General features: G+C 70.7%; 52 protein-coding genes (1 of these 52 cut by a window edge). 24 read left to right on the top strand and 28 right to left on the bottom strand.

The window, feature by feature from the left end; all coding sequences use genetic code 11:
* A protein-coding gene (locus tag ACIBX3_RS49320; protein WP_397127655.1) for an Mrp/NBP35 family ATP-binding protein crosses the window boundary here: on the bottom strand, positions 1-798 show its 5' portion. It extends 342 nt beyond the left edge of the window; only the first 798 of its 1,140 coding nucleotides appear in the window; the start codon lies at positions 796-798; the stop codon falls past the left edge of the window.
* A gap of 161 nt (positions 799-959) precedes the next feature.
* Here ACIBX3_RS49320 and ACIBX3_RS49315 point away from each other — a divergent pair, with 161 nt between their 5' ends.
* Positions 960-1,421: a MarR family winged helix-turn-helix transcriptional regulator gene (locus tag ACIBX3_RS49315; protein ID WP_397127654.1), complete on the top strand. Its 462-nt coding sequence runs from the start codon at positions 960-962 to the stop codon at positions 1,419-1,421.
* Here ACIBX3_RS49315 and ACIBX3_RS49310 read toward each other — a convergent pair.
* Positions 1,405-1,872 carry a DUF1003 domain-containing protein gene (locus ACIBX3_RS49310; protein WP_397127652.1) on the bottom strand — a complete coding sequence of 156 codons (468 nt, stop codon included), beginning with the start codon at positions 1,870-1,872 and terminating at the stop codon, positions 1,405-1,407. The genes ACIBX3_RS49315 and ACIBX3_RS49310 overlap by 17 nt on opposite strands.
* Positions 1,862-3,070 (bottom strand): magnesium transporter MgtE N-terminal domain-containing protein, encoded by a 1,209-nt coding sequence (locus ACIBX3_RS49305; protein ID WP_397127651.1) that lies wholly within the window; start codon positions 3,068-3,070, stop codon positions 1,862-1,864. Before ACIBX3_RS49305 ends, ACIBX3_RS49310 begins: the two co-directional genes overlap by 11 nt.
* 99 nt (positions 3,071-3,169) lie before the next feature.
* Between ACIBX3_RS49305 and ACIBX3_RS49300 the strand changes: the two genes are divergently transcribed.
* Positions 3,170-4,114: an EamA family transporter gene (locus ACIBX3_RS49300; protein WP_397127650.1), complete on the top strand. Its 945-nt coding sequence runs from the start codon at positions 3,170-3,172 to the stop codon at positions 4,112-4,114.
* Here the strand turns inward: ACIBX3_RS49300 and ACIBX3_RS49295 are convergent.
* The 5 genes from ACIBX3_RS49295 to sigE all read right to left on the bottom strand — a co-directional run bounded on the left by ACIBX3_RS49295 (position 4,111) and on the right by sigE (position 8,643).
* Positions 4,111-4,479, bottom strand: coding sequence for a hypothetical protein (locus ACIBX3_RS49295; RefSeq protein ID WP_397127649.1), 369 nt, complete (start codon positions 4,477-4,479; stop codon positions 4,111-4,113). The genes ACIBX3_RS49300 and ACIBX3_RS49295 overlap by 4 nt on opposite strands.
* 21 nt (positions 4,480-4,500) lie before the next feature.
* Positions 4,501-4,863: a sec-independent translocase gene (locus ACIBX3_RS49290; RefSeq protein WP_397127648.1), complete on the bottom strand. Its 363-nt coding sequence runs from the start codon at positions 4,861-4,863 to the stop codon at positions 4,501-4,503.
* Between the two features lie 671 nt (positions 4,864-5,534).
* Positions 5,535-7,319, bottom strand: a complete 1,785-nt coding sequence (locus ACIBX3_RS49285) for a trypsin-like peptidase domain-containing protein (RefSeq protein ID WP_397127647.1) — start codon at positions 7,317-7,319, stop codon at positions 5,535-5,537.
* 168 nt (positions 7,320-7,487) lie between these two features.
* Positions 7,488-8,009, bottom strand: a complete 522-nt coding sequence (locus ACIBX3_RS49280) for an anti-sigma factor family protein (RefSeq protein WP_397127645.1) — start codon at positions 8,007-8,009, stop codon at positions 7,488-7,490.
* 1 nt (position 8,010) lies between these two features.
* Positions 8,011-8,643, bottom strand: coding sequence for an RNA polymerase sigma factor SigE (sigE, locus tag ACIBX3_RS49275; protein WP_225269321.1), 633 nt, complete (start codon positions 8,641-8,643; stop codon positions 8,011-8,013).
* Positions 8,644-8,816: 173 nt separating this feature from the next.
* Here sigE and ACIBX3_RS49270 point away from each other — a divergent pair, with 173 nt between their 5' ends.
* Positions 8,817-9,458, top strand: coding sequence for an O-methyltransferase (locus ACIBX3_RS49270; protein ID WP_397127644.1), 642 nt, complete (start codon positions 8,817-8,819; stop codon positions 9,456-9,458).
* Here ACIBX3_RS49270 and ACIBX3_RS49265 read toward each other — a convergent pair.
* Both ACIBX3_RS49265 and ACIBX3_RS49260 read right to left on the bottom strand, forming a co-directional pair.
* Positions 9,445-10,866, bottom strand: coding sequence for a leucyl aminopeptidase (locus tag ACIBX3_RS49265; protein WP_397127643.1), 1,422 nt, complete (start codon positions 10,864-10,866; stop codon positions 9,445-9,447). The genes ACIBX3_RS49270 and ACIBX3_RS49265 overlap by 14 nt on opposite strands.
* Positions 10,867-10,946: 80 nt before the next feature.
* A complete protein-coding gene (locus ACIBX3_RS49260) occupies positions 10,947-11,114 on the bottom strand; it encodes a DUF3117 domain-containing protein (protein WP_020545024.1) in 168 nt (55 codons plus the stop codon).
* A gap of 160 nt (positions 11,115-11,274) precedes the next feature.
* On the opposite strand from ACIBX3_RS49260, the gene ACIBX3_RS49255 reads away from it, so the two are divergent.
* From ACIBX3_RS49255 to ACIBX3_RS49245, 3 genes are read left to right on the top strand one after another with little or no spacing between them, the layout of a single operon-like run.
* Positions 11,275-12,072 (top strand): PaaX family transcriptional regulator C-terminal domain-containing protein, encoded by a 798-nt coding sequence (locus tag ACIBX3_RS49255; protein WP_397127642.1) that lies wholly within the window; start codon positions 11,275-11,277, stop codon positions 12,070-12,072.
* On the top strand, positions 12,069-12,845 hold the full coding sequence (locus ACIBX3_RS49250) for an enoyl-CoA hydratase-related protein (RefSeq protein ID WP_397127641.1): 777 nt from the start codon (positions 12,069-12,071) through the stop codon (positions 12,843-12,845). The genes ACIBX3_RS49255 and ACIBX3_RS49250 overlap by 4 nt, the downstream gene beginning before the upstream one ends.
* The gene (locus tag ACIBX3_RS49245) at positions 12,842-15,061 is read left to right on the top strand and encodes a polysaccharide lyase 8 family protein (protein WP_397127640.1); all 2,220 of its coding nucleotides are present in this window, start codon (positions 12,842-12,844) and stop codon (positions 15,059-15,061) included. Before ACIBX3_RS49250 ends, ACIBX3_RS49245 begins: the two co-directional genes overlap by 4 nt.
* On the opposite strand, the gene ACIBX3_RS49240 is transcribed toward ACIBX3_RS49245, so the two are convergent.
* The 6 genes from ACIBX3_RS49240 to ACIBX3_RS49215 all read right to left on the bottom strand — a co-directional run bounded on the left by ACIBX3_RS49240 (position 15,021) and on the right by ACIBX3_RS49215 (position 20,055).
* A complete protein-coding gene (locus tag ACIBX3_RS49240; protein ID WP_397127746.1) occupies positions 15,021-15,539 on the bottom strand; it encodes a DNA-3-methyladenine glycosylase I in 519 nt (172 codons plus the stop codon). The two genes, ACIBX3_RS49245 and ACIBX3_RS49240, sit on opposite strands and share 41 nt — an antisense overlap.
* Positions 15,540-15,568: 29 nt before the next feature.
* Positions 15,569-16,453 (bottom strand): hypothetical protein, encoded by an 885-nt coding sequence (locus tag ACIBX3_RS49235; RefSeq protein WP_397127639.1) that lies wholly within the window; start codon positions 16,451-16,453, stop codon positions 15,569-15,571.
* Between the two features lie 80 nt (positions 16,454-16,533).
* On the bottom strand, positions 16,534-17,118 hold the full coding sequence (locus tag ACIBX3_RS49230; protein WP_397127638.1) for a TIGR00730 family Rossman fold protein: 585 nt from the start codon (positions 17,116-17,118) through the stop codon (positions 16,534-16,536).
* Between the two features lie 11 nt (positions 17,119-17,129).
* A complete protein-coding gene (locus ACIBX3_RS49225; RefSeq protein ID WP_397127637.1) occupies positions 17,130-17,927 on the bottom strand; it encodes a TIGR00730 family Rossman fold protein in 798 nt (265 codons plus the stop codon).
* Positions 17,928-18,166: 239 nt separating this feature from the next.
* Positions 18,167-19,222 carry a succinyl-diaminopimelate desuccinylase gene (gene dapE, locus ACIBX3_RS49220; RefSeq protein ID WP_397127636.1) on the bottom strand — a complete coding sequence of 352 codons (1,056 nt, stop codon included), beginning with the start codon at positions 19,220-19,222 and terminating at the stop codon, positions 18,167-18,169.
* Positions 19,222-20,055, bottom strand: a complete 834-nt coding sequence (locus ACIBX3_RS49215; RefSeq protein WP_397127635.1) for a 2,3,4,5-tetrahydropyridine-2,6-dicarboxylate N-succinyltransferase — start codon at positions 20,053-20,055, stop codon at positions 19,222-19,224. The genes dapE and ACIBX3_RS49215 overlap by 1 nt, the downstream gene beginning before the upstream one ends.
* Positions 20,056-20,098: 43 nt before the next feature.
* Between ACIBX3_RS49215 and ACIBX3_RS49210 the strand changes: the two genes are divergently transcribed.
* Complete coding sequence (locus tag ACIBX3_RS49210; RefSeq protein WP_397127634.1) at positions 20,099-20,908, top strand: hypothetical protein; 810 nt, start codon at positions 20,099-20,101, stop codon at positions 20,906-20,908.
* A gap of 109 nt (positions 20,909-21,017) precedes the next feature.
* Here the strand turns inward: ACIBX3_RS49210 and ACIBX3_RS49205 are convergent, their stop codons facing one another.
* The 3 genes from ACIBX3_RS49205 to fdxA form a co-directional block, all read right to left on the bottom strand.
* Entirely contained in the window at positions 21,018-21,680 is a 663-nt protein-coding gene (locus ACIBX3_RS49205; RefSeq protein WP_397127633.1) for a DUF4178 domain-containing protein, read from the bottom strand.
* A 104-nt stretch (positions 21,681-21,784) separates the two neighbouring features.
* Positions 21,785-22,855, bottom strand: coding sequence for a succinyldiaminopimelate transaminase (dapC, locus tag ACIBX3_RS49200; RefSeq protein ID WP_397127632.1), 1,071 nt, complete (start codon positions 22,853-22,855; stop codon positions 21,785-21,787).
* A 90-nt stretch (positions 22,856-22,945) separates the two neighbouring features.
* The gene (gene fdxA / locus ACIBX3_RS49195; protein WP_080047500.1) at positions 22,946-23,272 is read right to left on the bottom strand and encodes a ferredoxin; all 327 of its coding nucleotides are present in this window, start codon (positions 23,270-23,272) and stop codon (positions 22,946-22,948) included.
* A 105-nt stretch (positions 23,273-23,377) separates the two neighbouring features.
* Here fdxA and ACIBX3_RS49190 point away from each other — a divergent pair, with 105 nt between their 5' ends.
* From ACIBX3_RS49190 to ACIBX3_RS49150, 9 genes are all read left to right on the top strand, one after another.
* Complete coding sequence (locus ACIBX3_RS49190) at positions 23,378-23,608, top strand: hypothetical protein (RefSeq protein ID WP_397127631.1); 231 nt, start codon at positions 23,378-23,380, stop codon at positions 23,606-23,608.
* A gap of 17 nt (positions 23,609-23,625) precedes the next feature.
* Positions 23,626-24,690: an ABC transporter substrate-binding protein gene (locus tag ACIBX3_RS49185; RefSeq protein WP_397127630.1), complete on the top strand. Its 1,065-nt coding sequence runs from the start codon at positions 23,626-23,628 to the stop codon at positions 24,688-24,690.
* A 74-nt stretch (positions 24,691-24,764) separates the two neighbouring features.
* On the top strand, positions 24,765-25,568 hold the full coding sequence (locus ACIBX3_RS49180; protein WP_397127629.1) for a class I SAM-dependent methyltransferase: 804 nt from the start codon (positions 24,765-24,767) through the stop codon (positions 25,566-25,568).
* 178 nt (positions 25,569-25,746) lie between these two features.
* Positions 25,747-28,335 (top strand): hypothetical protein, encoded by a 2,589-nt coding sequence (locus ACIBX3_RS49175; RefSeq protein ID WP_397127628.1) that lies wholly within the window; start codon positions 25,747-25,749, stop codon positions 28,333-28,335.
* A 4-nt stretch (positions 28,336-28,339) separates the two neighbouring features.
* Complete coding sequence (locus ACIBX3_RS49170; RefSeq protein ID WP_397127627.1) at positions 28,340-30,160, top strand: UvrD-helicase domain-containing protein; 1,821 nt, start codon at positions 28,340-28,342, stop codon at positions 30,158-30,160.
* A 50-nt stretch (positions 30,161-30,210) separates the two neighbouring features.
* The gene (locus ACIBX3_RS49165) at positions 30,211-32,055 is read left to right on the top strand and encodes a sigma factor-like helix-turn-helix DNA-binding protein (protein ID WP_397127626.1); all 1,845 of its coding nucleotides are present in this window, start codon (positions 30,211-30,213) and stop codon (positions 32,053-32,055) included.
* A 53-nt stretch (positions 32,056-32,108) separates the two neighbouring features.
* Positions 32,109-33,467, top strand: a complete 1,359-nt coding sequence (cysS, locus tag ACIBX3_RS49160; RefSeq protein WP_397127625.1) for a cysteine--tRNA ligase — start codon at positions 32,109-32,111, stop codon at positions 33,465-33,467.
* A 285-nt stretch (positions 33,468-33,752) separates the two neighbouring features.
* The gene (locus ACIBX3_RS49155) at positions 33,753-36,248 is read left to right on the top strand and encodes a penicillin acylase family protein (protein WP_397127745.1); all 2,496 of its coding nucleotides are present in this window, start codon (positions 33,753-33,755) and stop codon (positions 36,246-36,248) included.
* Positions 36,249-36,365: 117 nt separating this feature from the next.
* The gene (locus tag ACIBX3_RS49150) at positions 36,366-37,292 is read left to right on the top strand and encodes a hypothetical protein (RefSeq protein ID WP_397127624.1); all 927 of its coding nucleotides are present in this window, start codon (positions 36,366-36,368) and stop codon (positions 37,290-37,292) included.
* 113 nt (positions 37,293-37,405) lie between these two features.
* Here ACIBX3_RS49150 and ACIBX3_RS49145 read toward each other — a convergent pair whose 3' ends face one another.
* Together ACIBX3_RS49145 and ACIBX3_RS49140 are read right to left on the bottom strand one after the other, a co-directional pair.
* Positions 37,406-37,831: a hypothetical protein gene (locus tag ACIBX3_RS49145; RefSeq protein ID WP_397127623.1), complete on the bottom strand. Its 426-nt coding sequence runs from the start codon at positions 37,829-37,831 to the stop codon at positions 37,406-37,408.
* A 59-nt stretch (positions 37,832-37,890) separates the two neighbouring features.
* A complete protein-coding gene (locus ACIBX3_RS49140) occupies positions 37,891-38,625 on the bottom strand; it encodes a hypothetical protein (protein ID WP_397127622.1) in 735 nt (244 codons plus the stop codon).
* Between ACIBX3_RS49140 and ACIBX3_RS49135 the strand changes: the two genes are divergently transcribed.
* A complete protein-coding gene (locus ACIBX3_RS49135) occupies positions 38,615-38,782 on the top strand; it encodes a hypothetical protein (RefSeq protein WP_397127621.1) in 168 nt (55 codons plus the stop codon). The two genes, ACIBX3_RS49140 and ACIBX3_RS49135, sit on opposite strands and share 11 nt — an antisense overlap.
* A 62-nt stretch (positions 38,783-38,844) precedes the next feature.
* Here ACIBX3_RS49135 and ACIBX3_RS49130 read toward each other — a convergent pair whose 3' ends face one another.
* The 4 genes from ACIBX3_RS49130 to mshB form a co-directional block, all read right to left on the bottom strand.
* On the bottom strand, positions 38,845-39,015 hold the full coding sequence (locus ACIBX3_RS49130; protein WP_397127620.1) for a hypothetical protein: 171 nt from the start codon (positions 39,013-39,015) through the stop codon (positions 38,845-38,847).
* Between the two features lie 69 nt (positions 39,016-39,084).
* Positions 39,085-39,579 (bottom strand): flavin reductase family protein, encoded by a 495-nt coding sequence (locus ACIBX3_RS49125; protein WP_397127619.1) that lies wholly within the window; start codon positions 39,577-39,579, stop codon positions 39,085-39,087.
* A 17-nt stretch (positions 39,580-39,596) separates the two neighbouring features.
* Complete coding sequence (locus ACIBX3_RS49120) at positions 39,597-40,019, bottom strand: DUF6113 family protein (protein WP_397127618.1); 423 nt, start codon at positions 40,017-40,019, stop codon at positions 39,597-39,599.
* Between the two features lie 11 nt (positions 40,020-40,030).
* Complete coding sequence (mshB, locus tag ACIBX3_RS49115; protein WP_397127617.1) at positions 40,031-40,936, bottom strand: N-acetyl-1-D-myo-inositol-2-amino-2-deoxy-alpha-D-glucopyranoside deacetylase; 906 nt, start codon at positions 40,934-40,936, stop codon at positions 40,031-40,033.
* A 44-nt stretch (positions 40,937-40,980) separates the two neighbouring features.
* On the opposite strand from mshB, the gene ACIBX3_RS49110 reads away from it, so the two are divergent.
* The gene (locus ACIBX3_RS49110; RefSeq protein ID WP_397127616.1) at positions 40,981-43,053 is read left to right on the top strand and encodes a prolyl oligopeptidase family serine peptidase; all 2,073 of its coding nucleotides are present in this window, start codon (positions 40,981-40,983) and stop codon (positions 43,051-43,053) included.
* A gap of 7 nt (positions 43,054-43,060) precedes the next feature.
* On the opposite strand, the gene ACIBX3_RS49105 is transcribed toward ACIBX3_RS49110, so the two are convergent.
* Positions 43,061-43,921, bottom strand: coding sequence for an ABC transporter permease (locus ACIBX3_RS49105; RefSeq protein WP_397127615.1), 861 nt, complete (start codon positions 43,919-43,921; stop codon positions 43,061-43,063).
* A 138-nt stretch (positions 43,922-44,059) separates the two neighbouring features.
* On the opposite strand from ACIBX3_RS49105, the gene ACIBX3_RS49100 reads away from it, so the two are divergent.
* Positions 44,060-45,457, top strand: a complete 1,398-nt coding sequence (locus ACIBX3_RS49100; RefSeq protein WP_397127614.1) for an alpha/beta fold hydrolase — start codon at positions 44,060-44,062, stop codon at positions 45,455-45,457.
* Between the two features lie 78 nt (positions 45,458-45,535).
* Here the strand turns inward: ACIBX3_RS49100 and ACIBX3_RS49095 are convergent, their stop codons facing one another.
* A complete protein-coding gene (locus ACIBX3_RS49095) occupies positions 45,536-47,296 on the bottom strand; it encodes an ABC transporter ATP-binding protein (protein ID WP_397127613.1) in 1,761 nt (586 codons plus the stop codon).
* Positions 47,297-47,299: 3 nt separating this feature from the next.
* Entirely contained in the window at positions 47,300-49,213 is a 1,914-nt protein-coding gene (locus tag ACIBX3_RS49090) for an ABC transporter ATP-binding protein (protein WP_397127612.1), read from the bottom strand.
* A gap of 423 nt (positions 49,214-49,636) precedes the next feature.
* On the opposite strand from ACIBX3_RS49090, the gene ACIBX3_RS49085 reads away from it, so the two are divergent.
* The 5 genes from ACIBX3_RS49085 to ACIBX3_RS49065 are packed head-to-tail and all read left to right on the top strand — an operon-like array spanning position 49,637 to position 56,635.
* On the top strand, positions 49,637-53,137 hold the full coding sequence (locus ACIBX3_RS49085; RefSeq protein WP_397127611.1) for a nitrate reductase subunit alpha: 3,501 nt from the start codon (positions 49,637-49,639) through the stop codon (positions 53,135-53,137).
* A gap of 11 nt (positions 53,138-53,148) precedes the next feature.
* Complete coding sequence (gene narH / locus ACIBX3_RS49080) at positions 53,149-54,741, top strand: nitrate reductase subunit beta (RefSeq protein ID WP_397127744.1); 1,593 nt, start codon at positions 53,149-53,151, stop codon at positions 54,739-54,741.
* Positions 54,738-55,292, top strand: coding sequence for a nitrate reductase molybdenum cofactor assembly chaperone (gene narJ / locus ACIBX3_RS49075; RefSeq protein ID WP_397127610.1), 555 nt, complete (start codon positions 54,738-54,740; stop codon positions 55,290-55,292). Before narH ends, narJ begins: the two co-directional genes overlap by 4 nt.
* Positions 55,289-55,966, top strand: coding sequence for a respiratory nitrate reductase subunit gamma (gene narI / locus ACIBX3_RS49070; protein WP_397127609.1), 678 nt, complete (start codon positions 55,289-55,291; stop codon positions 55,964-55,966). Before narJ ends, narI begins: the two co-directional genes overlap by 4 nt.
* Positions 55,967-56,014: 48 nt before the next feature.
* Positions 56,015-56,635, top strand: coding sequence for a phosphotransferase (locus tag ACIBX3_RS49065; protein ID WP_397127608.1), 621 nt, complete (start codon positions 56,015-56,017; stop codon positions 56,633-56,635).
* Positions 56,636-57,259: the final 624 nt, after the last annotated feature.

The following is a 57,259-nucleotide window of genomic DNA, read 5'->3' as shown; positions in this document are numbered from 1 at the left end:
GGCCCGCTCGGCCACCTCGGCGGCGGCCATCTGCGGCGTCGTCACGACCAGGATCTCCGCTCCCGGCAACCGCTGGGCCACCGAGATCGCGATGTCGCCGGTGCCCGGCGGCAGGTCGAGCAGGAGGACGTCGAGGTCACCCCAGTAGACGTCGGCGAGGAACTGGTGGAGCGCCCGGTCGAGCATCGGACCGCGCCACACCACCGGCGTGTTGCCCTCGGGGGGCTTGAACATGCCGACCGAGATGACCTTGATGTCGTGCGCCACCGGCGGCATGATCATGTCCTCGACCTTGGTGGGCCGCTCGGCGGCGCCCAGCATGCGAGGAATGCTGTGGCCGTAGATGTCGGCGTCCACGATGCCGACCTTGAGGCCGTTCGCGGCCATGGAGACGGCCAGGTTGACCGTCACGGAGGACTTGCCGACCCCGCCCTTGCCGCTGGCCACCGCGAACACGCGGGTGAGCGAGCCGGGCTGGTTGAACGGGATCTCCTTCTCCGGCCCGCGGTCGCCCCTCAGCTTGGTCTGCAACTCCTTGCGCTGCTCGGTGCTCATGACGTCGAGCTCGATCTGGACGCCCGTCACGCCTTCGAGCTTGGTGACGGCCGCGGTGACGTCGCGGCGGATGGTGTCCTTCAGCGGGCACCCGGCCACGGTGAGGAAGATGCCCACCCGCACCGCTCCCTCGGGAGCGATCTCGATGCTCTTGACCATGCCGAGATCCGTGATCGGGCGACGGATCTCGGGGTCGATGACGGTGGCGAGTGCCGCAGTCACCAGTTCCTGGGTTGGTGCCATCGAAGTCGTCGGCACGAGGGAGTGCCGTCCCTCCTTTGTCGGTATATGTGAGACAGGCGCTGGACGCCAGTGAGGATGCCCCTCCATGGTATGAACCGGAGGCCCCGCTGAGTTAATCCGTGCTGTTAGATGTATATGCAACAACGTCCTAAGGTTACTCCGTGACTCTTCTGCGCGACGAGGGCCTGACCGTCGAGGAGCTGGCGGTCTGGCGGATGTTGCAGCGTGCTCAGGTGCGCATCACCCGTCAGCTGGAGGCCGAGCTGCTCGTCGCCCATGACCTGCCGCTGGCCTGGTACGAAGTGCTCATGCAGCTCGCCGAGGCGCCCGAGCGGCGGCTGCGCATGAACGACCTCGCCGACCGCGTGCTGCTCTCCCGCAGCGGCCTGACCAGGCTCATCGACCGGCTGCAGCGCGACGGGCTGGTGTCACGCGAGGCGTGCGCGGACGACGCGCGCGGGCTGTTCGCCGTGCTGACCGACCGCGGCTCGGCCCGGCTCGCCGAGGCGACGCCGACCTACCTGCGCGGCATCAGGACCCAGTTCCTCGACATGCTCGCCACGGGCGAGATCGCCCAGATCAGGGGCATGCTCGGGAAGCTGGACCTCAGCGGCGCTCCTTGAGCTCCTCCGCCAGCCGCACGAGCTCCGCGCGCAGGTAGTCGCGGGTGGCGACCTCGTTGATGGCCATGCGCAACCCGGCGATCTCCCGCGTCAGATACTCGATCTCGGCCTGGTTGCGCTCGGCGACCTCGCGGTCGTGCTCGTACTGGATCCGGTCCCGGTCGTCCTGCCGGTTCTGGGCCAGCAGGATCAGCGGCGCGGCGTAGCTGGCCTGCAGGGACAGCATGAGCGTGAGGAAGATGAACGGGTAAGGGTCGAACGTGAGGTTCGCGGGCGCGGCCGCGTTCCAGATCACCCAGACCCCGACGAACACGGTCATGTAGACGAGGAACCGCGCCGTGCCGAGGAAGCGGGCGATCTGCTCGGACAGCCGGCCGAACGCCTCAGGATCGTAGTGCGGCCGCAGCGTACGGCGCAGCTCGCGGGGCTGGTCCAGTCGTTCAGCGGTCATGGTCGGCCCCCTCGCGCCAGTCCTCGGGTAGCAGATGGTCCAGTACGTCGTCCACGGTCACCGCGCCGACGAGCCTGCCCAGCTCGTCCACGACCGGCGCCGCCACGAGGTTGTAGTTCGCCAGGTAGGCGGTGATCTCGATCAGCGTGAAGTCCGGCCTGATCGGGTCGATCGACGGGTCCATCACCGCGCCGAGCAGCGTGGACGGCGGCTCGCGCAGCAGCCGCTGGAAGTGCGAGACCCCCAGGTACTTGCCCGTCGGCGTCTCCGTGGGCGGCCGGGTCACATAGACCTGGGCCGCCACCGCGGGCGTCAGGTCCTGCATCCTGATGTGCGCCAGCGCCTCGGCCACCGTGGAGGTCGGCGGCAGGATCACCGGCTCGCTGGTCATCACGCCGCCCGCGCTGTCCTCCGGATACCTCAGCAACCGGCGCACCGGCGCCGCCTCCCCCGGCTCCATCAGAGCCAGCAGCTTGGCCGCCTGCTCGTCGGGCAGATCGTGCAGCAGGTCGGCGGCGTCGTCCGGGGCCATCTCCTCCAGGACGTCGGCCGCCCGCTCCGGCTCCAGCGTGCCGAGGATGCCGATCTGGTCGTCGGGCGGCAACTCCTCCAGCACGTCGGCCAGCCGGTCGTCGTTGAGCGCGCGGGCGATCTCGACGCGCCGCTTGCTCGGCAGGTGGTGCAGGGCGCTGGCCATGTCGGCGGCGCGCATCGACTCGAACGCCGCGATCAGCCCGGCCGCGCCCTGGTCCTTCTGCAGCGTGTCGAACCCGGACACCTCTCCCCAGTCCACCACCCTCGGGTCGCGCCGCCTGCCCCGGTAGAGGGCGACCTTGGTGATCTCCCAGGTGGACGGCTTGACCTCCTCCATGGCCACGTCGTAGACCGTCATGGGCTCGTCGTCGTGGCGCACGGCCAGGTCCAGCATCTGGCCGACGACCAGCGTCTCAGCGGCGCGCTGCTCGAACCTGCGCATGTTGATGCGGCCGGTGAAGACCACGGCGCCGGCCTCGATGCGGCGTACCCGGGTGATGGGCATGAACACGCGGCGGCGCGGCTGCACCTCCACCACCAGGCCGTGGACGTTGGGCCGGCGGCCGATACGCAGGCCGACCACGACGTCCCTGACCCGGCCGATCTGATCCCCAGCCGGGTCGAAGACCGGGGTCCCCGGCAACCGGGCCACGAAGATCTGCACGTGGCCAGGCTAACAGCGCATCGCCGTTGCGCCCGGCACGCCCGACATGTCAGTATCAAACCTGCTTGACGGTCATTACGTAACTGATGGTGGTGTGCAATGAGGTATTCGGGACTCGCGCTCGCGTTCGTGTCCTCATGGTGTTTCGCGTTCTCGGGGCCCATGGCCAAATACCTCATCACCGCCGGGCTGGCGCCGATGGAGGCCGTGTGGACGCGGATGGCGGGCGCGGGGCTGCTGCTGCTCGCCGTGCTGACCGTGGTGCGGCCGCGGGCGCTGCGGATCCCCCGGTCCAGGCTGCCGTTCTTCGGGCTGTACGCGGTCATGGCGGTGGCCGGGGTGCAGTCGCTGTACTTCGTCGCGATCACGCGGCTGCCGGTGGGGATCGCGCTGCTGCTGGAGTTCATGGCGCCGGTGATGGTGGTGGCCTGGGTGCGGTTCGTCCGCAAGGTCCGGCTCGCGCGGGCCGCGTACGTGGGGGCGGTCGTCGCCGTCGTGGGACTCGGGATCGTGGTCGAGGCGTGGCAGGGGCTGCGGCTGGACGCGCTGGGGTTGTTGCTGGGGCTGCTGGCCGGGGCGTGCTGCGCCGGATATTTCATCATGAGCGATAGCTTCGGCGAGGACGTGGACCCGCTCGGGCTCATCGCCTGGGGCATGACGGGGGCGGCCGTGGTGCTGGTGCCGTTCGCGCGGCCGTGGGACATCCCGTGGGAGGCGTTCACCGTCTCGGTCGCGCCGGAGGGCGGGCGGACGCTGCCGGTGCTCGCCGCGTACCTGTGGATGGTGCTGATCGCGACGGTGGTGGCGTACATCCTGGGCGTGAACGCCGTGCGGCGGCTGTCGGCCGCGGTGGGCGCCACGGTGGCGTCGCTGGAGGTCATCGGCGGGGCCATGGTGGCCTGGGCGCTGGTCGGCGAGACGCTCGGCGTCTTCCAGATCCTGGGCGGGCTGATCGTCCTGTCCGGGGCGCTCCTCGCCCAGACGGCCACCGCGTCCGCCGGGCCGTCACCCGTCACGGAGGTCGAGGAACCCGTGGCCGCCTAACGCTCGGGAGTCAGCCGCAGAACGGTGGACTCGCGGGCCCAGCGCTCGGTCAGGTGCTCGCTGTCGCGGGCGTTGAGCCGCTCCTTGGCCAGCACCGCCACGGCGTCGGCCGCCGCGGCCTGGTCCACGACCGACACCGCCGCGTCGAACTCCACCAGCCTGGCCCCGTTGTCCTTGCTGCGCAGCGTCACGTGGACCCGGTCGAGGGCGTCGAGGCCCGGCAGGCGCTGCTCCTCGCCGCCGGTCACCAGGTAGATCGCGCCGTCGTGCCAGGCGTGCCACGCCAGGCGGGGACGGTCGAGAGTGAGCCAGAGGATGCCGGACTTCTTGGCGCCCTCCTCGATGGCCGCGGTGTTGTCGCTCACACCCGCAACTCTACTGGCGCGTCAGGTGGCTTCCGAGTCGTAGGGCGGGATCTCGCCGAAGCCCAGCTCGTCCACGACCGGCTCCGGTGTGTACGGGGCCGCCGCGACCGGCTCCAGCTCCTTCTTGCCGTTCCAGTCCTCCTCGATGTCGTCGAGGAGGTGCTTGCGGACGAAATTCCTGGGGTTGAGGTCGGCCGGGTCGAAGTTCTGGAACTCCGGGCCCAGTCCGGCGCGGAGGTCATCACGCGCGTTGTTCGCCATCCGGCGCAGGTTGCGCAGCGTCCTGCCGGCCTGTGCGGCGGCCTGAGGCAGCTTGTCGGGACCGAAGACGAGCAGCGCAATGACGATAAGCGCCGCGATCTCCCCCCACCCGAGTCCGAACACCGTGAGCTCCTACCGCAGTCTCAGCCTCCGAGGACAACCCCGGCCTATCCACAGACTAAGGGCTCCAGGGCCTAGCTCGGTCGCCTCCCTCCCGGATCCCCCGCGCCTGCCTTCCCTGCCCACCCCACGTGCGGGCCCTTCCGCCGGACCCGGCCACCTCATCGCCTTGACCGACGCCCGGAACAGACCGCACCCGGAGGCGGCTTCGGCACCTCCAGCACCACCACGCATCGTGCCCCGCCGTCGGGCGGAAGGTGTTTGCGGGATAAGAGTGCCGCCGTCGGGTCCGCGACACCCGGCCGACCACGCATCGGCCATCGGTTCGTCGACCATGGGTCCGGCCGGGCATCGGTCCGCCGGCCATGGGTCCTCCAGCCATCGGCCCGACTCAGGCGTCACCCCGGCAGGCGTCGGTGCCGTTGGGTGGCCCGAGTGCCGGAGGGCTGGGGCAGCATCCGAGCCCCGCGGTTGTTTTCGTGGCGCCGGGCCGGCGGGACTCGGTGGGGTGGGGGCTCGGCGCGTTGGGAACGGCGTCCGGGTGGGACCGAAGACGCCGGTGCCCGGGCGCCGTAACGGTGGTGCGCCACTGAAGCTGGTAACCGTCCCCCTGGAGGGCCGGTCACCGGCGTCGGCGGGTGGGGCCTACTTGGCCCCGCCGTAAAAGAAGAAGATCAGGATGGCGTAGGGGCGGGCCCCGACTCGGCCACCACGGTCAAGGTGGCGGTGCGTTCCTGGCCGGCGCGCTGGAACTTGATGGTGATCTTGGCTCCCGGCGCCTTGCTCCGGACCAGCGCGATCAGCTCGTTCCCGTCCTGCAGCGTCAGCCCGTCCATCTCCAGGATCACGTCACCGGCCTTGAGCCCCGCCTTGTCGGCGGGCCCCCCGGCGTCCACCGGCTGCCGCCCCCCGGCGGGCGAGGAGGCGATCTTCACGCCCTGCCCCCGGTAGTCCTTGTCGAGCGTGATGCCGATCTTCGGCCGCTTGGCCCGCCCGGTGCTGATCAGGTCCTCGGCCACCCGCCGCGTCTGGTTCACCGGGATCGCGAAGCCCAGGCCGATGCTGCCGCTCTGGCTGGTCGCGGACCGGCCGAGGGTGGCGATGGCCGAGTTCACGCCGACGACCTCGCCTCGGTTGTTCACCAGCGGCCCGCCCGAGTTGCCGGGGTTGATGGCGGCGTCGGTCTGGATGGCGCTGATGTAGGCGGGTTCCTCGTTGCTGGTGCCGGTGTCGTCGCCGGCGATGACGGGCCGGTTGAGCGAGCTGACGATGCCGGTCGTCACCGTGCCCGTCAGGCCGAGCGGCGACCCGATGGCGATGACCGGGTCTCCGACCACGACCTGGTCGGAGTTGCCCAGGGTGATCTCCGGGGTGCCGAACGTCTCCTCCGGCTTGACCACGGCCAGGTCGGTGCCCGGGTCGCGGCCGACGATGCGGCCGGAGGTGGTCTTGCGGTTGTTGAACATGATCCGGATCTCGCCGTCGCCCTGCGCGGCCAGGGACACCACGTGGTTGTTGGTGACGATGTAGCCGTTCTTGATCAGGAACCCGGACCCGGACGCCCCCTCGGTGGTGCCGTTGCCGACCTCGAGCGAGACCACGCTGGGCAGCACCCGCGCCGCCACGCCCGCCACGGAGTCAGGTGCGCGGTTGGTGGCGCCGGACGGCAGCGGGCCGAGGCTGTAGGAGGGGTCGTTGCCGCCGCTGGGCTTGGTGAGCAGGTAGGTGCCGAGGCTGCCCATCGTCGAGGCCATCAGGGCGATGACGACGGCGATCACGACCAGCGCGCCGGTGCCCGGCCCGCGCCGCGGCGCCGCGCCCTTACCGCCCGGGGGCGGCGGCGCCCAGCTCGATCCCATGCCGAGCGCCTGGTGCGGGGGCGGCGGCGGGGTCCCGCCACCGTAGGAGGACGAGCCGCCGAACGGCGGGCTCTCGTACGACCGCGTCCCGTTGTCGGGCCCGCCGAACGCGGGACCGCCGTCCGGCCTCCCGAACGAGGGTCCGCTGCCCGGCCCGGCGAACGAGGGACCGGTGCCCGGCGAAGGATCGCCGTCCGGCCTGCCGAACGAAGGGCTGTCGTACACGCGCGTGCCGCTGTCGCCGAAGGACGGGCTCACGTACGGACGCGCGCCGCCGTCGCCGTAGGGGTCGCTCTCCTCCTCGCCGTACGACGGAGGGCCGTACGACGGGCGGCTCGGGTCGCTGGAGAAGGATGGGGCACCGTACGCGGGGCCACTCCGCGGAGGGTCGTCGTACGAACGGCTCTCGTACGGCGGCGCGCCGGCCACCTCGCGGCGGCCCGACGGGTCGCCCCACGAGGCGCCGAACGAAGCGGGCGGCTCCGGTCGCCGGCCCGGCTGCTCGGCCGGGCGGTCGGCGGGCAGGAAGTTCGGCCGCCCCTGTGGCTCGGGGTAGTCCGACGGCGTGCGTCCTTCGGTGGGGCGCGTCTCGTCGGTCATCTAAGTCTCACCACTCCTTGGCTCGGCCACCGCAATCCTCGCTGTTGCGGCATACGAGGGTCATAAAGCACTTGCCAGGAATCGCCTGTGGCAAATCCCGAACCCAGATCGTATGCCCCTAGCGTGGTCGACTACGCCAACCTCGGCCATTCCGGTCATATCCGGCCGTCAAGGGGTGGCGACCGAAGGCGCGTTCGTCGGCGACTCCTGCACCTTCCAGAGCTCGACCGCCGGCCCGGTCGCCTCCTGCCCCGCGCCGGAGACGGCGAAGAACGTCCCGAGCGCCACGGCGGCGGAGACGACACTGACCGCGACGTACGCCGTGCGCCGCCTACCACCGCGTCCAGGGCCCGAGGCCCCACCGGTGGCGTCCCTGCGCGGGCGGTTGTCGAGAGGAGCGATGCTGTGCGGCCCAGGGATGGGCACCCCCCCGAACGTTCGCGAAGGGAAAGGGCGCTCCCTCGGCGGCAGGGGCCCTCCCGGCTCCGCCATCCGGAGCAGGGACATCGTCAGGTCGGCGGGCATCACCGGCGTGTCGAGCGAGCGCAGGCGCGACTTCAGCGCCCGCATCGACTCGACCTCGTGCCGGCAGTCAGCACAGAACGTCAGATGCGCCAGCGCGCGCTCGCGTTCGTGGTGGTTGAGCTCCCCGTCGACGAGTGCGGAAACGCGTTCTCCAAGATGAGCCATATCAGACTTCCTCCCCACGGATTACGGTCGGGGGGAGTTGAGTATTACGGGGGGCCCGATGGTCGAGCGCCTCCCGCAACTGCGCCCGGCCACGGTGAATACGGCTTCGGACCGTCCCCAGCTTGACGCCGAGCGTGGCCGCGATCTCCTCGTAAGACAGACCCTCGATGTCACACAGCACGATCGCGGCCCGGAACTCGGGGGCGAGCGCGTCGAGGGCGGCCTGGATGTCGGGCTCCAGGTGGGCATCGTCGAACGCCTGCGCCGGAGACGGCTCGCGACCGCGCAGCCGCTCGGCGGCGTCGTCGGCCAGTCCCTCGAACCTGATGCGCTGCTTGCGGCGCGCCATGTCGAGGAACAGGTTCGTCGTGATCCGGTGCAGCCACCCCTCGAACGTGCCAGGGGTGTAGCTCGACAGCGACCTGAAGACCCGGACGAAGACCTCCTGAGTGAGGTCCTCGGCATCGTGGACGTTGCCGGTCAGCCGGTACGCGAGCCTATACACGCGCGCGGAATGTGTCCGCACGACTTCCTCCCACGTGGGAGGCGTCCAGTCAGACGACACGGGAGTATCGGTCTGGTGGTCGCTTTCGTCCACCAGAACTCCTCTCTCTGGGACCACCGCTACCGTCATAGTGCCTGGTTTCGTCCCTTCGTGCGCACTGCCTGCCCTCCGGACCGGCAAAGCCCGTTTAAACCTGCAACGCCTTGAGACCCTCCTGAGTTCCCGTCCCGGCGTGTCTCCCCTAGGCTGCGATCGGTGCCAATCACGCGGACCAATCGCACGAAAGTGGGGGGAGGCGGCCGATGACCAATCAGGTGGAGGCCACTCTGGCCTATGCGGAGCAGTTCCATCACGAAGATGAGATCCTGCACGCGGCGCGGCAGCGCGGGCTGGAGATGGGGGCCATACCCATCCTTCCCGGCGGCGGGGCGGCGCTGTGTTTCCTCGCCACCGCCGTCAACGCCAAGTCGGTCGTGGAGATCGGCACGGGGTGCGGCGTCTCCGGTCTGTGGCTGCTGCGCGGCATGCGCGCCGACGGCACGCTGACCAGCGTCGACGTCGAGCCCGAGCATCAGCGGCTGGCCAGACAGGCGTTCGCGGAGGCGGGCTTCTCCGGCGGGCGGGTGCGGCTCATCACGGGACGGGCGCTCGACGTGCTGCCGCGGCTGTCGGACGGCGGTTACGACATGGTGTTCGCCGACGGCGCGAAGCAGGAATACGCCGACTATCTGGCCGAGGCGGTCCGCCTGCTGCGCGTGGGCGGCATCGTGGCCTTCGACAACATGCTCTGGCACAACCGGGTGGCCGACCCCGCGCAGCGCGACCCGGACACGGTGGCGGTGCGCGAGGTGGGCAAACTGGTGCAGTCGGACGACCGCCTGCGCTCGGTGCTCATGCCGCTGGGCGACGGCCTGCTAGCCGCCGTCAAGATCAAGAACGGGTGAGCCACTCCAGCAGCACCCGCACGCCGAACCCCGTGGCGCCCTTGCTGAGGGTCCCCTCGTCCACCGTGCTGCGTCCGACCCCGGCGACGTCCAGGTGCGCCCAGGGCCGCTTGCCCGCGAACTCCCGCAGGAACAGCGCCGCCGTGATCGACCCCGCCCCGAACCTGGACCCGGCCTCGACGTTGGCCAGGTCGGCGATCGACGACTCCAGCGCGGGCATGTAGTCCTCGATCAGCGGCATCCGCCACAGCCGGTCGTCGGCGGCCTGCCCCGCGTCCAGGAGCTCCTTGGCCAGCACGTCGTCGGAGGCGTAGACGGCGCCCACGTTGCGGCCGAGCGCCACGCTGATCGCCCCGGTGAGGGTGGCGATGTCCACGACCGTGTCCGGATCGAGGACGGCGTCGGCGTAGGCGAGGGCGTCGGCCAGCACCAGCCGCCCCTCGGCGTCGGTGTTGAGCACCTCGACCGTGCGGCCGCCGTAGTGCTTGATGACGTCGCTGGGCCGCTGGGCGGTGCCCGACGGCATGTTCTCGGCCGCGGCGATCAGCCCGGTGACGCGTACCGGCGCCTTCAGCCGGGCCAGCGCGCCGAGCACGGCGATCACGACGGCCCCGCCCGCCATGTCCGTCTTCTGGAACTTCATGTTGTCGGTCGGCTTGAGCGACAGCCCGCCCGAATCGAACGTGATCCCCTTGCCCACCAGCACCACGTGCCGGTCGGCCGGCTCTTCGGGCGTGTAGGAGAGCTGGATGAGCCTGGGCGGCCTGGCCGAGCCCCGCCCGACGGCCAGGATGCCGCCGAACCCGTCGGCCTGCAGCTGCTCCTCGTCCCACACCCGTACCGGCACGCCGGTCTCGGCGGCCCGCTCGGCGAGCCAGGCGGGGTCCTTGACCGAGGACGGCGTGTTGGCCAGGTCCCTGGCCAGCGCCACCGCCTGCGCCACCGTCTGCGCGCGACCCACCGCCGCCGCGAGCTCATCGACCGGGGCCCCGGCGAACGCCAGCGCCCGCACGGGCTTGGTGCCCACGTTCCCGATCTTGAACGAGTACGCCGCCAGCAGCGCCGCCTCGGCGAACACCGCCGCGTCGCCCTCCGGCGTCACCACGGTCAGCGTGTCCCTGCCCTTGGCCCGGCGGGAAAGCGCGGCCCCGGCCCTGCGCAGCGCCCGCGGCGACCCGTCGCCCACGCCGTAGAACAGCACCCGGCCCACACCCCCGGCCCGGGCCACCGGCACCTCGACGACCTCGCCCGCCTCCCCCTTGGCCTCGTAGTGGGCCAGCAGGTCTCTCACCGGCAGGTGCAGCTCGACCGCGTACGCGGGGTCGAGGTCGGAGGTGTAGGGGACGGCCAGCAGCTCGGCGTCGTCGGGAACCTCGGCGACCACCGAGGCAGTGGTCTCTATGGGCACGGAAAATCTCTCCTCGAACGTCAGCGACCCTGGCGCCGGATTACGCCAGGGTCGTGGATCAGGTGGTCTCTCGGGAGCGCTCAGCCGACGACGTTCTTCAACGCCTCACCGAGCGCCTTGGCCTCGTCGGCGGAGATCTCCACGACGAGCCGGCCGCCACCCTCCAGGGGGACCCGCATGACAATGCCGCGCCCTTCCTTGGTGACCTCGAGCGGACCATCGCCGGTCCGCGGCTTCATCGCCGCCATGCGTGCATCCCTTCCTGCCTTGGGCTCCCGCGGCCCGCGATTTCCGACCGCCCGTCGGGGGTGGTCGGCGCATTCACGCCTTCTGTGATGTCCCATTCTCCCGCATCGAGAGCGCTCATGGGTAACGATCTCCTCCCAGAATGCGTTGTCGAGCGGTGCGATGGCGTCCAAACTGGACTGCGTGCACGCTCGCGCCGCTCTCTTCGATCTCTATGGAGACCACCTGCGTTCGCGCGGTGGGCAGGCGTCCGTCGCCGCGCTCGTCCGGCTTATGAAACCCCTGGAAATAGCCGCTCCGGCCGTTCGCACGGCGGTCTCCCGCATGGTGCGGCAGGGATGGCTGCGGCCGATCAGGCTCCCGCAAGGAGCGGGGTACGCGCTCACGCCCAAGTGCGTGCGGCGGCTCGATGAGGCGGCTTTGAGAATTTACCGAGCCGGGACTTTAACCTGGCACGGCCGGTGGCACATGATCGTCCTGGAGCCGGTCAAGGAGCGTCCGCGCAGGGAGCGGCTCAGGGCCGACCTGACATTCCTCGGCTACGCCGCCCTGTCGGAGACGACCTGGATCGGTCCACGCTCGTCGATCGAGCTGGACAACCTGCTGGAGAGCGAGGGCGTGCGGGCCGACAGGTTCGACGCGGCGCTCGAGGGCGACCCGCACGAACTGGTCGCGCGGGCGTGGGATCTGGACGCCATCGGCGAGGCGTACGAGCAGTGGCACGCCGAGGCTGTCACGCTGATCAGCACGCTGCCCGAGTCGGCGCCCGACGATCAGGTGTTCGCCGCCAGGAGCCGGCTCGTGCACGGATGGCGCAACTTCCTGTTCCGCGACCCCGGCCTGCCTCCCGAGCTGCTGCCCGCGGGCTGGCCGGGCGAGAAGGCCAGGGCCTACTTCGAGCAGGAGGCCGCCAGGCTGCTCCCCGCAGCCGCCGCGTTCGTCGACAGGGAGTTGATTTGATCCGCTATGACGTGGCCGACGCCGTCGCCACCATCACGCTCGACCGTCCAGACGCGATGAACTCGCTGACCGCCGAGCTCAAGGACGCCCTCCTCGACGCGCTGCGCCGCGCCGCGGGCGACCCCGCGATCAGGGCCGTCCTGCTCACCGGCTCCGGGCGGGCCTTCTGCGCGGGCCAGGACCTGCGCGAGCACGCCGACAACCTGGAGGCCGGCCGCGGCCTGGCCAATACCGTACGCGAGCACTACAACCCGATCGTGGAGCTGATCACCACCATGGCCAAGCCGGTGGTGGCCGCGGTCAACGGCGTCGCCGCCGGCGCGGGCGCGTCGCTGGCGTTCGCCTGCGACCTGCGGGTCGCCGCGGAGACCGCGAAGTTCGCGCTGGCGTTCGCCGGCATCGGCCTGGCGCCGGACTCGGGCGCGTCGTGGACGCTGCAGCGCCTGATAGGGCGCGGCCGCGCCGTCGAGCTGATGCTGCTCGGCGAGCCGCTCGACGCGGCCCGCGCGCTGGAGCTGGGGCTGGTCACGCGCGTGGTGCCGGCCGGCGACGTGCTGAAGACCGCCGGCGAGCTCGCCGTACGCCTCGCGCAGGGCCCCACCCTGGCCTACGCGGCCACCAAGCGGGCGCTGGCCTACGCCGCGACGCACTCGCTGCCCGACGCGCTGGCCATGGAGGCCCAGATCCAGGACGAGTGCGCCGCCACCACGGACCACCGGAACGCGACAAGAGCCTTCCTGGCCAAGGAACGCCCGACCTTCACCGCCCAGTGACGTCCCGGTCCTTCGACGCCCTCCGGGCGACCGCGCTCGACCTGCTCACCGGCGGCGACATCGACGTCTCCGACCCCGTCTACGCCCGGCCGCTGGCCCGGCTGAGCGAGACGGCCGGCCACTGGCTGGCCGCGATGTCGCCCGGACCGCTCTGGCCGGACCTGCCGATGGACGGCCGCCCGGGCAACGTGACCGCCGGCCACGCCCGCCTGCGGCGGATCGCCACGGCCTGGGCCACGCCGGGCACCGCGCAGCACGGCGACGACGCCGTCGCGGCGAAGGTGGTGGACGCGCTCGACCTGCTCTACGAGCGCCACTACAACGAGCGGCTCCCGGAGACGGGCAACTGGTGGTTCTGGGAGATCGGCACGCCGAGCCAGCTGAGCCGCACGTGCGTGCTGCTCGGGGACCGGCTGGACGCCGCCCGGCTGGAGGCGTACCTGGGGGCGATCGACCGGTTCTGCCCGGACGCCGACCGCCGGGCCGGCAATCTCGAGGCGTCGGAGAGCGGCGCGAACCGGGCGGACAAGGCGTTCATCGTCGCCTGCCGCGGCCTGGCCGGGCGCAGCGCGGAGAGGATGGCGCTGGCCCGCGACGGGCTGTCCGACGTGCGCGGCGGCGTGTTCCGCTACGTCGAGTCCGGCGACGGGTTCTACCGGGACGGGTCGTTCATCCAGCACGGCGACGTGGCCTACACGGGCTCGTACGGGCTGTCCCTGCTCATCGCGGTCGCGCACACGCTCGCGCTGCTCGACGGGTCGCCCTGGGAGGTGACCGATCCCGGACGGCGCGTGGTGCTGGACGCGGTGGAAGGGTCGTTCGCGCCGTTCATGCACGACGGGCTGCTGATGGACACCGTCAGGGGGCGGGCGGCCACGCGCCAGGCGTTCTCCGACGGCGTGGCCGGCCATGGCGCGATCGGGGCCGTGCTGCTGCTGGCCCGGTGCGCGCCCGAGCCGTACCGGAGCCGGTTCAAGGAGCTGGCCAAGGGGTGGATCGAGCGCGGCAGGCACCGTCCTTATCTGGACCACGCGGACGTACCGGAGACGCGGCGGGCGGTCGCGGTGCTGGACGACAAGACGGTCGAGGCCGCGCCGGGGCCGGTCGGGCACTTCGTGTTCCCGTCGATGGACCGGGTGGTGCACCGGCGGCCCGGCTGGTCGTTCGCGATCAGCATGTCGTCGCGGCGCGTCGCCGCCTACGAGGCGATCAACGGGGAGAACCTGCACGGCTGGTACACCGGCGACGGCATGACCTACCTCTACAACGGCGACCTGGGACAGTTCGGCGAGGACTTCTGGCCGACCGTGGACCCGTACCGGCTGCCGGGGACCACGGTGGACACCCGCGAACGCGAGGACCTGTCCTTCCGCGCCCACTGCCCGGACAACGCGTGGGCCGGCGGTGCGGTGCTCGACGGCCGGTACGGCGTCGCCGCCATGGAGCTGGCCGGCGACGGGGTGGACCTGCGGGCGCGCAAGTCGTGGTTCTGCCTGGACACGGCCGTGGTGGCGCTGGGCAGCGGCATCACCGGCACCGGCGGGCGGACCGTCGAGACCGTGGTGGAGAACCGCGCCACGGACGCGGAGCCGTACCTCGGGGACGGCTGGGCACACCTGGCGGGCGTGGGCGGCTACGTGTTCGAGGGGGCGCTGAGCCTCGTGGAGACGCGTACCGGCAGGTGGCGCGACATCAACGCGGGCGACGACACGAGCGGCGCGTTCGACCCGGTCACGCGCCGGTACGTGACCTTCTGGTTCGACCACGGCGTGAACCCGGTGGACGCCTCCTACGCCTACGTCCTGCTGCCCAACGCCTCGCGCGAGCGCACGCGGGCCTTCCGCGGCGCCCGTCCCGTCCGGGTGACGGCCAACACGCCGCTGCTGCAGGCGGTGCGGGCGCGCGGGCTGCTGGCGGCAACGTTCTGGGCGGCGGGCGAGGTGGACGGCGTCAGCGTGGACGCGCCGTGCCTGGTGCTCGTACGGCGGGCCGGGGGGCGGATCCACCTGGCCGTGGCCGACCCCAGCAGGACCGTCGACACGGTGACGCTGACGCTCGACCGCCCGGCACGCGGCGTCGTCCGGACCGACGACACCGTCTCGGTGCGGCCGGGCGCCCGTCCCGCCGTCACCGTCGAGCTCGGCGGGTCGCTCGGGCGGACCCACACGGCCGAGCTCAGCGTGTACGCGCCACGCAGTCCTCGAGATGGTCGTTGACCAGGCCGATGGCCTGCATCAACGCGTAGGCGGTGGTCGGGCCGACGAACCTGAAGCCGTGCTTCTTCAGGTCCTTGGCCAGCGCCGTGGAGCCCGGGGTGATCGCGGGCACATCGGCCATCGACCTCGGCACGGGCGCGCCGGGCTCCGCGTAGCGCCATACCAGCTCCGACAGGCCGTCAGGGAGGTCGAGCGCGGCCCTGGCGTTCTGGATCGCCGCCTCGATCTTGGCGCGGTTGCGTACGATCCCGGCGTCGCCCAGCAGCCGCTCCACGTCCTGCTCGGTGTACGCGGCCACCTTGGGGATGGAGAAACCGTCGAAGGCGGCGCGGAAGTTCTCCCGCTTGCGCAGGATGGTCAGCCACGACAGACCCGACTGGAACGCCTCCAGCGCCACCCGCTCGAAGACCGCGTCGTCGCCCTTGAGCGGGCGGCCCCACTCCTCGTCGTGGTAGGTCAGGTAGAGCGGGTCCGTCATGCCGGCCCAGGAGCAGCGGATCGGCTCGGTCACGAACGCCCGTCCCCGTCCTTGCCCGACGAGGCCCGTACGGGCTCCTCCGGCGCTTCCGCCTCCTCGACCGCCTTGTCGTCCTCGTTCGTCTTGTCCTCGACCGTCCGGTCGCCCTCGACCGTCTGGTCGCCCTCAGCCGTCTTCTCGTCTTCAGCCGTCTTCTCGTCCTTGACGGACACCCCGGCCTCGTCACGCGGCTCATCGGCCGGCTCGCGCTCGTCGCCGAGGTCATCCGCCGTGCCGGCCTCGTCGCCGGGCTTGAACTCGCCCTCGGCGCCGGCCGCCTCAGCGGGCCTGTCATCGTGCTCGGCCGACGCCTCCTCGGCCGACGGCTGCTCGGCGCCCGCATCCGGCCGGCCGGCCGGAGCCGCCCCGTTGGCCGTGGCCGCGCCGCCGGTCTCGGGCAGGCGCCACTCCGGCGGGTGGGTCAGCTCCACGTCCCTGTCCCACGACACGGCGGCCCCGCTCGCCGACACGGGGTCGCCTGACTCCGGCAGCTCCCTGGCGACGGCCGGCGCGTCGGGCGAGTGGTCGGTACGCAGCCCCGCCCCCGGCGCCGCGTAGACCTCCTGCCGCGCGTACAGCCGGCTCGACAACAGCTCGGAGACCCGCTGCTCCAGCACCGCGATCCGGGTGTCGCGCACGCTGATGGCGCTGGCGGCCCGGCGCAGCGTCTCATCGACGCTCGCCGTGTGGTATCCGACCAGGTTGACCGGCAGTTGGAGGGCCATGAAGTCGACCGCCGTGAGCTGCCCCGGCTCCGGCAGGTCCAGCGGCGGCACATCCGGCGGGAACTCGGTCAGCTCACCGCCCCTGCCGAGGGAGACCAGGACCACGCAGGCCAGGATGGCGATAGCGGCAATGGCGAGTATGACCAGCACATTGGCATCGTACTCATAGCATCGGGGCATGAGCCCCGCACTTGCCTCAGCCGGTGCGTCTTCGGGCGGCGAGCGCCAGGTCAGCCGCTGGACTCGCCGAGCTCGGCGACGCTCGGCCGGACCGGATGCGGACGGGCCTCGAGGCGGGCGAACGCCTCCTCGACCGTCGTCGTCCAGGAAACCGCGTCGAACGTCTCCGGCCGGGTGAAGCCCTCATCGTACAGGTGGTTCATCAGCTCCCTGAGCGGGTCGTACAGGCCCCAGGGGTCGAGCACCACGAGGGGGCGGTCGTGGATGCCGAGCAAGCGTGCCGTCCAGATCTCGAACAGCTCCTCCAGCGTGCCGATGCCGCCGGGCAGCACGAGGAACGCGTCGGAGCGCGCGTCCATGAGGCCCTTGCGCTCGCGCATGTCCGAGGTGACGAGCAGCTCGTCCGACTGCTCGTCCGCCACCTCGATGTCCACCAGGACCTGCGGGATCACGCCGATCGTGTGCGCGCCCCCCGCGCGGGCGGCCGAGCCGACGGCTCCCATGCAGGACACCGTGGCGCCGCCGCTCACCAGGGTGTGACCCCGTTTGGCGAGCTCGGTGCCCACGTGTCCGGCCAGCTCGATGTACTTCTTGTCGATGCGCAGGCTCGAGGCGCAGAAAACGCAGATGTTCACGTGGAGGAAGCCTATTGGGGCTCCGCGGTCTGGGCCTCGGCGGCCTCCCACTCCTCGTCCCGCTGCTTGGAGCGGGCCATGTCGGCGTCCACGATGATGCGTACGGCCTCGTTCACGTCATCGGTCACCCTGATCAGGTCGAGGTCCTGGGCGGCGATCTTGCCGGAGCTCAGCAGCGTGCCCTTGATCCAGTCCGTGAGCCCGCCCCAGAACTCGGTGCCCATCAGCACCACGGGGAAGGAGGTGACCTTGTGGGTCTGCACCAGCGTCAGTGCCTCGAACAGCTCGTCCAGCGTGCCGAAGCCGCCGGGCAGGGCGATGAAGCCGCACGAGTACTTCACGAACATCGTCTTGCGCACGAAGAAATAGCGGAACTCGATGCCGAGGTCGACGTAGTCGTTCATGTGCTGCTCGAACGGCAGCTCGATGCCGAGCCCGACCGACACCGCGCCGTCGACCTCGCTCGCTCCCCGGTTGGCGGCCTCCATGACGCCCGGCCCGCCACCCGTGATCACGGCGTAGCCGGCCTCGGCGAGCGACTGGCCGAGGGACTGGCCCATCTCGTAGTCGGGCGAGCCGGCGACGGTGCGCGCCGAGCCGAAGACCGTGACCGCCGGCGGCAGCTCGGCCAGCTGGCCGAAGCCCTCCACGAACTCGGCCTGGATGCGCAGCACGCGCCACGGATCCATGTGGACCCAGTCGGAGGGTCCCTGACGGGCCAGCAGGCGCTGGTCGTGGGTGGAGTTGGGGACGAGGTTGCCGCGGACGAAGGCCTGACCCTGGCGGCGTTCCCGACGAATTTGTTTCATGTGGATCACGCTAGTCCCTCTCGCACACGGCCGACTCCACGCCCGCGCCCCTACCCGTACGGGGTCCTAGGCTGCCTCCTGTGGGCGAAACCGCAGGTAAGCGGGGTAGAACAACAGCCTAAAAAATCTTGAAGAAACCGGGGAACCGGATTTCGACTCCCCCGCGTCTAACTGCCGAGGGTGCTGCTCGGGACTGAAAGTGGTCTTCCCCGCCAAATGGCCGGCGAGGAAGGCCACTTTCATTTTGTCAGCCAATCGAGCATGGCGCGCTCGCTCTCGACGATCTTCGTCAGCGACACGTACTCCCCTTGCTGGTGCGCCAGGTTCGGATCGCCGGGCCCGTAGTTCACGGCCGGCACGCCCAGCGCGGAGAAGCGGGCGACGTCCGTCCACCCCAGCTTGGCCCGCGGCTCGCCGCCCACGGCCGCCGTGAACGCCGCCGCCACCGGATGCGTCAGCCCCGGCCTCGCCCCGGGCGCCGCGTCGACGAAGCTCACGGCGAAGCCGTCGAACACTTCCCGCACGTGCTCCTGCGCCTGCTCGATCGACAGGTCGGGCGCGAACCGGTAGTTCACGGTCACCACGCACAGGTCCGGGATGACGTTGCCGGCCACGCCGCCGCGCACGGCGACCGCGTTCAGCCCTTCGTGGTACTCGAGCCCGTCGACCAGCGGCCGGCGTGGCTCGTACGCGTTCAATCTGGCCAGCACCGGCTCGATGCCGTGGATGGCGTTGACCCCGAACCACGACCTGGCGCTGTGCGCCCGCTTGCCCGGCACCGTGATGTCGGCGCGCAGCGTGCCCTGGCAACCGCCCTCGATCACGCCGTCGGTCGGCTCCATCAGCACAGCGAAGTCGGCCAGCAGCCAGTCGGCGTGGTCCCTGGCCACACGGGTCAGGCCGTTGCGCTCGGCCTCGACCTCCTCGCAGTCGTAGAAGACGTACGTCACGTCCTTGTTGGGGGCGGGCACGGTGGCCGCCAGCTTGAGTGCGACCGCCACGCCGGCCTTCATGTCGGACGTGCCGCACCCGTACAGCAGGTCGCCCTCCACACGGCTGGGCAGGTTGGCGGCCACGGGGACGGTGTCGAGGTGCCCGGCGATCAGCACGCGCTCCGAGTGGCCCAGGCCGGTGCGGGCGACGACGGTCTCGCCCGACCTGTTCACCTTCAGGTGCGGCAGCGCCGAGAGTGCCCTTTCGACGGCATCGGCCAGCGCCCGCTCGCCGCCGCTCACCGACTCGACGTCCACGATCGCCGCGGTGAGCGCGCGTACGTCCTGCGTCAGGTCCAGCATCAGGTGTTCACCCCGTGTTCCCGCAGCACCTCGTTGAGCGCCGCCTTGTCGTGCCGCTGCCCCGGCGCCAGCCGCTTGATCACCAGCACGCACGGCAGCCCGAACGTGCCCCCGGGGTATTCCTTCTGCCGGGTGCCGCCGACCGCCACGCACCAGTCGGGGATCCGGCCCCGGGCCAGCTCCTCGCCCGTCTCCACGTCGATCACCGGAATGGAGCCCGAGAGGATCGTGCCGGCGCCGACGACGGCGCCCTGGCCGACCCGGGCACCCTCGACGATCATCGCCCGGCTGCCGATGAGCGCGTCGTCCTCGACGACGACCGGCACGGCGTTGGGCGGCTCCAGCACGCCGCCGATGCCGACGCCGCCCGACAGGTGCACGTTCCGCCCGATCTGGGCGCAGGATCCGACCGTGGCCCAGGTGTCGACCATCGTGCCGGCGTCCACGTACGCGCCGATGTTCGTGAACGAGGGCATCAGCACCACCCCGGGCGCGAGGTAGGCGCCCCAGCGGGCGATCGCGCCCGGCACCACCCGCACCCCTTCGAAGGAGCTCTTCAGCGGGACCCGGTCGTGGTGGTGGAAGTCGCCCACCTGCGAGCGGGCCATGCCGAGCACCCTGAAGGCGAGCAGGATCGCCCGTTTGGCGCGCTCGTCGACCACCACCTCGCCGCCCACCAGCCGGGCCGCTCTGGCCTCACCCCTGTCGAGCAGATCCACCGCGCCGACGACGAGGTGGCGCGCGTCGACGTCGGCCGGCGAGAGCTCCGCGCGGCGCGCCCACAGCTCGTCTATGGCCGGGGATATCGGTGAGGAGGTGGTCACGTCACTCATGGCCACGGAGCTTATCCGGCCGGGTAGGTTTTTCAGGGTGCGCATGCGCTTCTCCCGTGGAGTCATCACCATCGCGATCATCGTGGTCGTGCTCGCCGTCGGCATTTCCGTGGGCTTGGTCCAGTTGCTGAAGAAGGCGACACCCCTCGCGGTGCCGGAGGCCCACTGCACCGTCCGCACGCCGGGGGCCGAACGCACCCTCGACCCCGAGCAGGCGCAGATCTCCGCCACGATCGCCGCCGTCGCGGCCCGCCGCAGGCTGCCCGAGCGGGCCGTGGTGATCGCGTACGCGACCGCGATCCAGGAGTCGAAGCTCTACAACCTCGACCATGGGGACCGGGACTCGGTGGGCGTGTTCCAGCAGCGCGAGTCGCAGGGCTGGGGCACGAAGAAGCAGATCATGGACCCGGTCTACGCGACGAACAAGTTCTTCGCCGCGCTGGTGAAGGTCAAGAACTACCGCAAGATCCCGCTGGCGGAGGCGGCGCAGGCGGTGCAGCGCTCGGCGGGCGGCTACGCGTACGCGCCGCACGAGGAGGAGGCCAAGATCCTGGCCGCCGCCTTCACCGGGCGCGTGCCGCAGGCCGTGCACTGCTGGTATCCGACGACCAAGTCCCCGGCGCCCGAGCCCAAGACGGCGGAGGCGCGCAAGCACCTCACCCGGACGCTCGGGAGCGCGGCGATCAACTCGAAGAAGCGCGGGTGGCTGATCGCCGCGTGGTCGGTGGCGCATGCCGAGAAGTACGCGTTGAGCCGGGTCCAGTACGCCGGCGCGACCTGGTCCAACGATGTCGAGGCGGAGGGGTGGCGCAAGGGCGAGGTGTCGGGCACCACCCGGGTCGAACTGTCGTAGCCCCGCGTTCGTAGCCGCATTCCGTGGCGTGCGGTCCTCGTCGCGTCCTTTCGGGCGCTTGCGCGCAATGATCGGCACATTGCGACGGCACCTACCGCCGTCGCGTTCGTCAGGAGGCGCGGCGGACGATGGAGATGGAGCCCGGGGGCAGGGGTTGGGCGTAGCTGGCGGTCCAGGCGCTGCCCTGGATGCGTTCGAAGGAGAGGAGCCGGCCGTCCGAGGCGCGGTAGTCGGCGAAGTCCAGCAGGCCCCGGTCCGGGTTGCCGGTGTCGCCCTCGCTTCTGAAGGCGGCCGTGCCCCGTTCGACCGGGAAGAACTCCACGCCTTCCATGATCAGCATGCTCTTCGCCGGGACCATGCCCTGTGTGGGCACCTCGGTCCAGAGCAGCACCTCCAGATGGGGCGGATCGCCGTCACGCACCTCGACCGACAGCCACTGGAGCCGGCGGGCGGCGTCGCGCAGCAGGAATTCGGTCCACTGCTGCCCCTGACAGGAAATGTGCATCGCGCCCAGCACGCGCGCCGGTGAGCCGTGCACCTCGATGCGGTCCCCCGTCCGGATCGTGCGGGGATCGGTGTAGTCGGTGCCGGCATGCCCCGGCACGCTCACCGGGGCCGGCATCGGGCTCTCGACGGGAGCGACCTCGATCGCCGGCCGCGGCGTGCTCGGACGGCCTTTCCTGTCTTGCCTCAAGGTGGCCCAGAAGGCTCCCAGCAGCAGCAGGACCAGGGCGATGCTCAGCCCGAGTACGACCATGGAGGTCATGCTCATCGATCAGCTCGCTCCACTCGCGGTCTGCCTCGGCATAAGCCCTTATCGATTTATGTGAGTCAAGCCGGTCCGTGCGGGTCGGAGGCTTGCTATGACGGGCGATCCTACTGGAGGCGGCGCACCGCCGCACTGATGCGTTCGTCAGTGGCGGTAACGGCGATGCGGATGTGCCGCTCACCTGCCGATCCGTAGAAGTCACCCGGCGCGGCCAAAATGCCGATTTCGGAGAGCTTACTTACTTGGTCCCAGGCGTTCTGCCCGTTGGATGCCCAGAAGTACAGCCCTGCCGTCGAATGGTCGATGCTCCAGCCGGCCTGCTCCAGCGCGGGGCGCAGCTGGGCGCGGCGGGCGGCGTACAGCTTGCGCTGGGCGTCGGCGTGCGCGTCGTCCTCGAGCGCGGCCGTCACCGCGGCCTGTACGGGGGCCGGCATCATCATGCCCGCGTGTTTACGGGTCTCCAGCAGGCGCTTGACCAGGACGGGGTCGCCCGTCACGAACCCGGCGCGGTAGCCGGCCAGGTTGGAGCGCTTGGAGAGTGAGTGGACGGCGAGCAGCCCCTCGTGGGAGCCGCCGCAGACGTCGGGATGGAGGATCGAGATCGGCTCCTCTTCCCAGCCGAGCTCGATGTAGCACTCGTCGGAGGCCACGACCGTGCCGCGCTCGCGAGCCCAGGAGACGATCTTGCGTAGGTGCTCCGTGGGCAGCACCCGGCCCGTGGGGTTGCCGGGCGAGTTGACCCAGAGCAGGTCCACCTGCTCGGGGCCGAGCGCGAGCGTGCTGTCGGAGGCGGTGGCCACGGCCCCGGCCAGCCGGGCGCCCACGTCGTAGGTGGGGTAGGCCAGCTCCGGGAAGACCACGCGCCTGGCGCCCAGGTAGGTGGGCAGCCAGGCGACGAACTCCTTGGAGCCGATCAGCGGGAGCACGTCCTGCTGCTCGACGGCGACGCCGTGCCTGCGCCGCAACCACCCGGCCGCGGCCTCGCGCAGTGCCCTGGTGCCGTGGGTGAAGGGATAGCCGGGGCTGTTGGCGGCCTGGACGAGGGCGTTCTGGACGACCGCGGGCACGGGGTCGACCGGCGTGCCGACCGAGAGGTCGACGATGCCGTCGGGGTGCGCCTGCGCGCGTTCTTTGTACGGCTCCAGCCGGTCCCAAGGAAATTCGGGCAGCTTGTTCACGGTTCTCCAGGGTGTTGCGTGCCGTACAAAAAGATCGCACGCCGAAGGGGCGCATCCGGCCTGGATGGCCCCACACGACGTCAGGACCGGTTAGTGGTCCTCACCCTGCGGCGGCAGGGCTGCCACCACCGGGTGGTCCTTGTCGATCTTCCCGACCTTCGAGGCGCCTCCCGGCGAGCCGAGGTCCTCGAAGAAGTCCACGTTCGCCTTGTAGAAGTCCTTCCACTGCTCGGGAAGGTCGTCCTCATAGAAAATCGCCTCGACGGGGCATACAGGCTCACACGCGCCGCAGTCCACGCACTCGTCGGGGTGGATGTAAAGCATGCGCTCGCCCTCGTAGATGCAATCGACGGGGCACTCCTCGATGCACGCCTTGTCCAGGACGTCCACGCAAGGCTGCGCGATGACGTAGGTCACCTCGAGCTCCTTCTTCTCCGCACCATGGCATGTCTCTGACCGCGGTTTGCTACGCCCTAGTATTGCCGTGCTTGCCAACTGGCCGAAACGGAGGGTGGCAAACTCGTGGCCGCACGCCTCGTCATCGCGATCACAACTCAGGATATAGGCGCACGGATAACCACGCGCAGGCGCGTCCCCGGCGGGTTTCGCGACGTCGTGGGGATCCTCGAGTCCTGGGAGGGCGGCGTGCTGCGGGTTCGTAAAAAAGACGGCACGCTTGTGGAGATCTCCGAGGAGACCCTGGTCGCGGCCAAGGTCGTTCCGGCCGCGCCTCCTCGACCTGAGCGAATGTAACAGCAAGTATTCAATCTGTGACCGTACGTATCTGTGCCGCCGCAGCAGCCATCCTCGCCAGCGCCGGATGCGGCGCGTCGTCCACGGACCGCACGTCGGCCAAGGACCTCCCGCCGGTCAACGTGCAGGCAGGCTCGCTGAAGAGCGGCTTCGCCACCATGGAGCGGCTCGTCGAGGCCGCCGGGCGCGAGGGCGAGCTCAACGTCATCGCGCTGCCCCGCGACTGGGTCAACTACGGGGAGGTCATCGACGCCTTCGCCGACAAGTACGGGCTCAAGGTCAACGAGCTCGAGCCAGGCGCGAACAGCAGGCGCCAGATCGACGCGGCCGCGCAGCTCAAGCCCGACGTGTTCGACCTGACGCTGGACGTGGCCGTCAAGGAGGCCGGGCGGTTCGCGCCGTACAAGGTGCGGGGCTGGCTGGACCTGCCCGACCACATCAAGGACCCGGCCGGCGCCTGGTACGCCGCCTACGGCGGCTACATGTCCATCGGGTACGACCCGCGCGCCGTCAAGCCGCCCGCCTCCTTCGCCGACCTGTTGCAGCCCGCGTACAAGGTGGCGCTGGACGGCGACCCGCTGCGCTCGGCGTCGGCGTTCGGCGGCGTCATGGCCGCCTCCATGCGGTCCGGGGTGCCGCGGCCGGAGCAAGGGGTCGCGTTGTTCGCCAAGCTCAAGCAGGCCGGGCGCCTCACCGAGCCGGCCAAGGCCAACACGATCATCGCCTGGGACCACCTCAACGCGGCCCGCAGCGCCGCGCACTCCGACCGGTGGAAAGTGACGATCCCGCGGGACGCGGCGCTCGGCGGCTACCACGTGCAGGCGATCAGCAAGGCGGCCCCGCATCCGGCCGCCGCGCGGCTGTGGCAGGAGTTCCTGTTCTCGGACGAGGGCCAGAACCTCCTGCAGAAGGGCTGGGCCCGGCCGGCGCGCGGCGAGGCCATGCTCATGAAGGGGACGCTCGACACCGAGCAGGCCGCCAAACTGCCCAAGGCGCCCGGCCCGCCGGTTCTCATGACGATTCCGCAGGCAGACGCGGCGAAGGCGTACGTGAAGGAGCAGTGGGCGAAGAGCGTGGGATGAGTCCGATGTGACTTGATATGTCGTAGGGACGTTCAGGCTCTAAAGTGAACAGACAGCACGGCCACGGGGGCCCGATGTCTGACGAATGTGAGCTGATCGTCTTGAGATACGACACACCGAGCGTGGATCGGTGGAACAGTCGTGCCTACGACAGCAGCTTCGGCTACGTCTCCACCCAGGGCGCGCCCCTGGTCGATCTGCTGGATCCACGGCCCGGCGATCGCGTGCTCGACCTCGGGTGCGGCACGGGCGTGCTGACCGCCCAGATCGCCTTCAGGGGCGCGGAGGTGCTGGGGATCGACGGTTCGTCCGCGATGATCGAGAAGGCCCTGGCGCAATATCCGGGCATCAACTTCATCGTCGGGGACGGGCACGACTTCACCGTGGTGGACCCGTACGACGCGGTCTTCTCCAACGCGGCCCTGCACTGGATGAGCCGCGACCCCGGGATCGTGATCGCCAACGTCCGGGAGGCACTGACGCCCGGCGGGCGTTTCGTCGCCGAAATGGGCGGGGCAGGCAATTGCGCCGAGCTGACCGCCGCGATGCTGACCGCGTGGCGCGAGTACGGCCTGCGTGAGCCCGAGCTGCCGTGGTACTTTCCCTCGCCTGCCGAGTACGCTCGCCGCCTCGAGCAGGAAGGGTTCGTCGTCAGGTTGCTCGAATACTTCGACCGGCCGACTCCGCTCGAGGAGTGCCCCGGCGGGGCCGCCGACTGGGTGCGCATGTTCGCCGCCTCGGTGCTCGAGGGGCTCCCTCCGGAGATCGTGGAGCCCCTGCTCCGTCGGGTCAACGAACTGGCGGCGCCCGCGCTTCGCAGGGAGACTGGCTGGATGGCCGACTACGTGCGCCTACGCTTTGCCGCCGTTCGGCGCTGATGCGTAGTGAATGATGCGTAGGGCTGTTTTGCCGGACTATGGTCTGTTCCGTGGGCGGCGAGATTATGGCTGCACCGCTGCGGCGGCGTGAGGGGCTGGTGAACGGAACGGGATGAACTTCTGCCTGAGCGACCTCGTACCACCGTTGAGGTGGAGCGACGCGTCGACGATCACGCTGTTGACCGGGCAGCCGGACCTGCCGGATGCGTGGTGGCGCAGTCTGCCCATGCCGCAGGTCCTCGCCGCCATCGGCCCCGAGTCCCTGGGCGAGTTGCTGACGGAGATCGCCCTGGAGCATTGGCCGGCGGCGGCGGTGGGCGACGTGCTGCCCGCGCTGCACGTCCTCGACCCGGATGAGGCCGACGAGCCCGCCGTCGCAATTGCGCTCGACCGGGCCGGCTCGTGGACCGGGCTGCTGGGGCTCACCAGCCGGGAGCTGGTCGACCAGCCCTTCATTCAGGCGCGCCCGGTGCTCAACACGCTCTTCTCGGCCGTGCTCACCCGATTGGCGCACCCGCACAAGATCGTGGCGGCCGAACCGGCGCCCCCGTCGGTCCCCGCGCCCCGTGGCGAGGCGCAGGAGCCGGCACAGTCCGCGGCCGCGGCGGGGCCGGCGGTCGCGCCGGGCACGCCGTCGCCCGCCGCGGCGGACGAGTCCCCGCGGCTTGTCGCGGACCGGCCTGCGCGGGATGCCGGCGAGCCTGAACTCGCCGCACAAGAGCACCCGCGGACCGCCCACGCCATGGAGCCCCCCGAGGACGCGCACGCCCCGCAAGCCGAGCAGCCCGAGGCCGGCCCGGCCGGATCCAAGAGCGAGCCGGCCGAGTCCGAGGGCGAACCGGCCGAGTCCCAGGGGGAACCGGCCGAGTCCCAGGGGGAACCGGCCGAGTCCCAGGGCGAGCGGGCCGATGCTCTGGCCGGGCAGCCCGCACCGCACGAGGCCGTGGCGTCGCACGAGGGCGCGCCCGAAGCCGCGGCCGTGCACGAAGCCGCGGCCGTGCACGAGGACGCGGCCGACGCCGTTCCGGGCGAAGGCGAAGCTGTGCCTGGCGCGCCTGAGGCGATCGAGGCCGAGGCTGCGCCGGACGGGCCCGGGGTGGGCGAGGTTGTGCCTGGCGAGCCTGAGGCCGTCCAGGCGGAAGCCACGCCTGGCGAGGCCGGCCTTGAAGCGGCGGCGCTGCCGGACGGCGAGCCCGGCGCTCAGAGCGAGGGCCGGTTGGAGGCCGAACCGGGCGAGAGTGACCACGACCTCGAAGCCGCCGCTCAGGACGGCCTCGAAGCCCCTGCGCGGGGTGAGGATGGTCCCGAGCGGGTGGCCCGTGAGGGCGCGGTGCCTCAGCAGGACGTTGCCGGCGAAGATGCGGCCGAGGGCGCCGAGCGGGTGCTGGATGCCGATGCCGAGCCCGTCGCCGAGGAGGGCGACGGACCTGAGCCGGTCGTCCACGCCGCCGACGAGCCTGCCCCCGAGCCTGCCGCCGAAGAGGCGGTCGCGCTGGAGGAAGGCGCGCGCGCCGGAAACGAGGGCGCCCCGGAGGAAGGCGCGCACGTCGAAGGCGAGGACGCCTCGGAGGAGAGTGCGCACCCCGAAGGCGCGGGCGTGCCGGAGGACGGCGGGCAAGCCGAGCAGCAGTACGAACCCGCGGCGGCGAGTGGCGAGCAGGCCGGCGGTGACCAGCGGCCGGAGCCGGTGGATGACGACGTCCACCAGCAGGAGTTGCCCGCTCTCATCGAGGCGGCGTTCGCCGGTCTTGACGACAAGAGCTGGGCCGTGGCACAGAACCGGGTGTTCACGGACGAGCCGTCCGCCGTCGACCAGCTGGCCAAGCTCTTCGCGGTCCCACCGGCCGAGATCTCCGCCACGGAGGAGAAGTTCCGCGTCCGTCTGGGGAACTGGCTGGCCAGCGAGGAGGCGGCACCGTACCGGGCGCACCTGGATGAATTGCGCAGGACACTCGGGCCGGCGGCGCCCAAGGAGAAGCTGATCGGCGCTGCGGACTGGCACAACGTGGAGATCCGCGCGCTGGAGGTGCCCGCCTGGCAGTTCGTGCTGGCGACACTGCCCCAGCCGCAGTTCCAGCCCCAGATCGACCTGCCGCCGCAGCCGCAGCCGCAGTTGGATCTGCCGGCGCAGTCGGCGTTCGGCCCCGTGCCGGTGGCGCCGCCGCCGGGGCCGCCGCAGTTCCAGGCGTTCACGCCGGTCGCGCCCCCGGTGAACGAGGCCAACGGTGGGTCGGGCGAGCAGAAGCCGTACCAGCCGCTGAAGGACGTCTCCCAGACCAGGCGCTGCTTCAGGCAGCCGGACGGCCGCTGGTGGCTGCGCATCGACGTGACCGCCGAACAGCTGGCGGGCGGCGAGTGCGCGCTGCCGACGGGCTTCGCGTCCTATCTGGGCCTGTCGCCGGGAGAGAGCAGGACGGTCAGGAGCGCCGCGGGCGAGCTGACCATGACGTGGCACGGCCGGCCGGTGCTGGAGAACATCGAGCGCCTCCTGGTGGACGTGGGCGCGCGTGAGGGCGGGCACCTGTTCCTGACCCTGTCCGACGAGGGCGTGCTGCGGGCCAGGCACCTGCCGGTCGCAGCGCAGGGCGCCGAGAAGATCACCAAGGCGCTGCGCCTGGTCGGGTACACCGCCCCAGGCGGTACCCGTGATCAGGCGGCCAGGGTGATCGCCACGAGGATCGGCATGACCGGCCCGGTGAGTCTGCCGGACCTGCTCACCAGGCTCCGCGAACGCGGGGACCGCGACCTGCTTGCACTCTTGGACTGAGCCTGTGCCGCGGCTCGCGATCGGCCCTGAGTTTCCCAGGGAGCTCAGCGCACTGGCTCAGCCGGTGCGCAGGGACACCGTGGTCGCGCTGCGCCGGTTTCTGCTGAACGTGGCCGGCGCCCCGCACCCCGAGCGGGTCAGGGGCGCCAGGGACCCGCGAGTCGCCACACTCCGGCTGGCCGAGGGGCATCGCGGGGTGGTGGTGCGGCAGCGGGACGTGTACTGGCTGCTGAGAGTGTTGCCCGACCCCGAGGCCTGGTCGTACGCGCGACGCCACAGGTACGGCGTCAACCCCGTGGTCGGCGTCGTCGAGGAGTGGGACGCCGAGGCGCTGGAGCGGGTGGAGCCCGCGTTGCGCCGGTCGATCAGGCCGTCGCGGCTGTTCGACCCCATCTGCGACGGTGACCTGCTGTCGCTGGGCCTGGACTGGCACGCGCTGCCGCTGTTCCGCCTGATCACGACCGAGGCCGACGTGGCCGCGCTGGAGCCGCTGCTGCCGCCCACCCAGCACCTGCCGCTGGCCGTCCTGGCCCGCGGCGGCTCGCTGGCGGAGGCGTGGCGGGAGCTGGGCGCCTGGCGGGCCTCGTACGCGGATCACGGGCCGATCGACCCCGGCGACCTGCACGCGGCGCTGCGGCGCAGCCCGGACCGGGCGGCGTTCGCGCCTGACAAGGTGGTGCTGGACCGGGTTCTGGCGGCGCCGGAGTGGTGCACGTTCCCGCATCCGACGCAGCACCGGCTGTCCACGGCGGCCCGCTATGAGCATCCGGTGCTCGTCGTCGGCGGCGCCGGCACCGGCAAGACGGTCATCGCCCTGCACCGGGCCGCCCACCTGGCCGCGAACGGCAGCGGCCCCGTCCTGCTCGTCACGTTCTCGCAGAGCCTGGCCGAGGATCTGTCGGCCAGGCTCGACGTGCTGATCGAGGATGAGATCGTCCGCAAGCGGGTCGAGGTCGACAACGCCGAGCGCCTGGCCCTGCGCATCGTGGCCGACGCGGAGGGCCGCCGCCCGCCGCTGGTCGGCCCGGGGGCGCGGTCGCTGGCCCAGCTCACGGACGAGGCGCTCAGGCTGCTGTCGCTCACGACCGGCGACCTGCTCGACGACGTGGAACCGGAGGGCAAGCCGTACCGTCACATCGTGGTGGACGAGGCGCAGGACGTCAGCCCGGCACAGTGGCGGCTGCTGCGGGCGGCGGTGCCGCGCGCGCACGACGACCTGTTCATCGTGGGCGATCCACACCAGCGGGTCACCGACACGCGGGTGGCTCTCGGCGCGGTGGGCATCCGCGCCGTCCAGCAAGCGTTGAAGATCTCCTACCGGCTGCCACAGGAGCTGCTGACCTACGTGGTACGGATACGCGGCGGCGGCCCCGCGCCCGGCCTGGTCGATGGCGTGACCGAGATGTACGGCTACCGCGCCACCCACAACGGCGACCGCCCGGTGGTCAGGGCGTACGACTCGCCCGAGTCGGAGCTGGCTGGGCTGCGGAGCACGATCGAGACGTGGCTGGCGGACGGCGTGCCGGCCGCCGAGATCGCCGTCGGCGCCCGCACCACCCGGCTCGTGCGGCAGGCCAAGAAAACGCTGGAAGGCCTGGACGTACGGGCCACGACGTTCCAGCATTTGAAGGGGCTGGAGTTCGAGCGGGTGGCGCTCATCGGCGTGGCGGAGGACGTCGTGCCCGAGCCGCCGCCGGAAGAACCTGGCGCAAGGGCTCGAGCTCTGCAGCGCGAACGGAGCATACTGTTCGTCGCCTGCACGCGCGCGCGTGCGATGCTCTATATCTCCCATTCCGGACGAGGCAGCCCCTTCCTACCACCCTGATCACATAGTCTGAACTGCGGAAATATATTCCCTTTGCCGGTTGGACCTCAATGAACCTGAGCCTGAGCGACCTCGCGCCACCCGTGCGCTGGACCTCTCCTGGTCAAGTCGCGCCGATCGTGGAGGAGCCGCAGCTGCCCGGGGCTTGGTGGCAGGCGGTTCCCCTCGATCGCGCGTGCGCCATCGTCGGCACGCAGACCGTGGCGGGCCACCTGGCCGATCTGGCCGTGGCCTGCTGGGGTCACCTGCAGCTCGGCGACATCCTGCCGCTGCTGCGCTTCTCCGACCCCGCCGAGGCCGAGCGGACGCCGGAGACGCTGGGCAAGGACGTCGTGCAGAAGCTGTTCACCGGCGTGTTCGAGCGGCTGCTCGAGCCCGCGCCCGAGACGGTGCCGACGCCGTCCAGGCCGGACAAGCCGCTGCCCGAGGTGATCGACGAGCTGTTCGCGGGACTGGACGACCGGCAGCGGGCCATCGCCAGGGACCGGCTGTACGCGGCGCAGCGGGCCACGCTCGACGAGCTGGCGCAGCGGTTCTCCGTGACGCGGGAGCGGATCAGGCAGATCGAGCGCGACCTGCGCGACCACGTGGAGGCCTGGCTCGGCGGTCCGGACGCGGCGGCGCTGGTGGCGCACGTGGCGTGGCTGCGTACCCGCCTCGGCTCCGCGGTCCCGGCCGACGACCTGCAGGCCGCCGTGCCGTGGCACCGGGCCGAGCTGCGGACGCTCGGGATCCCGGCGTGGCGGTTCGTGCGTACGCTGCTGACCGGCTACGACCAGTCCGACGGGTGGCTCGTGGCCGGCGGGGCCGACGAGCTCAGGGAGAAGACCCGCCAGCTGTTCGCCGACGGGCCGCGCCCGCTCGGCGAGGCGGTCTCCATGGTGGCGCAACTCGGCGTGCGCGAGGACGTGGCCGAGCGGTGGATCCTGGACGTGCCGCAATTGCGCGTGCTCGGCCAGCACGTGGTGCCGTGGCCACGCAGCATCAACGAGAAGGCCGAGGCCGTGCTGGCGGTGGCGGGCACGCCGCTGGCGCCGGAGGAGATCCAGGAACGCATCGGCGAGGACTACAGCCTGGTCGGCATCCGTAACCAGCTCACCGCCGACGAGCGCTTCCTGCGGGTGGACCGGAACAAGTACGGGCTGGCCCGGTGGGGCGGCGACGAGTACCTGGGGATCAGGGAGATGATCGCCAGGGAGATCGAGCGGGCCGGCGGCGAGGCGTCGGTGAGCACGATCGTGACGAGCCTGACCTCGAAGTACGACGTCAGCGAGAGCTCCGTACGGGCGTACTCGGGCGGGCCAGGGTTCGAGCGGACGCAGCGGGGCTGGATCCGGGTGGCGGGCACCTCTGGCGGCGGGGAGGCGGAGCCGTACCAGCCGCGAAAGGACGTCTCGCTGACCCGGCGCAGCTTCCGCTCGCGGGACGGGCGCTGGTGGCACCGGGTGGACGTCAACGCCGAGCACCTGCGTGGGTCGGGGTCGCCCCTGCCGACGGGGTTCGCGGCGTACCTGGGCATGGCGCCCGGCGGGCAGCTCACCGCCTCGGCGCCGTCCGGGGACGTGGTGATCAGCTGGCACAACCAGCCCACCATGGGGTCGATCAGGAACATCCTGGCCGAGTCGAGGGCCGCCGAGGGCGACCACATCTTCCTGACCGTGTCCGACGGCGGCGAGCTGCTGACCCGCCACCTGCCGGCCGCGCCGGTCGGGATGCCGCCGCTCAACCGGGCGCTCTACCTGATCGGCTACACCGCGCCCGTGGCGTCGGAGATAGAAGGGCTGCGGCTGATCGGGGCCAGGATCGGGGTGCCCGACACGGCGACGCGCGAGGAGATCCTGGGCAGGCTGCGTGAGCGCGGCGACCGGGACATCCTCGGGTTCCTGGGCGGATGACACCGGGCGAAGCCTGTTTCACCGCGCGTGTGCCGCCGGGCTAAGCTCGGGAGATGTTGCGGATCTACGACACGCGTGCCAGGCAGGTCGAGGAGCTCGCCCCCGGACGGGCGTTGCGGATGTACACCTGCGGGCCGACGGTCTACCGCTACGCGCACGTCGGCAACCTGCGGACCTACGTGCTGTCCGATCTGATCAGGCGGGTCCTGGAGCGGCGGCGCGTGCGCGTGCTCGCCTGCCAGAACATCACCGACGTCGGCCACCTCGCGGAGGACTCCGGGGTCGACAAGGTCGTGCAGCAGGCGCAGGCGGAGGGGCGCTCCGTGCGCGAGCTGGCGCGCTTCTACGAGGACGCCTTCGTGAACGACACCGCCGCGCTCAACATCCGGCCACCGGAGCACACGCCGCGCGCGACCGAGACGATCGACCTGATGGTGGAGCTGATCGCCAAGCTGGTCGAGCGAGGGCACGCTTATGTGGTGCCGGACGGGTCGGTGTTCTTTGACGTACGAACATTTCCCACCTACGGCGAAATTTCGGGAAATCGCCTGGAGGCGCTGAAGCCTGCCCACCGTATCGAAGCCGTCGACCCGCGCAAGCGCTTCCACGCCGACTGGGCCCTGTGGAAGCCGGCCGAGGGAGAGCTGACCTGGGAGACCCCGTGGGGGCGCGGCTTCCCGGGCTGGCACGTGGAGTGCTCGGCCATGTCGCTGCGGTTCCTCGGGGCGCCGTTCGACCTCCACACCGGCGGGATCGACCTGCGGTTCCCGCATCACGAGGACGAGCGGGCCCAGTCCAACTCGGCGGCCGGGCAGGAGGTCGTACGGCACTGGGTGCACGGGGAGCACCTGCTGTTCGACGGACGCAAGATGGCCAAGTCCACGGGGAACGTGGTGCTGCTTTCCGACGTGACGGCGGCCGGGCTCGATCCGCTGGCCGTGCGTCTTTCGTTCCTGGAGCACCGGTATCGGCAGCAGCTGAACCTGACGTGGGACACGCTGCGGGCCGCCGACCGGACGGTGCGGCGGTGGCGGGCGCGGGTGGCCGAATGGGCCGAGTCGCCCAGCGTGCCCATGGCGGGTGCGTACGTGGAGCGGGTGGAGGCCGCCTTCGACGACGACCTGGACACGCCCGGGGCGTTGCGGGTGCTGCGGGAGTTGGAGCGGGACGATTCGGTGGCGCCGGGGGCGAAGCTGGAGTCGTTCCTGCATGTGGATCAGGTGCTCGGGCTGGATCTCTCCACGGAGATCGGGAAGGTGCCCGTGCTGCCCGCCGGGGCGGGGGAACTGCTGGAAGCGCGGGCCCGGGCGCGGGAGGCCGGGGACTGGAAGGAGGCGGACCGGTTGCGGGACGAACTGGCCGCGATGGGGGTCCGCGTCTCGGACACCCCCGAAGGCCAGACCTGGGTCTGACCCATACCCGCCGTACCATCCCCGCCTGTGCTCCTCGCCGCGTCCTCCCGCCCTCACGCCTCTGGGACGCGGCCCTCCGAAGGCCCGCGGTCCGGCGATCCACCCATTCCTTCCCAAAAGCCTCGGGACCTCTACGGCGGGTGAGGTGGTGGAAGCCTGCCGTGACCGCCCGGCTCAAAGTCCGCCGCGAAGGGCCGTGAATGCGGCCAGAGGAGTGATCGCGGGCTGCCAGACTTAGTGCCAGTTTTCGGCAAGATGGAGGTGTCGGTGAGGCCCTATGCGTGGATGCCGCGGCCGTTGCGGTGGTTCGCTCGGGTGTTGACCGTTCTTCTCGCCCTGGCGCTCGTGCTGGCAGGGGTCCTCGTGTACACCGTGCGGAAATCGTTCCCGCAGGTGGAGGGGACGTTGCGGCTGCCCGGTTTAACCGGGAATGTAGAGATTTATCGTGATAAATCGGGAATCCCGCACATCTATGCCGCCAGCGCCGCCGACCTCTTCATGGCCCAGGGTTTCGTCCACGCCCAGGACCGCTTCTACGAGATGGACTTCCGGCGCCACATGACCGCCGGCCGCCTCTCGGAGCTCTACGGCAGCTCCACCCTCGACACCGACAAGGCCCTCCGGACCATGGGCTGGCGCAGGGTCGCCGAGCGGGAGCTCCCCGAGCTGGACCAGCAGACGCAGGACTACCTGAACGCGTACGCCAAGGGTGTGAACGCCTGGCTCAGCGCCAACCCGAACGCCTCCGACCGCAGCCTCGAATACTCCGTAATCAAGATCCAGAACGGCGACTACCGGCCTGAGCCGTGGACCGCCCTCGACTCGCTCTCCTGGCTCAAGGCCATGGCGTGGGACCTGCGTTCCAACATGGAGGACGAGATCGACCGCGCCCTGATCGCGGCCAAAGTGCCGAGGGAGCGGGTCGAGCAGCTCTACCCCGCCTACCCGTACGACCGCCACGCCCCGATCGTCACGCAGGGCACCATCGACCAGGACCGCTTCGACCAGCGAGCCGAGCCGCGCCTGCGCGGCCGCGCCGGCACCGGCGCACTCACCCAGGCCGCCAAGACGCTGGACTCCGTGCCGAGCACGATGGGCACCGAGGACCGCGAGGGCGTCGGGTCGAACTCGTGGGTGATCTCCGGCGACCACACCAAGAGCGGCAAGCCGCTGCTGGCCAACGACCCGCACCTGTCCCCGCAGCTGCCGTCCGTCTGGTACCAGGCGGGGCTGCACTGCCAGAAGGTCACGGAGGAGTGCCCGTACGACGTGACGGGGTTCACGTTCTCCGGCGTTCCCGGCGTGATCATCGGGCACACGGACAAGATCGCGTGGGGCTTCACGAACCTGGGACCCGACGTGGCCGACCTGTTCCTGGAGCAGGTGGACGGCGACACGTACCTGTACAAGGGCGAGCAGGTGAAGCTGGAGACCAGGCAGGAGCAGATCAAGGTGGCCGGGGGCTCCCCCGTGACGATCACCGTACGGAGCACGGTGCACGGGCCGCTGATCAACGAGGTGATGTCCGCCGCCAAGCCCACGGGCGAGGCGAACGCGGTGGCGCTGCAGTGGACCGCGCTGACCCCGGGCAGGAGCGCGGACGCGATCTTCGCGTTGAACAAGGCCACCGACTGGCAGGAGTTCAAGGCCGCGGCGGCGCTGTTCGAGGTGCCCGCCCAGAACCTGGTGTACGCGGACACGTCCGGCAAGATCGGCTATCAGGCGCCCGGGCGCATCCCTGTGCGCGCGAAGGGGGACGGCACCTGGCCGGTCCCCGGGTGGACGGGCGAGTACGACTGGCGGGCGGCGCCCATCCCGTACGACCAGTTGCCGTCGGTGGAGGACCCGGCGGAGGGGTTCATCGTCACGGCGAACAACGCCGTCATCGACCCCGAACGGTACAAACCGCTGCTGACCAAGGACTGGGCGTACGGCTACCGCTCCGAGCGCATCCGCGATCTCGTCAAGGCCGCGATCGAGAACGGCAAGGTCGACGCGGCGGCCATGACCGCGATCCAGCAGGACACCCGCAACGGCTTCGCGGAGACGCTGGTCCCGGCGCTGATGGAGGTGGATCTGGCGGGCCCCGGCGGGCAGGCCAGGGAGCTGCTGAAGTCGTGGGACGGCACGCAGGGCGTCGATTCCGCCGCGGCCGCGTACTTCAACGCGGTCTGGCGCCAGGTGCTGATGCTGACGTTCAACGACGAGCTGCCGGAGGGGGCCAGGCCCGGCGGCGGCGACCGCTGGTATGAGGTGATCAGGCGGCTGCTCCAACTGCCGGACGACCCCTTCTGGGATGACGTGACCACGAAGAACCGTACGGAGACGCGGGACGACATCCTGCGGCAGGCGCTGGCGTCGGCGTACCAGGAGCTGGCGGACCGGCTCGGGGAGGACGTCGCGTCGTGGCGGTGGGGCGATCTGCACCGGTTGGAGCTGGTCAACGGCTCACTGGGGACCTCGGGGATCGCGCCGGTCGAGGCGCTGTTCAACCGCGGGCCGTTCGCCGTTCCGGGGAACAAGGACGCGGTGAACGCCACGGGCTGGAACGTTCAGGGCGACTACGAGGTCACCGCCGTGCCGTCAATGCGAATGATCGTCGATCTGTCCGACATGGACAACTCTCAGTGGATCAATCTGACGGGCGCGTCGGGGCACGCCTTCCATGAGAACTACTGGGACCAGGCGGAGGTGTGGGCCGGGGGCGGCCTGCTGCCGATGCACTCCAAGCCCGAGTCGGTCAGGAAGGCGGCCCTGCACACCCTCAGGCTGACGCCCTGAGGGTGTGTCCGACCGCAGGACCCGGTGCTGGGCCTCGGCGCGTACGACCGTCGTCGTAGCCGCGAGCCAACCCCTGGGCCGACGCGCGGGGCAGGCCCGGCTTGACAGCATGGCCGCATGAATCGCGTCTGGTATCTCATCGGCGTCCTGCTCCTCCTTGCGGGCCTGGTCCACCTGGGCGTGTTCGTCGTCGACGGCGGGCCGTGGGAGGGCGCGGTGTCGTGGCGCAAGCCGTTCACGTTCGGGGTGTCGTTCGGGCTGAGCGTCCTGACGCTGACCTGGGTCTCCCAGTTCGTACGGCTCCGCGCCCGCTCCCTCTGGCTGGGCGCCTTCGCTGCCGCGTCGGCGATGGAGGTCGCCCTGATCACCGTCCAGGCGTGGCGCGGCGTGCCCTCCCACTTCAACATGGAGACCGCCGTCGACGCGGCCGTCGCGAGGACGCTGGCGGCAGGCGGCGGCGTGCTCGTCGCCGTCGCGATCGCCATGACCGTGGCCGCCTTCCGCGCCGGCCCGGATCTCGCGCCGAGCATGCGGCTGGCCGTGCGCGCGGGCTTCGCGACCCTCCTCACGGCTCTGGTCTTCGGCGCCGTCATGATCGCACGCGGGGTCGTCGAGGTGGTGACCGGCAACCAGCAGCTCGCGTACACCGTGGCCGCCGCGCTGAAGCCGGCCCACGCCGTGTTCATGCACGGCGTCCTGCTGCTGCTCGCGCTGGCCTGGCTCCTGGCCCGCGCCCTGCCCTCGGAGGAGCTGCGTGTCCGCCTGGTACGCCTCGCGGTCTGGACGTACGCCGGGTTCGCCACGGCCGTATCCGCTCTCGCCCTGGCCGGTGTCACCGTCGTGAGCCCGTCCACCGCGTCCATGCTCTGCGCCGGCGCGATCTCGGGCCTGGCGATCGCCGTCCTCGCGCTCGGCCGGTTCGGACGATGGCCCTCTCACAGCCGACTCGGACGGTGGCCGTCTGACAGCCGTCTCGGACAACGACCGTCCGAGGACCCGAGCCACGAGGAGACAACCGGCAGTCTCCAGAAAGACCGCCGTTGACCCAGCCACGCCCCTCGCTCGACCTCGGCGTCATGGCCCGGCCGGCCTGCCCGCGTCCCCGCGCTGGCCTTCGGCCGCACGCCGTGCCCAAGCGCGTTTTCTGACTGGAGGAGTCAACCTCGGCTGCCCCCGCGTCTCTTCCACCAAAGCGGCGCGCGGGGGTAACCGCCGTCCTCCAGATTGGCCAATCGCTCGAAAACGTTGTAGGTCGCTTGGTTTCCGCAGATCACGACCGAGACGAGCATGGACAGCAAATAGAGCGGCAGCATGGGCAGCCCGACACACCAGGCCCACTGCGTGGCGTGCCGTTCCTCATGGAGGAGCAACCGGTCGCTCAGCGAGTCCCACCTGGTCAGGACGACGTTCCCGACGGTGAACGCCCCCGCGATGGGGAAACGGTAACGGTAGCCGAAGGCGAGGATGAGCCCGTTGGGGCCAGGTCGGCGGGTGGCGCCGCCGATGATCGAGATCAGCAAACCGAGCGGCGTGGCGAGATTGATGTAGTTCGCCGCGCGCCGGAACCGAAAGCGCCTGTCCATGCGTCTCAGTCTTGACCAATCTTGACATGTCGGAATAATGACCAGGGTCCTGAAATCTCCTACAAGAGCAGGATTATGAGATTCTCCATCCTGGGCGCGCTGCTCGGCACCGTCGCACTGGCAGGAGCCGGCGGAGTCGCGTTCACCCAGACGTCAGCGTCCGATCCCCTACGATTCAATGCCACTCCCATCGACGCGAAGGTGGCGTTAACCACCGAACCACCACCGACGACGACGCCGACGGCGACACCGCCGGCCGAGGACTTCGTCGTCACGACGGCGGTGACCAAGAAGAGAGGCTTTTCCCATCTGGATGTCTCCGTGGAGTACACCGGAGCCGCAATCTTCAGCGTCAAGCAGCGAGTGTGCAAGCGCAGGTCGTGCAAGACCGTGACCGCCGACATCCCGGTAACCACAGGAGCTGGACAATCCACGAAGAGGCTGGGCTGGGGCACGTACAAGAAAAGGGGCGAACCCGCCGTCGCCGTGACGCCCCTGCCGACCGTGACGGTCACGGAGCCGGGCCCCACGGTCACGGTGACGTTCACCTGCCAGCCCACGCCGACGGCGACCCTCTCGCCGACCGACGTCCCCACGGGGACGCCGACCACGACGGTGACACCGACTGAGACCCCGACTGAGACACCGACGACGACTCCGACGGAGACGCCGCCCGTGAGCCCGACGCAGACGCCCACCGCGACTTCGACGGCCACACCGACCTCGACCGCGACCTCGACCGTGACCCCGACCTCGACCCCGACGGACATGCTGCCGCCGACGGTGACCCCCACGGAGGAGATCCCCGTCTGCCCGCCGCCGGAGGAGCCGACCGACGTGCCCACCGACGTCCCGACGGACACGCTGCCGCCGACGGACGCGCCCACCGACGTCCCAACGGAAACCCCCACCACGACACCGACGGAGACGGTCACCCCTCCCGCCCAGTAGCAGGAGGATTCCGACCAACCTGATGATCGGGCCAGGCCACCACGGGGCCTGGCCCGATCCGTTCAGCGGCCGCACAGCACGTCGTCGGCCAGCGTCCCAAGGCGCGCTGCTGCGCGCGCCGTCAGCCCCGTGAGCCGTGCCTCCGCCGCATCGAGCGCGCCGGGCACCGTCATGCCCACCAGCACCTTGATCAACGGCTCGTCCCGCGGCGGCGTCGTGTAGACCTGCCCCACGTTGAGCGGCCAGACCTCGCCGGTCCGGGCCTCGTACTCCTGGGGCAGGGCGGAAGAAACAGCGGACGATCAGAGCCGCTTGTACAGGCCGTCGTGATAGAGGAGCGGCGCTCCGTCGGACGGCGTGTCCAGCGCCGTCACCTCGCCCACCACGATCGAATGGTCCCCGCCCCCGTGAACGGCCGTCGTCGCACACTCCAGAGTGGCGATCGCGTCGTCGAACAACGCCACCCCAGACTCCCCGCGATGATGCGGCCACCGCGACAGCTGCCCGTTCAACGGCCGCCCCCGGTGCGCGAAGAACCGCGAGGCGTCCTCCATCGAGGCGGGCAGCACGGACACCCCCCACACCCCGGACTCCAGCACCGCGTCGTGAAAGCGGGCCACCTTCTCGGCGCAGAACAGCACGAGCAGCGGTTCGAGCGAAACAGACGTGAACGAATTCACCGTCATGGCATGATCGATCTCGCCCTGGCTGGTCGTGACGATCGCAACCCCTGTGGCGAAGCGGCCGACGACCTTGCGATACGTTTCCGGGTCCACGTGCCGCTCTATCGAATGCACGAAGTTACTTTATGCCGCTACATGGGATTCTTCGGAGGGTACCCTCGCAGGAGCCACGATTCCCCACCTGACGATGGCGCAAGCAGGTAAGCCGCGACAAGAGCCGCGAGCCCCCCGTACAGGTAGACATAGCCGGGAGCGCCCTGGGCGATCACGAGGTCCCCGGCCCCCAGCTCCAACGTGAACGGCATGGTCACCAGCAGCCACCCGACCGCCGTCACGACGGTCCCGAGCCGGGCGCGCATCAGCTTGCCCGCCCCCAGGCACACCGCGAACAGCGCCAGCACCCAGATGACGGCCGCGACCGGGACCGGGCCCACCTGCCACGCCGGATCCGGATGTGTGAAGCCGCCCACGACCCCTATGACGACCCCCAGCACGAACAGCATGCCGTAGGCCGCCCCACCCAGCGCCGACTCGGCCTGGCTGCGATGCTCCATGTCGATTGAGGTTAGTGGATGCCCGAGAAGAGATCGTTCTCCCGGTTGTGCGGCTCACCGAGGCCGCCGGCCTCGATCGGCGGCCCGGGCACCGGCCGGCCGGGCACCCCGATGGCCAGGACGTAGTGCTCGACGCCCAGGACTTCCTGGCCGATGTTGTTGGACAGGGCGAACCACGGGCCCCGCACGCTGATCTGGGTGGCGTGCGCGCGCATGGCCTCGAGCTTGTTCACGATCCACGGGCGCGCGTCGATCTCGGTGGTGACGTCCTCGTCGCGGCAGCCGAACGGCATGTCGTCGACGTCCTCGACGATGAACTCGACGTCCGCCTCGTGCAGCGCCTCCGCCGCGCGCCGCATGACGGACCTCGGCACGGCCGTGTGGTAGAACTTCGCGATCTGCCACGGCTCGCCCTCGCCGAAGTCCGGTTTCGCGGCCAGCTCGAACGCCCTGCGCGAAACACGGTGAGCCTGGATGTGGTCAGGGTGGCCGTAGAAACCGTTGTCGTCGTACGTGACCAGCACCTGGGGGCGTACCTGGCGGATCACCTTGACCAGCTCGCCCGCCGCCTCGTCGAGGTCGGCCTGCCAGAACGCCCTGGGGTGGTCGTTCGACGCCACGCCCATCATGCCCGAGTCCCGCCAGCGCCCGGGCTCGCCGAGGAAGCGGTGGTCCTCGACGCCGAGCGCCTGGCAGGCGGCGGCGAGCTCGCCGATGCGGTGCGGGCCCAGCGCGTCGTCCTGGTCGGCGGCCAGATGAGCGAGGTCCTCGGGGATGACCTCCCCTTCCTCGCCGAGCGTGCAGGTCACCAGCGTGACGTGGGCGCCCTCGGCGGCGTATTTGGCCATGGTCGCGCCGGTGCCGATCGACTCGTCGTCCGGGTGGGCGTGCACGAGCAGGAGGCGTCGATCAGTCATGGCCACGAGCGTAACAAGGCCCTGTTCCTGGCAGGATTGTGCCTATGACTGAGAGCTTCCCGCGTCTGTCCGCCAGGACCCGCCGGTTCACCCTGGGAGTGCCCAGGGGCTTCACGATCTCCCCCGACGGCGGCCGGGTGATCTTCCTGCGGACGCGGTCGGGCACCGACCCGGTCACCTGCCTGTGGGAGCTCGACACGGAGACTCACGTCGAACGCCTGGTCGTCGATCCGCGTACGCTCCACGGCGACGAGGAGGACCTGCCGCCCGAGGAGCGGGCCAGGCGGGAGCGCAGCCGTGAGGCGGCGGGCGGCGTGGTGGCCTATGCCACCGACCGCCCGGCGACTCGAGCCTGCTTCGCCCTGTCCGGCGGCCTGTACGTCGTGGAGCTGGGGACGGGCCAGGCCCGCAAACTCGACACGCCGGGCGCGGTCATCGACCCCCGCCTGTCCCCCGACGGGCGACATGTCGCGTACGTCACGGGAGGCGCCCTGCGCGTGCAGGACCTGTCCTCAGGCGAGGACCGGGCGCTGGCCACGCCGGAGACCGAGACGGTGACGTACGGGCTGGCGGAGTTCATCGCCGCCGAGGAGATGGACCGGATGCGCGGCTACTGGTGGGCGCCGTCGAGCGACGCGCTGCTGGTGGAGCGGGCGGACGAGGCCCCGGTCCGGATCTGGCACATCGCCGACCCGGCCAACCCCGACCGGCCCGCGACGGCCCAGCGCTACCCTGCCGCCGGCACGCCCAACGCGGTCACGGAGCTGCACGTGCTGGGGCTCGACGGGTCGCGGGTCGCGGTGCCGTACGACGAGGAATACCTGGCCACGGCCGCATGGGACGAGCACGCGCTGTCGATCGTGACGCTGACGCGCGACCAGCGGACCATGCGGCTGTTCACGGTGGACCCGGCGACGGGCGTGTCCGCACTCGTCCGCGAGGACACGGACCCGGCCTGGGCCGACATCGTCACCGGCGTGCCCGCGCACCTCGACGACGGATCGCTGGTCTGGGTGGCCGGGGCCGAGGGCGGCCACCGGCTGTTCGTGGGCGACCGGGCGGTCACGCCGCCGACGCTGCAGGTGCGGGCCGTGCTCGACGTCGATCACGACAGCGTGCTGTTCAGCGCCAGCGGCGACCCGACCGAGATCCAGCTGTGGACCTGGGACGGGCGTTCGCTCCTGCCGGTCTCGACCCGGTCCGGGGTGTTCTCGGGGCGGATGTCCGGCGGGGTGGGCGTGCTGAGCGAGCAGAGCCTCGACACCGAAGGCGTGTCGACCACGGTCGTACGCCGGGACGGCATGGCGGTGCCCATCCCGTCGTACGCCGAGCGTCCGGGGCTCGACCTGCGGGTCTCGATCGGGCGCTCCGGCCGCCGCGAGCTGGCCACCGCCGTGGTGCTGCCGTCGTGGCACGAGCAGGGCTCGGGCAAGCTGCCGGTCCTCATGGACCCGTACGGCGGCCCGCACGCCCAGCGGGTGCTCAACCGGCGGGGTGCGTTCCTGGAGAGCCAGTGGTTCGCCGAGCAGGGCTTCGCCGTCGTCGTGGCGGACGGGCGGGGCACCCCGGGCCGGGGCACGGCCTTCGAGCGGGCGGTGCTCAACGACCTGGCGACCCCGGCGCTCGAGGACCAGATCGACGCCCTGCACGGCGTGGCGGAGCAGTATTCCGACGACCTCGACCTGACGCGGGTGGCCATTCGCGGCTGGTCGTTCGGCGGCTTCCTGGCCGCGCTGGCGGTGCTGCGGCGTCCCGACGTGTTCCACGCGGCCGTGGCGGGGGCGCCGGTGACGGACTGGCGGCTGTACGACACGTGCTACACCGAGCGCTACCTGGGCCATCCGGACGAGCAGCCCGAGGTGTACGAGAAGTCGTCGCTGTTCGCGGACGCCGCCAAGCTCGAACGTCCTCTGCTGCTGATCCACGGCCTGGCCGACGACAACGTCGTGGCCGCCCACACGCTCCGCCTGTCCTCGGCCCTGCTCGCGGCTGGGCGCCAGCACAGCGTGCTGCCGCTCTCGGGTGTCACCCACATGACGCCGCAGGAGGTCGTGGCGGAGAACCTGCTGCTGCTCCAGGTGGAGTTCCTGAAGCGGTCGCTGGGCGTGACCTCGTGACCCGCGGTTACGGCCGGAGGGCGTCGAGCAGCCGGGACACGGCCAGGCCGACCGCGACCACGATCCCCAGTATCAGCGAGTAGACCCAGAACGGGGCGTTCAGCAGCGCGAGCTGACCCTGCACGATGGACAGCAACAGCACGCTGAACACGGTGCCCGTCACCGCGCCGCGCTCACCGTTCGGGCTGGTGCCGCCGAGCAGAACGGCGGCCAGTGCGAAGACGGTGGTGAACGTCCCGCTGGAGCTCGGCTGAGCCGCGCCCAGACGCATCAGCAGGACGAATCCGCCCAACGCGGCGAGCATGCCGGATCCGGCCAGGCCGACGAGCCCGGCCGTCCACCCCTTGCTCAGCCGCTCGCGAACGTCCCGCCTGGCCCACAGCAGCCCGCCCGCCACCGACACGACGGCGAACACCGCGAACCATAACGCCCGCGGGAACTGCGGAACCTCCACGGGGATCACCCGGGCGTCGGTGACGGCCACGAGCAGCGCCTCGCAGGCCACGGCCGCGCCCAGCGTGACCGCCCAGGCGGGCGCCGACACGAGCACCGTGAACGCCCCTATGACCAGCCCCGCGAACGCCGCCAGCACGAGCACCAGCAGCGCCCCTGTGACCAGCGACATCTCGCCGACCTCCACGGCGGTGGCGATCAACGCGCCCGACAGAGCGGAGACCGCGCCGACGGCCAGGTTGGGCACACCGGTACGCAGCGACAGGGACAACCCCGCGGCGACCAGTCCGAGCGGCGCGGCCGACGCCAGGACGTTCGGCAGGTGCGCCGTCGGTGCGGTGACCACGACCATGCCCACCGCCAGCACCACGAGGACGCCGAGCACGCCTTCCCAGGCCCACTGCCATCTGCTCACACCGTCGATGCTGACAACGTCACTTCACCGCCGCAAGCCCCACCCGCAGTCTGACAACCCCTGGTACGACTTCCCGCCCCTGAAAACCAAACCACGGTCCGACGCGCCCGAACGCCCCGATCCGAGATCGTTAACGCCATGCTGAAGCCCATCATCATGGCCCTGACCCTCCTCGCCCCAGGCCTGACCGCCACGGCAGCGGCCGCCGATACGGCGCCCACGGTGCGGGATTGGGCTCCTTGCCCCAACGACAAGATCGGCATGGAGTGCGCGGACCTCCAGGTCCCCGTCGACTGGCGCAAGCCCGACGGCCGTGAGATCACTCTCAAGCTCGGCCGGCTGAAAGCCACCGGCACCTCGGAAGGCTCGATCCTGGTGGCCTACGGCGGCCCCGGCGGCCCCGGCATCGCCATCACCCAGTCGTCCGCCTCAGGCTGGTGGACCGATCTCCGCAAACGCATGGACATCGTGACCTGGGACACCCGCGGCTACGGCCAGCAATTCGGCGGACTCAGCACCGGCCTGCAATGCAATTGGACCCGCATCCCCATCCCCGGCCTCCCCCAGGACGACGCCGACTTCGGCCGCCTGTCCGACACCAACCGCGGCTACGCCGAGGCCTGCCGGCTCAAGGACCCCGAGTTGTTCGCCAACATGAGCTCGGCGGACCACGCCAGGGACATGGAGGCGATCAGGAAGGCCCTGGGCGACGACAAGCTCAACTACTACGGCGCCTCCTACGCCGGCTTCTACGGCCAGACGTACGCCCGCCTCTTCCCCGACCGGATCCGCACGATGGTCCTCGACGGCACTTGGAGCCACAGCAGCGACGACTGGACCCGCGAACTGGAGGAGATGGCCAAGTCCAACGAGCAGTTCATGCAGCGCTTCTTCACCTGGTGCGCCACGAACGACTGTAAGGACGTCCCCGGCCTCTGGCGCTCTGTGATCACACGAGCCGACCGCACCCCCATCCCGGCCAAGGCCGCCAATGTGGCGTACAAGTCCCGCGACCTGCAATCCTTCGCCCTGGGCCGCGCCCGCCAAGGCGCCACGGCCTGGCCTGAGCTGGCCGCGGCCATCCGCAAGGCGGCCAAGGGCGACGCCTCCGGCTTCGTGCCCACCCGCGGCGTCCGCTACCCGGACCAGGCCACGGGTGTCACCGAATGCACCGACTGGCCCCGCTTCGCCAGCCGCAAGGAAGCGGCCGCCACGACCAAACGTCTGCTTCGCATCGCCCCCAACGCCGGCGCCGCCAACACCCTCGCCTCGGCGACGCTGGGCTGCATCGGCTGGCCGGTCTCCGTGAGCAATCCGCCCGCCCCGCTCCCCAAGAGCCTGCCGCCCATGCTGGGTGCGGGTGCGTGGGGCGAGTCGGACGCGGTGGCCCGGGTCCTGTCCCAGGTCCCTGGAAGCGCGACCGTCTACCACGACGGCCCGGGCCACACTCTCTACGGCAACAACAAGTGCGCCCGCGACCACGCGAACCGCTACTTCACAGACCGCACTCTGCCTCCCACCCGCACGAACTGCTAGGCCCATTCCATGGAGGTGGACCCGCCCTTCAGCGGTCGCGCCGGCCACCGGCCGGACCGCGAGGCGGCCAGGACCCGCTCAGGACCGGGTGCTGGCCGTCGGGGCGCCGTGCCAGCTGGTCCACAGCGCCGCGTACGACCCGCCCTCGGCCACCAGCTCGTCATGCGACCCCAACTCGCTGATCCGCCCGTCCTCCACGACCGCCACCCGATCGGCATCGTGCGCCGTGTACAGCCGGTGGGCGATCGCGATCACCGTCCGTCCTTCCAGGACGGCGGCCAGCGACCGCTCCAGATGCCTGGCCGCCCGGGGGTCGATGAGGGAGGTCGCCTCGTCCAGGACCAGGGTGTGCGGGTCGGCGAGCACCAGCCTGGCCAGCGCGAGCTGCTGGGCCTGGGCGGGCGAGATGGCCTGCCCGCCGGAGCCCACCTGGGTCTCCAGCCCGGCGGGCAGGCTGAGCGCCCAGTCGAGCGCGTCCACCGCCTCCAGCGCCTTCCGCACCGCAGCGTCGCCGGCGTCGGGCCGGGCGATCAGGAGGTTGTCGCGCACGGTCCCCTTGAAGACGTGATGCTCCTGGGTGACGAGTGCGACATGCCCCCGCAGATCGTTCAGCGGCAGGTCCACGAGCGGCACGCCGCCCACGGCCACCGACCCGGTCCGCGGCCCGTGGATGCCCGCCAGCAGCCGTCCCAGCGTGGACTTGCCCGCACCCGAAGGCCCCACCATGGCCAGCCGCTCACCGGGCCGTACGGTCAGCGACACGCCGTGCAGCACGTCGCGCCCCTCCCGGTACGCGTACCGGACGTCGGAGGCCTCCAGCAGCTCTCCGGAGGGCCGCGCGGCGGAGGGCGCCCGGTCGTCGGGCACGTTGGCCACGCCGAGCAGCCGCGCCATGGCGGCCCCACCCACCTGGAGCTCGTCGATCCACATCAGGAACCTGTCGAGCGGGTCGATGAGCTGCTGCGCGTAGAGGGCGGCGGCGGTGACCTGGGCGAGCGTCACCCAGCCGTTGGTGTAGAACAGGCCGCCGACCAGCAGCGCGCTCACCACGGGGATGACGTAGCCCAGCTCCACGGCGGGATACCACATGACGCGCAGCCCCAGGGTGTACCGCTCGGCCGCGTAGGACCGCCGGATGTCGCCGTCGGTACGCGCCCGGCGGCGCTCATGGAGGCCGAGCGCCTCCACGGCCCTGGCGCCTTCGACGGTCTCGGCCAGGCCCTCGGTCATGTCGGCGTAGGCGGCGTTCTCGCGGAGGTAGCCGTCGCGGGCCCGCTTCAGATACCACCGGGTGGCCACCCAGATCAACGGCCCCGCGATCAGCATCGGCAGCATGAGCAGCGGGCTGACCAGCACCAGCGCGCCCAACGTGATCAGGAAGGTGACCATCGCGATCAGGGTCTCGGGCACGGCGTGCCGCACCGTGCGCGACAGGGAGTCCACGTCGCGGGAGGTCCTGGTGATCAGGTCGCCGGACCCGGCTCGCTCGACCGTGGACAACGGCAGGGCGAGCACCTGGTCCACGAACTCCTCGCGGAGTTCGGCCAGCACCTTCTCGCCGAGCTTGGCGGAGGCCAGCACGGCGTACCTCATGAGGACGCCCTGCAGCAGCAGGAAGCCGCCGATGGAGACGGCCACGAGGGCGACGTTGACCTCGACACCGCGCTCGACGTTCTCGACCAGGTCGCCGAGCTGCCACGGCACGACGAGCCCGGCGACGGCGGCCAGCCCGTGCAGGAGCAGGGCCGTCGTGAGCTGGCGCGGGTATTTCAGCGTCAGCCGCCTGGCGTAGGCGCGCACTTGCTTCCGGTCGGCGACCGGAAGGATTTCTCGGGCCATGAGTCAGTCCTCCCCACGAGTCACGGTCGCCGCGTATTCGGGCGAGTTGTCCAGCAGTTGGCGGTGCGTGCCCTCGGCGAGCACCCGGCCGTTCTCGACGTAGATCACGTGGTCGGTACGATCGAGCACCAGCGGGCTGGTCGTGCAGATCAGCGTGGTCTTGCCGACGCGGCTCCTGGCCAGCCGCTCGGCGATGCGGGCCTCGCTGTGGGCGTCGACGGCGCTGGTGGGCTCGACCAGGATGAGCACCTCCGGGTCGGCCACGAGCGCTCTGACCAGCCGCAGCCGCTGCTGCTGCCCACCGGAGAACTCCCGCCCCGCCTCCGCCACCCACGTCGACAGCCCGTCGGGCAGTGCGTCGATGATGTCCTCCGCACAGGCGGTGTGAAGCGCCTCGCGTATCCGCTCGTCATCGACGCCCCGCTGCCGCAGGCCATCGGCGCTTCGGTGCGTGTCCGACGGGCCGAAGGTGCCCATGCGCGCGTCGTCGCTCTTGCTCACGTCCCTCTTGCCCGCCTTGGCGGTCACCTCGGGCCGGACGTCCGCTTGGCCGGAAGCACCATTCAGAGGCTCGGATCCGCCACCGGCACCGCCGCTCAATCGTTCCAAGGCAGCCCGGCCCGCGTTCGGCGCAAGGGTGGGGCGGGCGTGGATGTCCAGCTCGTCCCGGAGTTGGCCGGTGAAGAGGCGGGCGGTGTTGTCGGCGACGAGGATGCGGCGCCGTACCTCGTCCAGCGGCAGAGTGCTCAGGTCGGCGGCCCCGAACGTGACGTCCCCATCGGCATACCGGCCGAGCCGGTCGGCGATGGCGATCGCGTCCTCCGGCGTGCTCGCGGCCACCGCCGTGAGCACGCCGGGCTGGACGGTGACCCCGCTGTACGAGTCGCGCAACACCCCGCCTTCGCTGCTCCCGCCGCCGCCCTTGACCTCGGGTTCGATGGACAGGATGCGGATCACCCGCCCGGCCGCCACATGCCCCTTGGTGAGCTTGTCGGCGGTCTCGGTGAGAGTCCGCATGGGGCCGATCAGGAACACCGCGTACAGGTAGAACGAGACGAGTTGCCCGGTGGGGATCTCCCCGGCGACGGCGAAGGAGGCGCCGATGCCGGTGACGATCGCGACGAGCACGCCGGGCAGCAGGATCTGGGCGCCTTCGAGCACCGACTCGACGCGGGCCACGCCGACGCCGGCGTGCCGCACCCGCTGCGACTCTTCCTGGTAGCGGCCGGCGAAGACCTGCTCGCCGCCGATGCCGCGCAGCACGCGCAGCCCGGCCACGATGTCGGCGGCCCGGGTGGACAGGTCGCCGGTCAGCTCGCGCTGCCGGGCCTGCCGCCGGTGCAGGGGCCGGAGAAGGGGCCCGACGGCGACGGCCATGAGCGGCACGCCGAAGAGCACGAGCAGGCCGAGCGGCAGCGAGGTGGAGATGAGGATCACGGTGACCGTGATGATCGCCACGACGGAGCCGACGCCGCGCAGCAGAATGTCCATGGAGCTGCCGATGTGGGCGATGTCGGAGTTGCCGACGCTGACGACCTCGCCGGTGGAGATCCGTTTCGGCAGCGTGGCGCCGAGCCTGGCGGCCTGTCTGGCGGTGACCTGAACGGTGCGGTACGCGGCGGCCAGCCAGTTGTAGACGGCCAGCCGATGCCGCATGACGCCGGTGAACGCCTGCAGCAGCCCCAGCCCGAAGAGAATGGACGCCCAGATCAGCAGCGCCCTGGTGTCCTTGGCGGTGACGGCCTCGATGCCCTGTCCCAGCACGGCCGGCATCAACGCCTGCACCAGCCACCACAGCGTCGCGAAGCCGATGCCCGCGAGGAGGGATGGCGCCTGCCGCCGCGCGTTCCACCACAGGTAACGGAGCGGGCTGCGTATGTCGGGCACGCCAGGGTCGGCCTCAGGAAGGGAGCGCATTCCGACAACCTTGACAAGGCATCCCCACGCTCGGCAAACGATTTTCGCGCCGCCAGAGCGCCTCGGGAGCGCCCGGGAAGCCCCCTGCCCCAAGGCCACCCATCCCCTACAGCGCCCGGGAAGCCCCCTGCCCCAAGGCCACCCATCCCCTGCAGCGCCCGGGATGCCCGCCACGTGTGCAGGAGCACGACCAGGCCATTGGCCGCGCGGCCCCGCCCATGCCCGCTCCCAGCACGCCGGTCGCGAAGCCCCCGGCGCCCGGGCTCGTACCGGGTGTTCCGACCGGCGGCCCGATCAGGATCCATGTCCGAAATGTGATCGCGAACGCCGCCGTTGCCGGGGCCATGTTCCGCCCCAACCTTTACGAATCTCAGACATGCACCCTGTGTAACAGAGAGTCACTTTCTGTGATGAAGTGAAGGTATGAGCGCAGAAGACGTCCTGCTGCAGACCGGCCGCTTCCTGCGCAGGTCGACCACGAGCGACGACCTGCGCACCCTCTACCTGACCGGCGGCACGGAGGGCGACGCCTTCTACCGGGACCGGTGGAGCCACGACAAGGTCGTCCGTTCCACGCATGGGGTGAACTGCACGGGTTCGTGCTCGTGGAAGGTGTTCGTCAAGGAGGGGATCATCACCTGGGAGTCGCAGGAGGCCGACTATCCGAGCGTGGGCCCCGACCGCCCTGAGTACGAGCCCCGCGGCTGCCCGCGCGGTGCCGCCTTCTCCTGGTACACCTACTCGCCGACCCGCATCCGCTACCCGTACGCCCGGGGCGTCCTGGTCGAGATGTACGCCGAGGCGCGGGACCGCCTCGGCGACCCCGTGGACGCCTGGGCCGAAATCACGACAAATCCGGGAAAGCGGGAAAAATACCAAAAGGCCCGCGGCCGCGGCGGCCTCGTCCGCATCACCTGGGATCTGGCCACCGAGATGATCGCCGCCGCCCACGTCCACACCATCAGGACGTACGGCCCCGACCGCATCGCCGGCTTCTCCCCCACCCCCGCCATGTCGATGGTCTCCCAGGCCATCGGCTCCAGGTTCGTGTCCCTGATCGGCGGCACCATGCTCTCCTTCTACGACTGGTACGCCGACCTCCCGGTGGCCTCCCCCCAGGTGTTCGGCGACCAGACCGACGTGCCGGAGTCGGCGGACTGGTGGGACGCCGCGTACCTGGTGATGTGGGGCTCGAACGTCCCCGTGACCCGCACCCCCGACGCCCACTGGATGGCCGAGGCCCGCTACCGGGGCCAGAAGACGGTCGTCGTGAGCCCCGACTACAACGACGCCGCCAAGTTCGCCGACGAGTTCCTCAGCGTCCGGCCGGGCACGGACGGCGCGCTGGCCATGGCCATGGGCCACGTCATCCTCAAGGAGTTCTTCGCCGACCGCGCGACGCCGTTCTTCACCGGCTACGTCAAGCGCTTCACCGACCTGCCCTTCCTCGTCCGCCTCGAGGAACGAGCGGACGGCCACGTACCCGGCAGGTTCCTCACGGCGAAGGATCTGGGCTCCCAGGAGGAGGCGGCCGAGTGGAAGACGGTGCTCCTCTCCGGCACAGGTGACCCCGTGGTGCCGAACGGCTCGATCGGCTTCCGCTGGACGGAGTCGGGAAAGGGCCGCTGGAACCTCGGTTTGGACACCGATCCCCAGCTCACGATCGGCGGGAGCGAAACGGCGGAGGTCCTGCTGCCCCGCTTCGACGGCGGCGACCCGCTGATCAGGGGCGTGCCGGTGAAACGCGTCGGCGACCACCTCGTCACCACCGTGTACGACCTGCTGCTCGCCCAGTACGGGATCCGGCGCCCGGGCCTCCCGGGGATCTGGCCGACCGGCTACGAGGACGCCGCGGAGCCGTACACACCGGCCTGGCAGGAGCCGATCACCGGCGTCCCGGCCGCCCGCGCCGTGAAGATCGCCAGGGAGTTCGCCAGGACCGCGGAGGCCACGGAGGGTCGCTGCATGATCATCATGGGGGCGGGGACCACGCAGTGGTTCCACGGCGACACGATGTACCGGGCGTTCCTGTCGCTCCTCCTGCTGACCGGCTGCCAGGGCCGCAACGGCGGCGGCTGGGCGCACTACGTGGGCCAGGAGAAATGCCGCACCCAGGCCGGCTGGTCGCTGCTGGCGAACGCCACCGACTGGTCCAGGCCGCCGCGGCAGGCCCCGGGCACGGCGTTCTGGTACCTGCACACCGACCAGTGGCGCTACGACCGTTTCGACGCCGGAGAGCTGGCCTCGCCGCTGGGCCGCGGCGCCTTCCGCGGCCGGCACACCGCCGACCTGGTGGCGGAGGCGGTGCGGAACGGCTGGATGCCGATGTCCCCGACGTTCGACCGCAACCCCCTGGACCTCGGCGAGGCCGGCGACCCCATCGAGCACACCCGCGCCGAGCTGCGCGCGGGCCGCCTCCGGTACGCGGCCGAGGACCCGGACGACCCGCGCAACTGGCCGCGCGTGCTGACCCTCTGGCGCTCGAACCTGCTGGGTTCCTCGGCCAAGGGCAACGAGTACTTCCTGCACCACCTCCTGGGCACCGCCTCCAATCTGGAGCACCCCGACGAGCAGGCGGCGACCGGCAAGCTGGACCTGCTTCTCACGCTCGACTTCCGGATGACCTCCTCGACGATCTTCTCCGACATCGTGCTCCCCGCCGCCACCTGGTACGAGAAGCACGACCTGTCCTCCACGGACATGCACCCGTTCGTGCACGCGTTCAACCCGGCGATCAACCCGCCATGGGAGACGAAGACGGATTTTTCCGCCTTCCACGCCATCGCCCGCGCCTTCAGCGACCTCGCAAAAGAGCACTTGGGCACGCGCAGGGATGTGGTGGCGACGCCCCACGAGCACGACACGCCCGGCGAGATCACCCACGACCGGGAGCCGGTCCTCCACCTCGTCGAACGCGACTACAGCACGATCGCCGACAAACTCGCCGCCCTCGGCCCGCTCACCGAGAAGCTGGGCGTCCCGGCCAAAGGCCTCACGTTCACCCCCGACGAGGAGGTCGCCTGGCTCGGCGAACGCTGCCGCCTCGTCCCCCGCGGCGTGGCCAAGGGCAGGCCCGAGCTGGACACCGACGCCAAGGTCTGCGAGGCGATCCTCGCCCTGTCCGGCGCGAGCAACGGACGCCTGGCCGCCCAGGGTTTCCGGCAACTCACCGCCCGCACGGGCGCCGACCTCGACGGCCTGGCCCGCAAGAGCCACCGGATCATCTTCGCCTACACCCAGGCCGGACCGCGGCAGGTCGCCACCAGCCCCGAATGGTCGGGCAAGGCAACCTACCGCCGCCGCTACTCGCCCTTCACGATCAACGTCGAGCACGGCAAGCCGTGGCACACCCTCACCGGCCGCATGCATTTCTTCCTCGACCACGACTGGATGCACGAGTACGGCGAGGCCCTGCCGATCTACCGGCCCCCGCTCGACATGGCCGCGCTCCTCGGCGAGGCCCAGGCCGGCACGCTGCGCTACCTGACCCCGCACAGCAAGTGGTCGCTCCACTCCGAGTACCAGGACAACCTGCTCATGCTGACACTGTCCCGCGGCGGCCCCACGATCTGGATGTCCGTCGAGGACGCGGCCAGGATCGGAGTGGCCGACAACGACTGGGTGGAGGCGGTCAACCGCAACGGCGTGGTCGTGGCCAGGGCGATCGTCTCGCACCGCATGCCGCAGGGCACGGTCTACATGCACCACGCCCAGGACCGCCTGATCGACGTGCCGAAATCGGAGGCGACCGGCCGCCGCGGCGGCATCCACAACGCGCTGACCAGGCTCCTCATCAAGCCGACCCACCTGATCGGCGGCCACGCCCAGCTCTCGTACGCCTTCAACTACTTCGGCCCGACCGGCAACCAGCGCGACGAGATCACCGCCATCCGGCGCAGATCCCAGGAGGTGCGTTACACGTGAGCCCGCGGATCATGGCCCAGATCGCCATGGTGATGAACCTGGACAAGTGCATCGGGTGCCACACCTGCTCCGTCACCTGCAAGCAGACCTGGACCAACCGGCCCGGCGTCGAGTACGCCTGGTGGCAGAACGTCGAGACGCGCCCCGGCCAGGGCTACCCCAGACGCTACGAGGACCAGGACCGCTGGCACGGCGGCTGGACCCTGACGCGCAAGGGCAAGCTCAAGCCTCGGTCCGGCGGCCGTCTCCACAGGCTGCTGTCCATCTTCGGCGAACCGGTCGTGCCCACCATCCAGGACTACTACGAGCCCTGGACGTACGACTACGAGAACCTCACGAACGCCCCCCTCTCCGGCGACGTCCCGGTGGCCCCGCCCCGATCGCTGATCAGCGGCGAGCCCACCAAGATCCGCTGGAGCGCCAACTGGGACGACAACCTCGGCGGCGACCCCGCGCCCGACCCCGTGCTGGCCAAGGTGTCGGAGCAGGTCAAGCTGTCGTTCGAGGAGGCGTTCATGTTCTACCTGCCGCGCATCTGCGAACACTGCCTCAACCCGTCGTGCGTGGCGTCCTGCCCTTCCGGAGCGCTGTACAAGCGTGAGGAGGACGGCATCGTGCTGGTGGACCAGGACCGCTGCCGGGGGTGGCGCATGTGCGTGACGGGCTGCCCGTACAAGAAGGTGTATTTCAACCACAAGACCGGCAAAGCGGAGAAGTGCACGTTCTGCTTCCCGCGGGTCGAGGTCGGCCTGCCGACCGTCTGCTCGGAGACGTGCGTCGGCCGCCTCCGTTACCTCGGGGTCCTGCTGTACGACGCCGACCGCGTGACAGAGGCGGCCTCGGTCCCCGACGAACGCGACCTGTACGAAGCCCAGCTGGACGTCTTCATCGACCCGGAGGACCCGGCCGCCGCCACCGCCGACCTGCCCGCCGACTGGCTGGAGGCGGCCCGCAGGTCGCCCGTCCACGCCCTGATCAAGAAATACCGGATCGCGCTCCCCCTGCACCCGGAGTACAGAACCCTGCCCATGGTTTGGTACGTCCCGCCGCTCTCCCCCGTCGTGGACGCGCTCGCCGGCACCGGCCACGACGGCGAGGACGCGGTCAACCTGTTCGCCGCCATCGAGTCGCTGCGCATCCCGATCGGCTACCTGGCCGAGCTGTTCACCGCCGGCGACCCGGCGCCGGTGAACGCCGCGCTGCGCCGCCTTGCCGCGATGCGCTCGTACATGCGTGCCGTCAACCTCGGCGAACCACCGGTCCTGCCCGACGCGGGTCTGTCCGAGGACGAGCTGCGCGACATGTACCGCCTGCTGGCCCTGGCCAAGTACGACGAGCGCTACGTGATCCCGACCGCGTACGGCAACCCGCCGGGGGTCGTGGAGGAGGCCGGCTGCAGCCTCGACTACGACGCCGGGCCCGGCATGCAGCCGCCGTTCGGCGAGGCGTCGGGCCGTCCCGTCCCCGTGTCGATCGAGAGCTTCCACGGCTTGAAGGAGCGCCAGACCAGCGACGAGGTCACCCACGACCGGGTGAACCTCCTCAACTGGGACGGCCGGGGCACCCCGGCCGGGCTGTTCCCGCCCAGGAGGAAGAGGCCATGACGAAACCGGTGATCTGGCAGGCCGCCGCGCATCTGCTGGCCTACCCCGACGAGCGCTTCTGGCGCCGCCTTCCGCTGATCAAGGACGCGGCGGAGCCGTACTTCGCCGCGTTCCTCGACCGGGCCGCCGAGCTGGGGGCCGGCGAGCTGGCGGCGCACTATGTGGAGACGTTCGACCTGGACCGGCGCTGCTGCCTCTACCTGACCTACTACACCGACGGCGACACCCGCCGCCGCGGCGAGTCCCTGGCCGCGCTGAAGCGCCGCTACCGCGCCGCCGGATGGGAGCTGATGGAGGATGAACTGCCCGACTTCCTCCCCGTCGTGCTGGAGTTCGCCGCGGTCGACCCCGCGGGGGTGGCGCTGCTGGCCGAGCACCGGGTGGGGCTGGAGCTGCTGCTGGCCGCCTTGACGGAGCGCGGGTCGCCGTACGCGCACGTGATCGGCGCCGTGTGCCGGGCGCTCCCGCCGATCACGGCCGCCCAGCGCGAGCGGGCCCGGCGGCTGGCCGCGGGCGGGCCCCCGGCCGAAACCGTGGGAGGGTACGCATGACCTGGGGCGAGAGCATGCTCTGGATCGTCGCACCCTACGTCACCATCGTGATCTTCGTCGGCGGCCTGATCTGGCGCTACCGGTACGACCGGTTCGGCTGGACCACCCGCTCGTCCCAGCTCTACGAGGGCCCGTTGCTGCGGGTGGCCGGCCCGCTGTTCCACTACGCGCTGCTGGTCGTGATCGTCGCCCACGTGGCCGGCCTGCTGGTCCCGGCGCGGTGGACCGACGCCATCGGCGTGTCCGATGAGGCGTACCACGTGAGCGCGGTCATCTGGGGCGGGGCGGCCGGGCTGGCCACGCTCGTGGGGCTGGGCCTGCTGATCTACCGCCGCGCCAACGGCCCGGTGTTCCTGGCGACCACGGCCAACGACAAGACCATGTACGCGGTCCTGGCCGCGGCGATCGTCTCGGGCGTGGTGACGACGGCGGCGGGGTTCGCGCCGGGCGAAGCGAGTTACCGGACCACCGTCGCACCCTGGTTCCGCGGGATCCTCACGCTGCACCCGGACGCCGCGGCGATGGGCCACGCCGGCGATCTTTACAAGGTGCACGCGGTGATGGGGATGGCGTTGTTCGCACTTTTCCCGTTCAGCCGCCTGGTGCATGCGCTTTCCGCCCCGTTGGGCTATTTGTTCCGTCCTTACATCGTGTATCGGAGGCGGGCGAGGTAGCGTGCCGCGGGTCCCGGGAGGGGCTCCGGTGCGCCAGAATCGACCCTTGTGAAGCACGGGTACACCAACAGCACGTTCGGCGACGGCGCCCTGGTCGTGAAGTGTTACGAGGGTCCTGAGGCGGCGTTCAGGCTGAGCACGGAGAGCAGGTACCTGCGCCGTCTGCGCGGCCGCATCCCGGTCCCGCGCGTTCACAAGATCACCTCGACGAGCCTGACCACCCGCTTCGTCTCCGGCGCCCACGGCCAGGACCTCCTGGACGAGGGCCGCGCCATGGAGGTGCTCACGGAGTGCGGCCGGATCCTGGGCGGGATCCACCGGCTGGGCATCGTGCACGGGGACTACGGGCCGCAGAACATGCTGTTCGACCCGGCCACGTTCGAGACGACCGCGATACTCGACTGGGAGTGGGCCCACCCGGGACGGCCGGTCGAGGACCTCGCGTGGTGCGAGTGGATCATCCGCAGCCACCACCCCGAGCACGTGCCACTGCTCTCGCACTTCTTCGCAGCCTACGACGGCGCGGTGCCCGAGTGGCCGGAACGCCAGGCGGCCATGGTGGCGCGCTGCCGCGACCTGCTCGACTTCTGCACCCGCTGGGAACCGGGCGGAGACGGCGAAAAACTCTGGCGTAAACGCCTCGAAACCACCGCAGCCTGGACGGAATGAGTCGCTCAACTCTTTAATGCGACGTGATGCCAACAGCAACCCGCATTATTTGACATGTCCCAAATTATTACTCTTGTCGGTATTCGATTACTTATGTACGATCACTTCCGTCGAGCCTTGGGCGGAGACCAGGATCCCCTGGGAATTCGTATTCGGAGGTATTTCCGTGGCTTCAAAGTTAAGGAAAATGCTCATCACCGCGGTGTTCGTTGCTGCCGGTACCGTAATTTCGAGTCCCGCCCATGCCCTGGCCGAACCGACTGGCGGAGGCCCGGCTTCCACCAACAGTTACACGTGGGCCGATTAACACCATGGGGTCGGCCATGACGGCAGAGTGACAACGTGCTCGGCATTACTACGCCGGTGCTCGCGAGACATCCCCGCCGTCGGACGTCATCCCCTTGCGGTTGAGAATCCGGCGCAAGCTGTGCCGGATCGACAAGCGCGACATCATCAGCGGCACGAGCATGAACGCTCTGCTCTACGTCCTCACCGAGATGTAGCCGCCGCCGCCGAGCATCTCCTTGCGACCGTTGCTGAGAGTCTCAGCGACTCTCGGCAATCCAGGCATTACGGCCTGGAAGGTCCGTCGCATCACCAAAGCGTGAGCGCTTCGGCTTGAGT

The sequence above is a fragment of the Nonomuraea sp. NPDC049480 genome, from assembly GCF_044465905.1.
Classification (GTDB): Bacteria; Actinomycetota; Actinomycetes; order Streptosporangiales; family Streptosporangiaceae; genus Nonomuraea.
This window is presented reverse-complemented; position numbering and strand designations above follow the sequence as displayed.

Coding starts and splice junctions, on each gene's coding strand:
- ACIBX3_RS49215 (WP_397127635.1), bottom strand. CDS start 20,055: ATGAGTGACGTGACCACCTCCTCACCGATATCCCCGGCCATAGACGAG.
- dapE (WP_397127636.1), bottom strand. CDS start 19,222: ATGCTGGACCTGACGCAGGACGTACGCGCGCTCACCGCGGCGATCGTG.
- cysS (WP_397127625.1), top strand. CDS start 32,109: ATGTTGCGGATCTACGACACGCGTGCCAGGCAGGTCGAGGAGCTCGCC.
- ACIBX3_RS49180 (WP_397127629.1), top strand. CDS start 24,765: ATGTCTGACGAATGTGAGCTGATCGTCTTGAGATACGACACACCGAGC.
- narJ (WP_397127610.1), top strand. CDS start 54,738: ATGACGAAACCGGTGATCTGGCAGGCCGCCGCGCATCTGCTGGCCTAC.
- ACIBX3_RS49145 (WP_397127623.1), bottom strand. CDS start 37,831: ATGGACAGGCGCTTTCGGTTCCGGCGCGCGGCGAACTACATCAATCTC.
- ACIBX3_RS49225 (WP_397127637.1), bottom strand. CDS start 17,927: ATGAAACAAATTCGTCGGGAACGCCGCCAGGGTCAGGCCTTCGTCCGC.
- ACIBX3_RS49255 (WP_397127642.1), top strand. CDS start 11,275: ATGGCGTCCAAACTGGACTGCGTGCACGCTCGCGCCGCTCTCTTCGAT.
- ACIBX3_RS49270 (WP_397127644.1), top strand. CDS start 8,817: ATGACCAATCAGGTGGAGGCCACTCTGGCCTATGCGGAGCAGTTCCAT.
- ACIBX3_RS49110 (WP_397127616.1), top strand. CDS start 40,981: ATGACTGAGAGCTTCCCGCGTCTGTCCGCCAGGACCCGCCGGTTCACC.
- sigE (WP_225269321.1), bottom strand. CDS start 8,643: ATGACGGTAGCGGTGGTCCCAGAGAGAGGAGTTCTGGTGGACGAAAGC.
- ACIBX3_RS49100 (WP_397127614.1), top strand. CDS start 44,060: ATGCTGAAGCCCATCATCATGGCCCTGACCCTCCTCGCCCCAGGCCTG.
- ACIBX3_RS49205 (WP_397127633.1), bottom strand. CDS start 21,680: ATGAGCATGACCTCCATGGTCGTACTCGGGCTGAGCATCGCCCTGGTC.
- mshB (WP_397127617.1), bottom strand. CDS start 40,936: ATGACTGATCGACGCCTCCTGCTCGTGCACGCCCACCCGGACGACGAG.
- ACIBX3_RS49240 (WP_397127746.1), bottom strand. CDS start 15,539: ATGACGGACCCGCTCTACCTGACCTACCACGACGAGGAGTGGGGCCGC.
- ACIBX3_RS49285 (WP_397127647.1), bottom strand. CDS start 7,319: ATGACCGACGAGACGCGCCCCACCGAAGGACGCACGCCGTCGGACTAC.
- ACIBX3_RS49085 (WP_397127611.1), top strand. CDS start 49,637: ATGAGCGCAGAAGACGTCCTGCTGCAGACCGGCCGCTTCCTGCGCAGG.
- ACIBX3_RS49300 (WP_397127650.1), top strand. CDS start 3,170: ATGAGGTATTCGGGACTCGCGCTCGCGTTCGTGTCCTCATGGTGTTTC.
- ACIBX3_RS49210 (WP_397127634.1), top strand. CDS start 20,099: ATGCGCTTCTCCCGTGGAGTCATCACCATCGCGATCATCGTGGTCGTG.
- ACIBX3_RS49120 (WP_397127618.1), bottom strand. CDS start 40,019: ATGGAGCATCGCAGCCAGGCCGAGTCGGCGCTGGGTGGGGCGGCCTAC.
- ACIBX3_RS49090 (WP_397127612.1), bottom strand. CDS start 49,213: ATGCGCTCCCTTCCTGAGGCCGACCCTGGCGTGCCCGACATACGCAGC.
- ACIBX3_RS49280 (WP_397127645.1), bottom strand. CDS start 8,009: ATGGCTCATCTTGGAGAACGCGTTTCCGCACTCGTCGACGGGGAGCTC.
- ACIBX3_RS49260 (WP_020545024.1), bottom strand. CDS start 11,114: ATGGCGGCGATGAAGCCGCGGACCGGCGATGGTCCGCTCGAGGTCACC.
- ACIBX3_RS49155 (WP_397127745.1), top strand. CDS start 33,753: ATGCCGCGGCCGTTGCGGTGGTTCGCTCGGGTGTTGACCGTTCTTCTC.
- ACIBX3_RS49150 (WP_397127624.1), top strand. CDS start 36,366: ATGAATCGCGTCTGGTATCTCATCGGCGTCCTGCTCCTCCTTGCGGGC.
- narH (WP_397127744.1), top strand. CDS start 53,149: ATGGCCCAGATCGCCATGGTGATGAACCTGGACAAGTGCATCGGGTGC.
- ACIBX3_RS49095 (WP_397127613.1), bottom strand. CDS start 47,296: ATGGCCCGAGAAATCCTTCCGGTCGCCGACCGGAAGCAAGTGCGCGCC.
- ACIBX3_RS49165 (WP_397127626.1), top strand. CDS start 30,211: ATGAACCTGAGCCTGAGCGACCTCGCGCCACCCGTGCGCTGGACCTCT.
- narI (WP_397127609.1), top strand. CDS start 55,289: ATGACCTGGGGCGAGAGCATGCTCTGGATCGTCGCACCCTACGTCACC.
- ACIBX3_RS49310 (WP_397127652.1), bottom strand. CDS start 1,872: ATGACCGCTGAACGACTGGACCAGCCCCGCGAGCTGCGCCGTACGCTG.